The organism is Mycobacterium kyogaense, from assembly GCF_003254575.1.
GTDB classification, from domain to species: domain Bacteria; phylum Actinomycetota; class Actinomycetes; order Mycobacteriales; family Mycobacteriaceae; genus Mycobacterium; species Mycobacterium kyogaense.
Genome location: NZ_QJUA01000006.1, coordinates 1 through 57,671, shown reverse-complemented (window position 1 = coordinate 57,671; position 57,671 = coordinate 1). Strand labels below are relative to the sequence as shown.

General features: G+C 69.0%; 48 protein-coding genes (1 of these 48 running past the window's edge). 22 read left to right on the top strand and 26 right to left on the bottom strand.

Going from position 1 to position 57,671, the window contains the following annotated elements; all coding sequences use genetic code 11:
- Positions 1-683 carry the 3' portion of an SDR family oxidoreductase gene (locus tag DMB80_RS06555; RefSeq protein ID WP_111509109.1) on the top strand. 109 nt of this gene lie to the left of the window's left edge, so the window shows 683 of its 792 coding nt (coding positions 110-792); its start codon lies beyond the left edge, outside the window; the stop codon is at positions 681-683.
- A gap of 10 nt (positions 684-693) precedes the next feature.
- Here the strand turns inward: DMB80_RS06555 and DMB80_RS06550 are convergent, their stop codons facing one another.
- Positions 694-1,782, bottom strand: coding sequence for an NAD(P)H-dependent amine dehydrogenase family protein (locus DMB80_RS06550; RefSeq protein WP_111509108.1), 1,089 nt, complete (start codon positions 1,780-1,782; stop codon positions 694-696).
- Positions 1,783-2,020: 238 nt separating this feature from the next.
- Here DMB80_RS06550 and DMB80_RS06545 point away from each other — a divergent pair, with 238 nt between their 5' ends.
- Positions 2,021-3,856, top strand: coding sequence for an acyl-CoA dehydrogenase (locus tag DMB80_RS06545; protein WP_111509107.1), 1,836 nt, complete (start codon positions 2,021-2,023; stop codon positions 3,854-3,856).
- Between the two features lie 132 nt (positions 3,857-3,988).
- On the opposite strand, the gene DMB80_RS06540 is transcribed toward DMB80_RS06545, so the two are convergent.
- Positions 3,989-4,912, bottom strand: coding sequence for a TIGR03564 family F420-dependent LLM class oxidoreductase (locus DMB80_RS06540; protein WP_111509106.1), 924 nt, complete (start codon positions 4,910-4,912; stop codon positions 3,989-3,991).
- 137 nt (positions 4,913-5,049) lie between these two features.
- Between DMB80_RS06540 and DMB80_RS06535 the strand changes: the two genes are divergently transcribed.
- A complete protein-coding gene (locus tag DMB80_RS06535; protein ID WP_111509105.1) occupies positions 5,050-6,012 on the top strand; it encodes a D-2-hydroxyacid dehydrogenase family protein in 963 nt (320 codons plus the stop codon).
- On the opposite strand, the gene DMB80_RS06530 is transcribed toward DMB80_RS06535, so the two are convergent.
- The gene (locus tag DMB80_RS06530) at positions 6,009-7,310 is read right to left on the bottom strand and encodes an acetyl-CoA C-acetyltransferase (protein WP_111509104.1); all 1,302 of its coding nucleotides are present in this window, start codon (positions 7,308-7,310) and stop codon (positions 6,009-6,011) included. The genes DMB80_RS06535 and DMB80_RS06530 overlap by 4 nt on opposite strands.
- Positions 7,311-7,459: 149 nt before the next feature.
- Between DMB80_RS06530 and DMB80_RS06525 the strand changes: the two genes are divergently transcribed.
- Positions 7,460-8,812: a 3-oxoacyl-ACP reductase gene (locus tag DMB80_RS06525; RefSeq protein ID WP_111509103.1), complete on the top strand. Its 1,353-nt coding sequence runs from the start codon at positions 7,460-7,462 to the stop codon at positions 8,810-8,812.
- A complete protein-coding gene (locus DMB80_RS06520) occupies positions 8,809-9,660 on the top strand; it encodes a MaoC/PaaZ C-terminal domain-containing protein (RefSeq protein WP_111509102.1) in 852 nt (283 codons plus the stop codon). Before DMB80_RS06525 ends, DMB80_RS06520 begins: the two co-directional genes overlap by 4 nt.
- Positions 9,661-9,665: 5 nt before the next feature.
- On the opposite strand, the gene DMB80_RS06515 is transcribed toward DMB80_RS06520, so the two are convergent.
- Both DMB80_RS06515 and DMB80_RS06510 read right to left on the bottom strand, forming a co-directional pair.
- Positions 9,666-10,313 (bottom strand): TetR/AcrR family transcriptional regulator, encoded by a 648-nt coding sequence (locus DMB80_RS06515; protein WP_111509101.1) that lies wholly within the window; start codon positions 10,311-10,313, stop codon positions 9,666-9,668.
- Between the two features lie 65 nt (positions 10,314-10,378).
- Positions 10,379-11,581, bottom strand: coding sequence for a glycoside hydrolase family 3 N-terminal domain-containing protein (locus DMB80_RS06510; protein WP_111509100.1), 1,203 nt, complete (start codon positions 11,579-11,581; stop codon positions 10,379-10,381).
- A gap of 69 nt (positions 11,582-11,650) precedes the next feature.
- Here DMB80_RS06510 and DMB80_RS06505 point away from each other — a divergent pair, with 69 nt between their 5' ends.
- From DMB80_RS06505 to DMB80_RS06490, 4 genes are read left to right on the top strand one after another with little or no spacing between them, the layout of a single operon-like run.
- Complete coding sequence (locus DMB80_RS06505) at positions 11,651-12,118, top strand: universal stress protein (protein ID WP_111509099.1); 468 nt, start codon at positions 11,651-11,653, stop codon at positions 12,116-12,118.
- Between the two features lie 25 nt (positions 12,119-12,143).
- Positions 12,144-12,317, top strand: a complete 174-nt coding sequence (locus DMB80_RS06500; RefSeq protein ID WP_073683466.1) for a DUF2613 domain-containing protein — start codon at positions 12,144-12,146, stop codon at positions 12,315-12,317.
- Between the two features lie 16 nt (positions 12,318-12,333).
- Positions 12,334-16,509 (top strand): alpha-(1->3)-arabinofuranosyltransferase, encoded by a 4,176-nt coding sequence (locus DMB80_RS06495; RefSeq protein WP_205538568.1) that lies wholly within the window; start codon positions 12,334-12,336, stop codon positions 16,507-16,509.
- A gap of 1 nt (position 16,510) precedes the next feature.
- Positions 16,511-17,968, top strand: coding sequence for an AMP-binding protein (locus tag DMB80_RS06490; RefSeq protein WP_111509097.1), 1,458 nt, complete (start codon positions 16,511-16,513; stop codon positions 17,966-17,968).
- On the opposite strand, the gene DMB80_RS06485 is transcribed toward DMB80_RS06490, so the two are convergent.
- The 8 genes from DMB80_RS06485 to DMB80_RS06450 all read right to left on the bottom strand — a co-directional run bounded on the left by DMB80_RS06485 (position 17,965) and on the right by DMB80_RS06450 (position 28,205).
- Positions 17,965-19,137: an acyltransferase family protein gene (locus tag DMB80_RS06485; protein ID WP_111509223.1), complete on the bottom strand. Its 1,173-nt coding sequence runs from the start codon at positions 19,135-19,137 to the stop codon at positions 17,965-17,967. The two genes, DMB80_RS06490 and DMB80_RS06485, sit on opposite strands and share 4 nt — an antisense overlap.
- Positions 19,138-19,451: 314 nt before the next feature.
- On the bottom strand, positions 19,452-19,814 hold the full coding sequence (locus DMB80_RS06480) for a DoxX family protein (RefSeq protein WP_162938430.1): 363 nt from the start codon (positions 19,812-19,814) through the stop codon (positions 19,452-19,454).
- 10 nt (positions 19,815-19,824) lie between these two features.
- A complete protein-coding gene (locus DMB80_RS06475) occupies positions 19,825-21,438 on the bottom strand; it encodes a bifunctional 3-(3-hydroxy-phenyl)propionate/3-hydroxycinnamic acid hydroxylase (protein WP_162938429.1) in 1,614 nt (537 codons plus the stop codon).
- A 37-nt stretch (positions 21,439-21,475) separates the two neighbouring features.
- The gene (locus DMB80_RS06470; RefSeq protein ID WP_240431036.1) at positions 21,476-22,669 is read right to left on the bottom strand and encodes a cytochrome P450; all 1,194 of its coding nucleotides are present in this window, start codon (positions 22,667-22,669) and stop codon (positions 21,476-21,478) included.
- Positions 22,670-22,673: 4 nt separating this feature from the next.
- Entirely contained in the window at positions 22,674-24,230 is a 1,557-nt protein-coding gene (gene mhpA, locus DMB80_RS06465) for a bifunctional 3-(3-hydroxy-phenyl)propionate/3-hydroxycinnamic acid hydroxylase MhpA (RefSeq protein ID WP_111509094.1), read from the bottom strand.
- Entirely contained in the window at positions 24,227-26,113 is a 1,887-nt protein-coding gene (locus DMB80_RS06460; RefSeq protein ID WP_111509093.1) for an acyl-CoA synthetase, read from the bottom strand. Before DMB80_RS06460 ends, mhpA begins: the two co-directional genes overlap by 4 nt.
- Positions 26,110-27,060 (bottom strand): fumarylacetoacetate hydrolase family protein, encoded by a 951-nt coding sequence (locus tag DMB80_RS06455; protein ID WP_111509092.1) that lies wholly within the window; start codon positions 27,058-27,060, stop codon positions 26,110-26,112. Before DMB80_RS06455 ends, DMB80_RS06460 begins: the two co-directional genes overlap by 4 nt.
- On the bottom strand, positions 27,057-28,205 hold the full coding sequence (locus DMB80_RS06450) for a VOC family protein (protein ID WP_111509221.1): 1,149 nt from the start codon (positions 28,203-28,205) through the stop codon (positions 27,057-27,059). The genes DMB80_RS06455 and DMB80_RS06450 overlap by 4 nt, the downstream gene beginning before the upstream one ends.
- A 136-nt stretch (positions 28,206-28,341) precedes the next feature.
- Here DMB80_RS06450 and DMB80_RS06445 point away from each other — a divergent pair, with 136 nt between their 5' ends.
- The 3 genes from DMB80_RS06445 (at position 28,342) to DMB80_RS06435 (ending at position 31,533) form a co-directional block, all read left to right on the top strand.
- Complete coding sequence (locus DMB80_RS06445) at positions 28,342-28,536, top strand: ferredoxin (RefSeq protein ID WP_111509220.1); 195 nt, start codon at positions 28,342-28,344, stop codon at positions 28,534-28,536.
- A 106-nt stretch (positions 28,537-28,642) separates the two neighbouring features.
- A complete protein-coding gene (pgfA, locus tag DMB80_RS06440; RefSeq protein ID WP_046366128.1) occupies positions 28,643-29,848 on the top strand; it encodes a cell envelope lipid trafficking protein PgfA in 1,206 nt (401 codons plus the stop codon).
- A complete protein-coding gene (locus DMB80_RS06435) occupies positions 29,848-31,533 on the top strand; it encodes an MmpA family trehalose lipid delivery protein (RefSeq protein ID WP_476703724.1) in 1,686 nt (561 codons plus the stop codon). The genes pgfA and DMB80_RS06435 overlap by 1 nt, the downstream gene beginning before the upstream one ends.
- On the opposite strand, the gene DMB80_RS06430 is transcribed toward DMB80_RS06435, so the two are convergent.
- Entirely contained in the window at positions 31,517-32,674 is a 1,158-nt protein-coding gene (locus DMB80_RS06430; RefSeq protein WP_111509090.1) for a glycosyltransferase family 4 protein, read from the bottom strand. The two genes, DMB80_RS06435 and DMB80_RS06430, sit on opposite strands and share 17 nt — an antisense overlap.
- Before the next feature lie 36 nt (positions 32,675-32,710).
- Between DMB80_RS06430 and DMB80_RS06425 the strand changes: the two genes are divergently transcribed.
- Both DMB80_RS06425 and DMB80_RS06420 read left to right on the top strand, forming a co-directional pair.
- Positions 32,711-33,478 (top strand): class I SAM-dependent methyltransferase, encoded by a 768-nt coding sequence (locus DMB80_RS06425; protein WP_111509089.1) that lies wholly within the window; start codon positions 32,711-32,713, stop codon positions 33,476-33,478.
- 55 nt (positions 33,479-33,533) lie between these two features.
- Positions 33,534-35,006 (top strand): aldehyde dehydrogenase, encoded by a 1,473-nt coding sequence (locus DMB80_RS06420; protein ID WP_111509088.1) that lies wholly within the window; start codon positions 33,534-33,536, stop codon positions 35,004-35,006.
- A 71-nt stretch (positions 35,007-35,077) separates the two neighbouring features.
- Here the strand turns inward: DMB80_RS06420 and DMB80_RS06415 are convergent, their stop codons facing one another.
- The 4 genes from DMB80_RS06415 to DMB80_RS06400 all read right to left on the bottom strand — a co-directional run bounded on the left by DMB80_RS06415 (position 35,078) and on the right by DMB80_RS06400 (position 38,914).
- Positions 35,078-35,473, bottom strand: coding sequence for a YybH family protein (locus tag DMB80_RS06415; RefSeq protein ID WP_111509087.1), 396 nt, complete (start codon positions 35,471-35,473; stop codon positions 35,078-35,080).
- Between the two features lie 137 nt (positions 35,474-35,610).
- Positions 35,611-37,446, bottom strand: a complete 1,836-nt coding sequence (locus DMB80_RS06410) for an acyl-CoA dehydrogenase (RefSeq protein WP_111509086.1) — start codon at positions 37,444-37,446, stop codon at positions 35,611-35,613.
- Between the two features lie 33 nt (positions 37,447-37,479).
- Entirely contained in the window at positions 37,480-38,001 is a 522-nt protein-coding gene (locus tag DMB80_RS06405; RefSeq protein ID WP_111509085.1) for a dihydrofolate reductase family protein, read from the bottom strand.
- 1 nt (position 38,002) lies between these two features.
- A complete protein-coding gene (locus tag DMB80_RS06400; RefSeq protein WP_111509084.1) occupies positions 38,003-38,914 on the bottom strand; it encodes a helix-turn-helix domain-containing protein in 912 nt (303 codons plus the stop codon).
- 228 nt (positions 38,915-39,142) lie between these two features.
- Between DMB80_RS06400 and DMB80_RS06395 the strand changes: the two genes are divergently transcribed.
- The 4 genes from DMB80_RS06395 to DMB80_RS06380 all read left to right on the top strand — a co-directional run bounded on the left by DMB80_RS06395 (position 39,143) and on the right by DMB80_RS06380 (position 43,582).
- Complete coding sequence (locus DMB80_RS06395) at positions 39,143-39,823, top strand: SDR family oxidoreductase (RefSeq protein ID WP_111509083.1); 681 nt, start codon at positions 39,143-39,145, stop codon at positions 39,821-39,823.
- A gap of 153 nt (positions 39,824-39,976) precedes the next feature.
- On the top strand, positions 39,977-40,720 hold the full coding sequence (locus DMB80_RS06390) for a 1-acyl-sn-glycerol-3-phosphate acyltransferase (RefSeq protein WP_420812139.1): 744 nt from the start codon (positions 39,977-39,979) through the stop codon (positions 40,718-40,720).
- Positions 40,720-42,354, top strand: coding sequence for an acyl-CoA ligase FadD12 (fadD12, locus tag DMB80_RS06385; RefSeq protein ID WP_111509081.1), 1,635 nt, complete (start codon positions 40,720-40,722; stop codon positions 42,352-42,354). The genes DMB80_RS06390 and fadD12 overlap by 1 nt, the downstream gene beginning before the upstream one ends.
- On the top strand, positions 42,347-43,582 hold the full coding sequence (locus DMB80_RS06380; RefSeq protein ID WP_111509080.1) for an alpha/beta hydrolase: 1,236 nt from the start codon (positions 42,347-42,349) through the stop codon (positions 43,580-43,582). The genes fadD12 and DMB80_RS06380 overlap by 8 nt, the downstream gene beginning before the upstream one ends.
- Before the next feature lie 3 nt (positions 43,583-43,585).
- Here DMB80_RS06380 and DMB80_RS06375 read toward each other — a convergent pair whose 3' ends face one another.
- The gene (locus DMB80_RS06375) at positions 43,586-45,004 is read right to left on the bottom strand and encodes a WS/DGAT/MGAT family O-acyltransferase (RefSeq protein ID WP_111509079.1); all 1,419 of its coding nucleotides are present in this window, start codon (positions 45,002-45,004) and stop codon (positions 43,586-43,588) included.
- 27 nt (positions 45,005-45,031) lie between these two features.
- The gene (locus DMB80_RS06370; protein WP_048421744.1) at positions 45,032-46,255 is read right to left on the bottom strand and encodes an alpha/beta hydrolase; all 1,224 of its coding nucleotides are present in this window, start codon (positions 46,253-46,255) and stop codon (positions 45,032-45,034) included.
- A gap of 160 nt (positions 46,256-46,415) precedes the next feature.
- Between DMB80_RS06370 and DMB80_RS06365 the strand changes: the two genes are divergently transcribed.
- Positions 46,416-47,330, top strand: a complete 915-nt coding sequence (locus tag DMB80_RS06365; RefSeq protein ID WP_111509078.1) for an alpha/beta hydrolase — start codon at positions 46,416-46,418, stop codon at positions 47,328-47,330.
- Between the two features lie 3 nt (positions 47,331-47,333).
- Here DMB80_RS06365 and DMB80_RS06360 read toward each other — a convergent pair whose 3' ends face one another.
- Positions 47,334-48,350 (bottom strand): MaoC family dehydratase, encoded by a 1,017-nt coding sequence (locus DMB80_RS06360; RefSeq protein WP_111509077.1) that lies wholly within the window; start codon positions 48,348-48,350, stop codon positions 47,334-47,336.
- Positions 48,351-48,388: 38 nt separating this feature from the next.
- Between DMB80_RS06360 and DMB80_RS06355 the strand changes: the two genes are divergently transcribed.
- Both DMB80_RS06355 and DMB80_RS06350 read left to right on the top strand, forming a co-directional pair.
- Positions 48,389-49,549, top strand: a complete 1,161-nt coding sequence (locus DMB80_RS06355) for an acyl-CoA dehydrogenase family protein (RefSeq protein ID WP_111509076.1) — start codon at positions 48,389-48,391, stop codon at positions 49,547-49,549.
- Positions 49,550-50,278 carry a GntR family transcriptional regulator gene (locus tag DMB80_RS06350; RefSeq protein WP_111509075.1) on the top strand — a complete coding sequence of 243 codons (729 nt, stop codon included), beginning with the start codon at positions 49,550-49,552 and terminating at the stop codon, positions 50,276-50,278.
- Here DMB80_RS06350 and DMB80_RS06345 read toward each other — a convergent pair.
- A complete protein-coding gene (locus DMB80_RS06345) occupies positions 50,256-51,101 on the bottom strand; it encodes a helix-turn-helix domain-containing protein (protein ID WP_111509074.1) in 846 nt (281 codons plus the stop codon). The two genes, DMB80_RS06350 and DMB80_RS06345, sit on opposite strands and share 23 nt — an antisense overlap.
- 86 nt (positions 51,102-51,187) lie before the next feature.
- Here DMB80_RS06345 and DMB80_RS06340 point away from each other — a divergent pair, with 86 nt between their 5' ends.
- Complete coding sequence (locus DMB80_RS06340) at positions 51,188-51,916, top strand: SDR family oxidoreductase (RefSeq protein WP_111509219.1); 729 nt, start codon at positions 51,188-51,190, stop codon at positions 51,914-51,916.
- Here DMB80_RS06340 and fadD4 read toward each other — a convergent pair whose 3' ends face one another.
- From fadD4 to DMB80_RS06320, 4 genes are all read right to left on the bottom strand, one after another.
- Entirely contained in the window at positions 51,917-53,467 is a 1,551-nt protein-coding gene (gene fadD4 / locus DMB80_RS06335) for a fatty-acid--CoA ligase FadD4 (protein WP_111509073.1), read from the bottom strand. It abuts the gene before it with no gap.
- 62 nt (positions 53,468-53,529) lie between these two features.
- Positions 53,530-55,359, bottom strand: coding sequence for a phosphoenolpyruvate carboxykinase (GTP) (locus DMB80_RS06330; protein ID WP_111509072.1), 1,830 nt, complete (start codon positions 55,357-55,359; stop codon positions 53,530-53,532).
- Positions 55,360-55,592: 233 nt separating this feature from the next.
- A complete protein-coding gene (locus DMB80_RS06325) occupies positions 55,593-56,678 on the bottom strand; it encodes a hypothetical protein (protein WP_162938428.1) in 1,086 nt (361 codons plus the stop codon).
- Positions 56,671-57,671: hypothetical protein (locus tag DMB80_RS06320; RefSeq protein WP_338043858.1), on the bottom strand; the 1,001-nt coding region annotated here is incomplete at its 5' end. The genes DMB80_RS06325 and DMB80_RS06320, both read right to left, overlap by 8 nt.

Here is a 57,671-nt window from a genome sequence, read left to right as displayed (position 1 = left end):
AGCGGCTGGCCGTCCTCGACAACGACCTGAAGGCGGTGGGTGGCCGCGGTGTCGTCGGTCACCTCGACGTCACCGACGCCGAGGAGATGGGTCGCCGGCTGGCCGAGTTCCACGAGACCGCAGGCGGCAGGCTCGACGTCCTGATCAACAATGCGGGGCTGCTCAATGCCGGCCGCTTCGAGGAGATTCCCCTTGAGGTGCACCACCGCGAGGTCGAGGTCAACGTCAAGGGTGTGGTCAACGGGCTGCATGCCGGCTTTCCGTACCTGAAGAGCACCCCCGGTGCCGTGGTGGTCAACCTGGGCTCGGCGTCGGCGATCTACGGGCAGGCCGAACTGGCCAACTACAGCGCCACCAAGTTCTTCGTCCGTGCGATGACCGAAGCGCTGAACCTGGAGTGGGGCCGCCACGACATCCGCGTGATCGACATGTGGCCGCTGTACGTGAACACCGCGATGACCAAAGACGTCAGCACCGGTACCACCACCTCACTCGGTATCCGGCTGACCGCGCAGGACATCGCCGGAGGCATCGCCGCGGCGATCGAGCCGACGCTGCCTCGCAAAATGTTGCGGCAGGTGCATTTCCCGGTCGGCACACAGGCCAAGGCGTTGGCGGCGGGGGCGCGGTTCTCTCCCGCGTGGCTCACCCGGCTGGTCAACAAGCGCCTGGCCGGTCACTGATCGGAAAGCCTCAGGCCCAGCGGGTCGCCTCCACTTCCGGCGCGAGAGGCGGATGGAGCGGGACGTCGAGCCCGTCGTGGATGCCCGGTTTCTGCGTGACGAGCCACCCGATCGCACCCAGCAGACGGTTGGCCGCGGTGGTGTTGCCGCCGTCGGCGCGGGTGCCGCCGGGCACGTCGGCCCTCGTCACGATGGTCAGCTGCGGGTCGCCGTCGATGATCACGCGGTGGTCGCCGACCCCCTGATCGGGCTGCGGCCAGTCCGGCGCACAGGAGGGGTGGATACGGGTGATGTGCTCGACGATCACCCGTTGTTGCCCGCCGGCCCAGCCGATCACCCGCAGGAAGAACGCACCCTGAGTGCCCTTCTCGAACCGGCCCATCACCGTGTCCACGGTGCCCTCCAGCGGTAGCCGCTCGACCTCCTCGGTGATCTCGTCGACCTCCATACCGAGCCCGCGGCCGATGAGCCGGATGTTGCCGCCCCAGACCATCGTCGGAATCGACGGCAGCAGCATCATCGGGGTCTCGTCCATCGGGCCGCCGAAACCGCACGACACCCGCACCGCGTAGGGCTGGTCGTAGGTGGAGTAGTCGAAGATCTCCTGGCAGGTGATCGTGCGGATGCGCGTGCACAGGCCGGCGGCCGTCACGGCCAGCGCATCATTGGCCCAGCCGGGGTCGACGCCGCTGACCAGCAGGGATGCCCCGCCTTCCTCGGCGGCGGCGGTCAGGCGCTGGACCCACTCCGGCGGGGCCGACGCCGGGTCGTAGAGCGAGTACAGCGACGGGGTGACCACATGGGCGCCGGCCCGCAGGCATCGTTCGATGTCGGCGACCGCGTCGTCGGGCCGGATGTCACCGGAGGCCATGTAGGCCACCGCGTCGGCAGCGGCGAGCACCGTCTCGACGTCGGTGGTCGCCTCGATCCCCGTCGGTGCGTCCAGACCGGCGAACGTCGCCGCATCCCGGCCGGCCTTGTCGTCTGACGACGTGAGCACCGCCGTCAACCGCAACCCGGGAAACGCGGTCAGCGAGCGGATCGCCGTCGCTCCCATGTTGCCCGTTCCCCATACCGCGACACCGATGCTGGACGCCATGCTTCACACCCTAGACAACCAAACGTGACAATCATCACAGGGTCGCATATGGCCTGCTCAGAGGCAGATTTGGGACCGAAAACCGAGCCCGGCCAACTGCTGGGTTGGTCGCTGGGCAGAAATTGCTCACAGTGATCTTGCGTTGAAGTTACCGGACGGTATAGTAGCGCGCAGTTACTGGTGGGTAACTTAGCCGTGAGTACCCAACCGCATGTGGCGTTCTCGACGAGGAGGAAAAGTGGGCCACTACAAGAGCAATGTTCGTGATCAGGTGTTCAACCTGTTCGAGGTACTCGGACTCGACAAGGCGCTGGGCCAGGGCTCATACGCCGACCTCGACGTCGAGACCGCCGTCGACATGCTTGGCGAGATAGCCAAGCTCGCCGAGGGCCCGGTCGCAGCCTCCTTCGAGGAGGGTGACCGCAACCCGCCGGTGTTCGACCCCAAGACCCACACCGTGACGCTGCCCGAGGCCTTCAAGAAGTCGGTTCGCGCCGTCGTCGAGGGTGGCTGGGACAAGCTCTCGGTCAGCGAGGAACTCGGCGGAACGCCGATGCCCAGCGCGCTGTCCTGGGCCCTGCAGGAGCACATCCTGGGCGCCAACCCCGCCGTCTACATGTATGCGATGGGCGCCGGATTCGCCGACATCTTCTACCACCTCGGCACCGAGGAGCAGAAGAAGTGGGCCATGCTGGCCGCCGAGCGTGGCTGGGGCTCAACCATGGTGCTGACCGAGCCGGATGCCGGTTCCGATGTCGGCGCCGGCCGCACCAAGGCCCTTCAGCAGGCCGATGGCACCTGGCACATCGACGGGGTGAAGCGCTTCATCACCTCGGCCGATTCGGACGACCTGTTCGAGAACATCATGCATCTGGTGCTGGCCCGCCCCGAGGGCGCCGGACCGGGCACCAAGGGTCTGTCGCTGTTCTTCGTGCCGAAGTTCCACTTCGACCCCGAGACCGGTGAGCCCGGCGAGCGCAACGGCGTCTTCGTCACCAACGTCGAGCACAAGATGGGCCTGAAGGTCTCGGCCACCTGTGAGCTCTCGCTCGGCCAGCACGGCACCCCCGCCGTCGGCTGGCTCGTCGGCGAGGTGCACGACGGCATCGCGCAGATGTTCGACGTCATCGAGCAGGCCCGAATGATGGTGGGCACCAAGGCCATCGCCACGCTGTCGACCGGTTACCTGAACGCGCTGGAGTACGCGAAGTCGCGCGTGCAGGGTGCCGACCTGACCCAGATGACGGACAAGACCGCGCCGCGCGTGACCATCACGCACCACCCGGACGTGCGTCGCTCGCTGATGACCCAGAAGGCGTACGCCGAGGGCCTGCGCGCGCTGTACCTGTTCACCGCCACCCACCAGGACTCCGAGGTGGCCAAGACCATCCACGGCATCGAGCCGGAGCTGGCCGTCAAGGTCAACGACCTGATGCTGCCGATCGTCAAGGGCGTCGGCTCGGAGCAGGCCTACGCCAAGCTCACCGAGTCGCTGCAGACCTTCGGTGGTTCGGGCTTCCTGCAGGACTACCCGGTCGAGCAGTACATCCGCGACGCCAAGATCGACTCGCTGTACGAAGGCACCACCGCCATCCAGGCGCAGGACTTCTTCTTCCGCAAGATCGTCCGCGACAAGGGTGTGGCACTGGCGCACGTCGCCGGCCAGATCGAGCAGTTCGTGAAGTCGGAGACCGGCAACGGCCGCCTGAAGGCCGAGCGTGCGCTGCTGGCGACCGCGCTGGAGGACGTGCAGGGCATGGCCGCGTCGCTGACCGGCTACCTGATGGCCGCCCAGGACGACGCCGCGAGCATCTACAAGGTGGGCCTCGGTTCGGTGCGCTTCCTGATGAGCGTCGGCGACCTGATGATCGGCTGGCTGCTGCAGCGTCAGGCCGCGGTGGCGATCGAGAAGCTCGACGCCGGTGCCTCCGGTGACGAGCGGGCCTTCTACGAGGGCAAGCTGGCGGTGGCGTCGTTCTTCGCGAAGAACATGCTGCCGATGCTGACAAGCACCCGCGCGATCGTCGACAACCTCGACAACGAGATCATGGAGCTGGACGAAGCGGCCTTCTAAACCGCTTCACCCACGAGACGCCCCCGGACTCTTCCCGGGGGCGTCTTGCTTTTGCTTTTGCCGCGACCAGACGCGAACTCGAGTGTTTTCGCGGCGTGTCTACTCGAGTTCGCGTCTGGTCGCCGGAAAAACTCAGCCCTCGGAGCGCAGGAAGGCGCGTGTGCGGGCTCGGCCATCCTCGGACGGGTCGAACGTTGCCGCGACGAACTCGTCGACGCCGGCGGCCTCGAGCTCCGCGAGGCGGTCACGCACCGTCGCCTCGTCGCCGATGATCGCGGCGTCCTGCGGCCCTGCGTAGCCCTCGCGATCGAGCATCGCCCGGTAGGACGGCAACGAGCCGTAGATCGCGAACTGCTCGGCGGCTTGGGCGCGCAGCGCGTCCACGTCGTCGGTGACCGCGATCGGCAATGCCGCGACGACGCGCACCGCACCCTCGGGCCGGCCGGCGTCGGCGGCTGCCTGGCGCAGCGTCGGGCTGACGTGCCCGCGCAGCGTCGTCGGTCCCGTCATCCAGGTGCACGTCCCCGACGTCCGCCGGCCCGCCAGCCGCAGCATCTGAGGCCCCAGCGCGGCGATGAACACCTCGGGCCGCGGCGCGCCGGGAATCACCAGATCCCCGCGCGTCGTCACGGTCTCACCCGACGCGGAGGCGTGCTCACCGGCCAGGAGCGGCAGCAGCCCGTCGAGATACTCGTTCATCCGACGCACCGGCTTGTCCCACGGGATGCCCCACATGCCCTCGGTGACGGCCGCGTGGGTCATACCGAGGCCGAGCGTGAAGCGGCCGCCGGAGGCGAGGCTCGTGGTCAGCGCGGCCTGCGCCATGTGCATGGGGTGCTGATTCTGGATCGGGATGACGCCGCTGGCCGCCCCGATCGTGTCGACCTCCCGCAGAGCGATGGCCAGGATGGTCAGGAGGTCGGGCTCGTGGGGCAACTGGCTCATCCAGATGCGGCCGAAACCCTCGTCGCGCAGCTGCGCGAGGTAAGCGATGGTGGCGTCGATCGGCGATCCGCTGCCGAGTCCGCTGAGCTGTCCGAACATGCTGATCTGCATGCTCAAAATTTAAGAGCCCCGTGTTGCCGTCGGGTCGGGGGGTCAGACGGCAACACGGAGCTATCAGGTGTATCGACGACCCACGCCGGGGCGTTACAGCGCCGGGAGAAAACTTTTGGCGGGCTTATCGTCGCAGGATGAGCACCCCCGAGAGCAGCCCGCGGACCCGCATCGCCGTCCTCGACGACTACCAGGGCGTCGCGCTGAGCTCGGCCGACTGGTCACCGGTCACTGCGCGCGCCGACGTCACCACCTTCTCCGACCACCTGTCCGACGAGGACGAGTTGGTGGCGCGGCTCGCACCGTTCGACGTGATCTTCGTGATGCGCGAACGCACACCGCTGCCGCGCACGGTTCTCGAGCGACTGCCCCGCCTGAAGATGATCGCGTCGACCGGTCCGGCCAACGCGTCGATCGACATGGCGGCAGCCCAGGAGCTGGGCGTTCACGTCAGCGGTACCGGCGGCAGCGTGGCGTCGACCGTGGAACTGACCTGGGCGCTGATCCTCGCGACGTCGCGGCACCTGGTCGCGGAAAGCCGGTTCATCGCCGACGGGGGTTGGCAGACGACGGTCGGACGCGAGCTCGATCGCCGGGTGCTGGGCGTGCTCGGCCTCGGGCGGATCGGATCGCGGGTCGCCCGGATCGGGGCGGCCTTCGGCATGGACGTGGTGGCGTGGAGTGAGAACCTCACCGCCGACGCCGCGACCGCGGCAGGCGTGCGCTACCTGCCGCGCGACGAGTTCTTCGCCACAGCCGACGTGGTGACCGTGCACCTGCGGCTCAGCGAACGCTCCCGCGGGTTGATCGGCGCCGCTGAATTGGCCGCGATGAAGCCGACTGCCCTGCTGATCAACACCTCGCGCGGACCGATCGTCGACGAAGCCGCGCTGATCGAGGCGCTGAACTCGGGTGTCATCGCCGGCGCCGGTCTCGATGTCTTCGACACCGAGCCGCTGCCCGCGGGGCACCCGTTACGCACTCTGCCCACCGTTACGGCCACGCCGCACATCGGCTACGTGGCCGACCGGCCCTACCGCATCTTCTTCCGCGACGCCGTCGCCGCGATCGCCAAGTGGCTCGACGGCCGGTCCAGCTAGGCCTCCAGGATCGCCGTCACGCCCTGGCCGCCCGCGGCACACACCGAGATCAGACCACGGACCGGCTGGCCCGTTTCGGCCTTCTTCTCCGCGAGCTGCTTGGCCAGCTGCGCCACGATGCGCCCACCCGTCGCCGCGAACGGATGCCCCGCCGCCAGCGACGAGCCGTTGACATTGAGCTTCGAGCGGTCGATGGAGCCCAGCGCAGCGTCCAGGCCGAGGCGCTCCTTGCAGTACTCCTCGGACTCCCAGGCCGCCAGCGTGGCCAGCACCACCGACGCGAACGCCTCGTGGATCTCGTAGAAGTCGAAGTCCTGCAGCGTCAGCCCGTTACGAGCCAGCAGCTTCGGCACCGCGTACGTCGGCGCCATCAGCAGGCCGTCGCGGCCGTTGACGTAGTCGACCGCAGCGGTCTGGCCGTCGACAAAGTAGGCCAGCACCGGGATGTTCCGCGCCGACGCCCACTCCTCCGACGCCAGCAGAGCCACCGACGCGCCGTCGGTCAGCGGGGTCGAGTTACCGGCCGTCATCGTCGCGTCGCCGTTGCGGACGCCGAAGACGGGCTTGAGCTTGGCGAGCTTCTCCGGCGACGAGTCGGGCCGCAGGTTGTTGTCTCGGTAGAGCCCGAGGAACGGGCTGACCAGGTCGTCGAAGAAGCCCCGATCGTAGGCGGCCGCCATGTTGCGGTGGCTCGCAGCGGCCAGCTCGTCCTGGTCGACGCGCTTGACGCCCATCTCCTTGGCGGTCACCGCGGCGTGCTCACCCATCGACATGCCGGTGCGCGGCTCACTGTTGACGGGGATCTCGATGCCCACCGCGGCGGGCAGCTTGCCCACCAGCTTGAGGCGGTCGACGTTGGACTTGGCCCGGCGCAGGCTCAGCAGCACCGAGCGCAGGTCGTCGCCGAGGGCGATCGGCGCGTCGGAAGCGGTGTCCACACCGCCCGCGGCAGCCACCTCGTAGCGGCCGGCCGCCACGCCGTCCGCGGCGGCGATCGCGGCCTGCAGGCCGGTGCCGCAGGCCTGCTGCAGGTCGAACGCGGGCGTGTAGGAGGACAGCGAACTGCCCAGCACGCACTCGCGCATCAGGTTGAAGTCACGGCTGTGCTTGAGCACCGCGCCGCCGATCACTGCGTCCAGCGCCTGGCCCTTGAGGTCGAACCGCTCGGCCAGTCCGTCGAGGACGGCGGTGAACATGTCCTGGTTGGACGCGTTCGCGTACGCGCCGTCCGAGCGCGCGAACGGGATCCGGTTGCCTCCGAGGATGGCTACCCGTCGGGTTGTCTTGCTGTCGGCCACGTTGCCTCCCGGCGTCGCGAGGATGTTAGGTGTCGAGGGTCATACTACCCACCGTTCTTACTCTGGAGTAAGTTCGTGATGGATACGACAGTGCTGGGTAATCCCCACCCGTCGAACGACATGTACCCGGATTCTCGAAAGGTTGCGCCGTGGCTTCCGATCTTCTTTCCCAAGTCGTCAACTCCGGACCGGGGTCCTTCCTGGCCAAGCAGCTGGGCGTGCCGCAGCCCGAACCGCTGCGCCGCTACAAGGCCGGTGAGCCGCCGCTGGCGGGCGCTCTGCTGATCGGCGGCGAGGGCCGCGTGGTCGAGCCGCTGCGCGCCGCGCTGGCCGAGGACTACGACCTGGTGGTGAACAATCTCGGCGGTCGCTGGGCGGACAAGTTCGGCGGTCTGGTCTTCGACGCCACCGGCATCACCCAGCCGGAAGGCCTCAAGGCCCTCTACGAGTTCTTCACCCCGCTGCTGCGCAACCTGGGCCACTCGGGCCGGGTCGTCGTCATCGGCACCACTCCGGAAGAGATCGGCGACGTACACGAGCGGACCTGCCAGCGCGCGCTGGAGGGTTTCACCCGCTCGCTGGGCAAGGAGCTGCGCAACGGCGCCACCATCGGCCTGGTCTATCTGCACCCGGACGCCAAGCCCGCGGCCACCGGCCTCGAGTCGACGCTGCGCTTCCTGCTGTCGGGGAAGTCGGCCTACGTGGACGCACAGGTGTTCCGCGTCGGCGCGGCCGACGCCACCCCGCCCGCCGATTGGGACAAGCCGCTCGACGGCAAGGTCGCGGTGGTCACCGGTGCCGCGCGCGGAATCGGCGCGACGATCGCCGAGGTGTTCGCGCGCGACGGCGCGAAGGTCATCGCCGTGGATGTCGACGGGGCGGCTGAGCCGCTGGCTGAGCTCGCCACCAAGATCGGCGGCACGGCGCTGACGCTCGACGTCACCGCCGCCGACGCCGTGGACCGCATCACCGAGCACGTCAAGGAGCACTACGGCGGGACGCTCGACATCCTGGTCAACAACGCCGGTATCACCCAGGACAAGCTGCTGGCCAACATGGACGAGGGCCGGTGGGACTCCGTGATCGCGGTGAATCTGCTTGCGCCCCTTCGCCTGGCCGAAGGCCTGGTGGGCAACGGCACGATCGGCGAGGGCGGCCGCATCGTCGGGCTCTCCTCGATGGCCGGCATCGCAGGCAACCGCGGGCAGACGAACTATGCCGCCACCAAGGCCGGCATGATCGGCCTGACCGACGCGCTGGCCCCCCAGTTCGGCGAGAAGAACATCACGATCAACGCGATCGCGCCCGGGTTCATCGAGACCAAGATGACCGACGCGATCCCGCTGGCCACCCGTGAGGTGGGACGAAGGCTCAACTCGCTGTTCCAGGGCGGTCAGCCCGTGGACGTGGCCGAAGCCATCGCCTACTTCGCGAGCCCGGCGTCGAATGCCGTGACGGGCAACACGATCCGCGTGTGCGGCCAAGCACTGCTGGGCGCATGAGCGAGGGCGGGCAGCCCTCGGGGCTGCGCAACCTGGTTCTGGCCGCCGCGGGCGCACTGCCGTTCGTCCCGCGCGGGAACACTCTGCCCGAGCGTCGGCTGACCGTCGACGAGTTGAGCATCGACCCCGCTCACGTGTCGGCCTACGCGAACGTCACCGGACTGCGGTTCTCGAACACGGTGCCGTTGACCTATCCGTTCGCGTTGACGTTCCCGACGGTGATGGCACTGATCACCGGATTCGACTTCCCGTTCGCCGCCATGGGTTCGGTGCACGTGGAGAACCACATCACGCAGTACCGCCCGATCGCGGTGACCGACACCGTGTCGGCGGCGGTGCACGCCGAGAACATGCGGGAGCATCGGCGCGGGCTGCTGGTCGACGTGATCACCGACGTCAAGGTCGGCAACGAGACGGCCTGGCATCAGGTGACCACGTTCCTGCATCAGCAGCGCACCAGCCTGTCCGACGAGCCGAAGCCGCCGCCGGCCAAGCAGCCGAAGTTGGGTCCCCCCAACGCGGTGCTGTCGATGACGCCCGGTCAGATCCGGCACTACGCGTCGGTGGGCGGGGATCACAATCCGATCCACACCAACGCCGTCGCGGCCAGACTGTTCGGCTTCCCGACCGTCATCGCGCACGGAATGTTGAGCGCTGCAGCAGTTCTGGCGAACATCGAGGGCCAGCTTCCCGACGCGGTCAACTACTCGGTGAAGTTCGCCAAACCCGTCGTGCTGCCGGCCAAGGCCGGGCTGTACGCGGACCGGCACGGCGACGGGTGGGAGTTGACGCTGCGGCATCTGACCAAGGGGCACCCGCACCTGACGGGCACGGTCACGCCGGCCTGATGGGGTCAGGCCTGGGATACGGCTTCGGCATCGGACACGGCCTCTGACGGTGCCTCCGACGGTGCCGGAGCTCCCTTCAGGCCCAGCCAGAACAGGTCGATCATCAGTGCCGCGGCCTCGTCGACGTCGGCGTCGCCGGTGCTCACCCGCGAGGCCACGGCCTCACCGGCACCTACGAGCGCGACGGCCATCATGTCGAAATCGGTGTCGGGCCCGGGGAATCGGGTGCCGGAGCGCAACAGCCGGCCGACCAGTTCGATGATCCGCTCGCGCCCCTCGCGCACGGTGTGGGCGAAGCGCTGCGAACTGGTCGCCTGGGTGTAGAGCACCATCCACGACGAGCGGTTCTCGTCGATGTACTTGAGGAACGCCAGCACCGCGCTGCGGAGCAGTTCCTTGGGCGGATCGGTGAAGTCGATCTTGTCGCGCACCTCGTCGACGAACCGGCCCAGCTCGCGATCCAGGCACGCGCCGAACAGCTCCTCCTTGGAGCCGTAGTACAGGTACAGCATGGGCTTGCTGATCTGCGCCTCGGCGGCGATCGCGTCCATCGACGTCTCGTGGTAGCCGTTCACCGAGAAGATCTGCACAGCCGCATCGAGCATCTGCTGCTCGCGGACGGCGCGGGGCAAGCGCTTGGTACCACCTGCCATGACGCGCCTTTCCCCGAATTTCCGCCAACGTGCTTACCAACACAGGGTAAGCACTGGCTGACGAATCAGCCGCCGCAGCGCGGTGAGGGCCCCTTCATCGCGGCCAGTCTGGTGACCGACGCGTCGACCGCCGCCTGGGACAGTTCACCTGCCGCGACGGCCTTCTCCAGCCGGTCGAGCACGGCGGGCACCTCGCCCGTGGTGATCCACAGCGCCACGTCGGCGCCGGCCTGCAGGGACCGCAACACCGCGTCGGCGACGCCGAACCGGTCGGAGATGGCCTTCATGCTGGACAGGTCGTCGGTGAAGACCACGCCACCGAACGGCGGGCCGCCGTAGTCACCCGAGCGCAGCAGGGCGTAGGCGGCAGGGCTGAGGCTGGCCGGTTCGCTGCCCGTCAGGCCCGGCACCTCCATGTGGCCGACCATCACGGCAACCGGGCCCTGCGTCGTCAGCGTCCGATAGGGCACCAGGTCGTTGGCCTGCAGATCCGCCAGCGGCGGCGTGACCACGCTGCCCGCGTGCGAGTCCCCGGAGCCGTGGCCGTGGCCGGGGAAGTGCTTGAGCACCGGCAGCAACCCCGCGTCGCGCAATCCGCGCGCGTAGGCGCCGGCGTAGTCGGTGACGGTCGCGGGGTCCGCGCCGAAGGAGCGGTCGCCGATCACGGTGTCGTCGGGGGCGTCGGTGACGTCGACGACGGGCGCGAAGTCGACGGTGAAGCCCAGCCCGCGCATCTTGCGTCCCCGGTCGAGGGCGATCTGGTAGACCTGCTCGGGCGTCTCGGTCGCGGCCAGCGTCCGCGGGGCGGGCTGACTGCCGATCACCTTCGCGAGCCGGGACACCCGGCCGCCCTCCTCGTCCACGCTGACCGCCAGTGGCAGCGGTCCGGCGTTGGCGGCGATGTCGGCGAGTGAGCCGTCGGAGAGCATCGACAGATCGGTCCAGCTGCCGACCATGATGCCGCCGACGTGCTGGCTGTCGACGACGGCGCGGGCGTCGGCCGCACCGGTCACGCCGACCATCAGCAACTGGGCCAGCTTGTCGCGGACCGACATGGCGGCGACCGCCGCGGCGGGATCACCACACGCCAGCGCGGGGGCCTGCGGCGCCGGCGCGGTGCCGGGCATCGGACCGGCGGCCTGGGCGATGGTCGCGGCGGTGGGGGAATCAGACGGCGGGTTGGGGTCCGAAGAGGCGCACCCGGCCAGCAGCACCGATGTCGCGAGCATCCCGGTCACGGCCCTGAACGCGCTTCTCGAAACAACCATGGGACTCGACCCTAACCGCAAGGTGTGCCCCAGCCATAGTCTGAGGGGCAACACGCGCGAGGAGGAGAGATGCCGGGCGAGGAGACCGTCGTGCTCATCGCGTTCGACGGCTCTCCGACGGCACGCCGCGCGGTGGAGCACGCCAGCCGGTTCCTGACCGTCGATCGCGCGGTGGTGCTGACGGTGTGGACGCCGATCGACCGTGGCTCGCCGCCGGTGGCCTACGACTTGGACGGGCCACCCGATCCGCCGGCGGTCGACGAGATCGACATCGCGCTGGCCGAGGCGCAGCGCACCAACGGCGACGGTGTCGCGCTCGCGGCGGCCGCGGGATTGCCTGCGGAACCGATGTGCGCTGCGCTGACCTCGACGGTGTGGGCGACGATCATCGCCGCAGCCGACGACGTCGACGCCGATCTGATCGTCACCGGGACGCGCGCGATCACCGGTTTTCGTTCGCTCGTGCAGTCCAGCGTCGCCGACCACGTGCGGCGCCGGGGGCACCGGCCGGTGCTCATCGTGCCCCCGGAGCTGTAGAGCTGCCCGTGCTAGTTTGTGGCCCATGGATCGGTTCGTGGTACCTGCGGCGGCGAGCGTCGTCGTCGGCCTGCTGTTGGGCGCGGCGGCCGTGTTCGGGGTCACGCTGATGGTCCAGCAGGACACCAGGCCCCCTCTGCAGGCGGGCGATCCTGCGTCCTCGGTGCTCAACAGGGTCGAGTACGGCGACCGTAGCTGAGCCGACAACCCAGCCGCTGTCGCGGCGCTGGTTGTGGGTGGCCGCTGCGGCAGCGCTGGTCCTGACGTTCGCCCAGTCCCCCGGCCAGGTCTCTCCGGACACCAAGCTCGATCTCACCGCCAATCCGCTGCGTTTCCTGACGCGGGCGTTCACGCTGTGGAACAGCGAGCTGCCTTTCGGGCAGGCACAGAACCAGGCGTACGGCTATCTGTTCCCGCACGGCACGTTCTTCCTCGCCGGTGACCTGCTCGGGGTGCCGGGCTGGATCACCCAGCGGCTGTGGTGGGCGCTGCTGCTGGTCGCCGGGTTCTGGGGGCTGCTGCGTGTCGCCGAAGCCCTGGGGATCGGCACGACGACCTCGCGGGTGATCGGCGCGCTGGCGTTCGCGCTGTCGCCGCGGGTGCTGACGACGATCGGGGCGATCTCGTCGGAGACGCTGCCGATGATGGTGGCGCCGTGGGTGCTGCTGCCGGTGATCCTCGCGCTTCAGGGGGACTCGCGGGTGCGTCTGTTGGCGGCCCGCTCGGCGATGGCGGTCGCGTTGATGGGCGCGGTCAACGCGGTCGCGACGTTGACGGCGTGCCTGTGCGCCGTGGTGTGGCTGGCGTGCCATCGGCCGGGTCCGACGTGGCGGCGGTTCGTGGCGTGGTGGCTGCCGTGCGTGGCGCTCGCGGTGGCGTGGTGGGTGGTCGCGCTGTTGCAGCTGGGCCGCATCAGCCCGCCGTTCCTCGACTTCATCGAGTCGTCGGGGGTGACGACCCAGTGGATGTCGCTGACCGAGATGCTGCGCGGCACGGGCGCGTGGACCCCGTACGTGGCGCCGACCGCGACCGCGGGGTCGACGCTGGTGACGGGTTCGGCGGCCGTGCTGGCGACGACGTTGGTCGCGGCGGGTGGCCTGGCGGGCCTGGCGTTGCGCAGCATGCCGGCCAGGGGGCGGCTGGTGACGATGCTGCTGGTCGGCGTGGTCCTTTTGGCCGCCGGGTATTCGGGCGGGCTCGGTTCGCCGATCGCACTGCAGGTGCAGGCGTTCCTCGACGGTGACGGCACCCCGCTGCGCAACCTGCACAAGCTCGAGCCGCTGCTGCGGCTGCCCCTCGCGCTCGGGATCGCGCACCTGCTGGGGCGGATTCCGCTGCCGGGCAGCGTGCCGCGGCCGGTGTGGCGGCGTGCGTTCGCCCATCTGGAGGACGACAAGCGGGTCGCCGTCGGTGTCGTGGTGCTGGCGGCGCTGGTCGCGGCGACGTCGCTGGCGTGGACGGGTCGGCTGACGCCGCCGGGGACCTTCGACGCGATCCCGCAGTACTGGCACGACACGGCGGCATGGCTGGACGACCACGACGCCGGGGGCCGCGTCCTGGTCGCCCCGGGCGCGCCGTTCGCCACGCAGGTGTGGGGCAACAGCCACGACGAGCCGCTGCAGGTACTCGGCGACAGCGCATGGGGTGTACGCGACTCCATCCCGCTGACACCGCCGGAGACGATCCGGGCACTCGATTCGGTGCAGCGACTCTTCGCCTCCGGCCGGCCGTCGGCGGGTCTCGCCGACACTCTTGTCCGACAGGGCATTTCCTATGTGGTGGTGCGCAACGACCTGGATCAGGACAGCCGGTCGGCGCGCCCGATCCTGGTGCACCGCGCCATCGACGGCTCTCCCGGGTTGACCAAGGTCGCCGAGTTCGGCGACCCGGTGGGTCCGGGCACCCTGGAGGGCTTCATCACCGACAGCGGGTTGCGGCCCCGCTATCCGGCCGTCGAGATCTACCGCGTCGCGGGGCCCCCGGACGCGATGGCACCCTACGTCGTCGACGCCGACGCCATGCCGCGCGTCGACGGTGCCCCGGAATCACTACTGCGCCTCGACGAGCGGCGTCGCCTGACCGGCCGGCCCCCGCTCGGCCCGGCCCTGCTGACCCAGGATGCGTTGCGCGCCGGGTTGACGGCCCCGCTCGTCACGGTCACCGACACCCCGATGGCGCGGGAGACCGACTACGGGCGGGTCGACGACCACAGTTCGGCGGTCCGCGCCCCCGGCGATGCCCGGAACACCTTCAATCGGGTGCCCGATTACCCGTCGCGGGGCGCCACGCCCGTCGAGGGGGCGTGGGCCGGCGGCCGGATCACGGTGTCGAGTGCGGCCTCGGATTCCACTGCGCTACCGAATGTCTCACCGGCCACGGCACCGCCCGCGGCGATCGACGGCGACTCGTCGACCAGCTGGGTGTCCAATTCGCTGCAGAGCGCGATCGGGCAGTGGCTGCAGATCGACTTCGACCATCCGGTCACCAACGCGACCCTGACGTTGACCCCGAGCGCCACCGCGCTCGGCGCGCAGGTCCGTCGTGTCGAGGTGTCGACGGTGACCGGCACCAGCACCGTGCGGTTCGACGAGCCGGGCAAGCCCCTCACTGTCGCGCTGCCGTACGGCGAATCGCCGTGGGTGCGGATCACCGCCGTCGCCACCGACGACGGTGCCCCTGGCGTGCAGTTCGGCATCACCGACCTGTCGGTCACCCAGTACGACGCGAACGGCTTCGCCCATCCGGTCAATCTGCGCCACACCGTCGGGGTGCCCGGTCCACCGGCTGGTTCCGCTGTGGCGCAATGGGATCTGGGTACAGAACTGCTGGGCCGTCTCGGCTGCGCCGCGAGCGGCACCGGCCTGCGGTGCGCAGCCGCGATGGCGCTGGCCTCCGAGGAGCCGGTCAACCTGAGCCGCACGCTCACGGTGCCGAGCCCGACGGAGGTCACCCCGACGGTGTGGGTGCGGGCCCGCCAGGGTCCGAAACTCGCCGACCTGATCGCCGAGCCGGACACCACCCGCGCCGGGGGCGACTCCGACCTGATCGACGTACAGGGTTCGGCGTACGCGGCCACCGACGGTGACCCCACTACCTCCTGGACAGCACCCCAGCGGGTGACCCAACCCCGCTCCCCCGCCACCCTGGTGCTCAAATTGCCCTCAGCACAGCCCGTTTCGTCTCTGCGGGTGACGCCGAGCGAATCGACGCTGCCTGCGCACCCGACGTTGATCGCCGTCGACCTGGGTGACGGACCCGAAGTGCGTCGCCTCACCGACGGCACCGAGACGCTGCGGCTGAAAACCCAGGTGACCGACACGATCACGATCTCCCTTCTCGACTGGCACGACGTGATCGACCGCACCGCACTGGGTTTCGATCAGCTCAAGCCGCCGGGTCTGGCCGAGGTCGTCGCCCTGGATCCGCGGGGCCGGCCGATCGGTGCCGCCGATGCGACCGCCAACCGCAGCCGCGCCGTGACGCTCGGGTGCGGCCAGGGCCCGATCATCGCCGTCGCCGGACAGTTCATCCAGACCTCCGTCCGCACCACCGTCGGCGCCCTGCTCTCAGACGCCCCCATACCGGCGCAGCCCTGTCGCACCGGGCCCATCGCGCTACCCGCGGGACAGCAGGAGCTGGTGATCAGCCCCGGTCCCGCTCTCGTCGTCGACGGCGTCGCGCTCGCTACGCCGCAATCCGGCGAGATACGCTCCGCGGCAGAGCAATCCGTCGACACCAAGCACTGGGCCAACGATCGCCGGCAGGTGGGCGTCGCGCCGTCGGACCGGGAACGGGTCCTGGTGGTGCCCGAGAGCATCAACCCCGGTTGGTCGGCCCGCGGACCGGACGGAACGACGCTGCGCGCCATCACCGTCAACGGCTGGCAGCAGGGCTGGCTACTGCCGCCGGGCGCCGGCGGTGCGGTGACGCTGGAGTTCACCGCCAACACCCCGTACCGGGCCGGTCTGGTCGGCGGGCTGGCGTTGCTGCCGCTCCTGGCCGCGCTGGCTCTCATCCCGGTGCGTCGGCGCCGGGCACCCGGCCCGCCCGCGCAACCGTGGTCACCGGGCCTGGTCGCCGTCGGGATCGCCGCGACGGTGGCCGCGACGGTGATCGCAGGTCCTGTCGGCGCCGTTCCGATGGCGGGCGCGTTCACCGCGCGCTTCCTGCTGCGAGGCCGAGAGTCATTCTGGGACAAGGTCACCGTCGCGGCGGCCGCCGGAGGCCTGACGGTGGCGGGCGCGGTGCTCAGCACGCACCCGTGGCGCTCGGTCGACGGGTATGTCGGCCACTCGCCGTGGGTACAGTTCCTGGCGTTGCTCTCCGTCGTGGCCGTCGCGGTCTCCGCGGTTCCCCGCCGCGGGGACACGTCCGCCCCGCACAATGCCTGACATGAGCTCTGCCGTCCCCCCGATCAGTACCCAGGTCTCGGCGCTCGCCGCCCAGGAACCGGATGCGCCCGCCGTGACATGCGCCGGGGTCACCATCTCCCGGGCCGACCTGGACGCGGCCACCAACCGGCTGGCGCGCGGTCTGGCATCGATGGGTGTCGGCGTCGGCGACTACGTGACGATCGTGCTGCCGAACTCGCTGGACTGGGTCTATGCGGTGCTGGCCTGCTGGAAGCTGGGCGCGGTACCTCAACCGCTGTCGGCTCGGCTACCCGACGCCGAGCTGGCTGCGCTGCTGCAACTGCGCCGCCCGGCCGTGCTGATCGGCCGGCCCGACCCGACCGGCGTCACGATCGACACGACGATCGATGTGGCGCAGGGATTTTCGGATGCACCTCTGCCGGAGTCGGTGTCACCGGTGTGGAAGTCGATGGCCTCGGGCGGCAGCACCGGACGACCCAAGCTGATCGAGGCCGGGGGCGACAGTCGGATTCCGGCCACGATCGGCACCCCGCTGGGGGCCGAGCCCGGCGATGTCTCGCTGATCTCGGTGCCGCTCAGCCACAACACCGGATTCACGACCTTCGCGGTGGGCCTCCTGCAGGGACATCACCTGGTCGTCATGCCGCGGTTCGAGCCCGGGGAATTCCTGCGACTGGTCACCGAGCACCGGGTGACGTTCCTGACCACGGTGCCGACCATCATGCAGCGCCTGCTGCCGGTGTACCGGGAGAACCCCGATGCCTACGACCTGTCGTCGATCCGCCGGTTCTGGCATCTCGCGGCGCCGTGTCCGCCGGCGGTCAAGCGCGCCTGGATCGATCTGCTGGGGCCGCAGGCGGTCTGGGAGCTGTACGGGGGCACCGAGTTACAGGCGCTGACGTTCATCAACGGTGAGCAGTGGTTGCAGCATCCGGGCTCGGTCGGGGTGGTGGTCGCCGGGGCGATGCGGGTGCTCGACGACGACGGCAACGACTGCCCGCCCGGGGTGCCCGGCGAGATCTACATGCGCCGCAACCCGGGTTCGGCGCCCACCTACCGGTATGTGGGTAGCACCGCCAAGAGCCGCGACGGCTGGGAGTCACTGGGCGATCTGGGCTACTTCGACGCCGACGGTTTCCTCTACCTCACCGACCGTCGCGTCGACATGTTCACCGTCGGCGGCCGCAACGTCTACCCGGCGGAGATCGAGTCGGCGTTGGCCGAGCATCCCGGCGTGCTGTCCAGCCTCGCGGTCGGCGTCCCGGACGAGGATCTGGGGCAGGTGCCCTACGTTCTGGTGCAGGCGCCGGGGCTGGATACCGACGAGGTCGCAGTGTTCCTGGCCGAGCGGCTCGCGCCCTACAAGATGCCGCGCACCATCGAGTTCGTGGATCGGCCGCTGCGCGACGATGCGGGCAAGGCACGCAGGTCGGCGGTGCGCGACGAGGTCGCCGCGCGGGCCGCGCAATCGGACTAGCGTGCGACGGCAGGCTCGGTGACGTCGTCGACCGCACTGTCCAGCGGCGTGGGGTCGTTGCGCCGCTCCCAGCGTCGCAACGCATTGCGGCACGGTGATTCGACCAGGGCGTAGCTGACGGCGGCGATCGCGAACCCGAAGCCCACGGTCAGCAGCAGCACCGGCAGGAAGTGGCCGTTGAACGCGAACTCCCCCAGCATCGGGAACACCATCGCCAGCGCAGCCAGATGCCATACGAACAGGCCGTAGGACCAGCGGCCCAGCGTCACCATGACCGGGTGCCCGAGCAGCCGGTGTGGGGTGTCGGGCCGGTCGAGCACCAGCGGCGCCAGCAGCGCACCCGCCACGATCGCGCCCATCGCGGTCTTCATCGTGACCTGGCCGATCGTGCCGAACTGCAGACCCTCCCTGCCGGCCAGCGGCGAGGCCGCCACCAGGAACGCGGCCACCGCGATGCCACCCGTCAGCACCCGGTGTCGCGCCATGCGGTGCGCCAGGCCCACCGGCGAGACGGTCAGCTCGGCGAGCACCATGCCCGCGGCGAACCAGGAGAAGAACGCCGGCGGCCAGTTCCACAGGTTGTGCCCGGAGTCGGGATCGAACGGGATGCGCACCCAGAACAGGCTCGCGACGGCGGCGGCGACGATGACCGGGATGCGGGCACGGACCGGGACCCGGCGCACCAGAAGAGCCAGGAACGGCAGCGCGATGTAGAACGCGACCTCCACCGACAGGCTCCACATCTGCGTCAGCCCGGCTGTCAGCGTCAGCGGCACGTAGATCTGGGTCAGCGTCAGGTTGGACAGCCACACCGTGGCGTCGGCCTTGGCGTCGGGCAGCAGGGTGAGGATCACCACGACGGCGACGAGGTAGCCCGGCATGATCCGGACGAAGCGGGATCGCAGATAGTGGGAGGTGGCGGGGCGTTGTCGCAGCCCGCGGGCGGCGGCAGCGTGGCCGCGCCACAGCAGGAAGCCCGACAGCGCGAAGAACACGGCGACCGCCAGGTCGAAACGGCCGAGCAGCCGGCCGGTGACGCCGGTGGTGTGCCCGGTCTGGAACGCGACGTGGGTGACGACGACGCCGATGGCCGCGCAGGCGCGCAGACCTTCGACGGCGGGCAGGAAGCTGCGCCTGCCGCCGACTTCTGCCGACTGCGGGGACGTCACGGCGACCAGTCTGCCGGACCCGACGGTGGCACCAGGCACAGGGCGGGACGCGCCCTTGCTGGGTGTTGTGTGCGAGATTGCGTTCAGGGTCGCGCGGACGACCCTGACAGCAATCTCGGCTGCAGCATCCGACAGCGGGTCAGGCGGGGACGAGCCGCAGTAGCAGCGACTGTGGCGGTCGATGACGCCGGCATAGACCGCGCGGATACCGAACGTGCGGCTCACTGCCCGCGTGGTGGGCAGTTCTGCATCACGGCCGGCAAGGGTGGTGTGACCGGGCGGACATTGCAATGCTCCTTCTGGCGCGGCAGGTGTCATGGTCGAGGTGCCGCGCTCACCCACACCGCGAGGTAACCCACCGAGGCGGCGAGGAACAGCAGAGCTGCGGCGTAGTCACCGATGGTGTCCCCGGCGCGAAGGTGCACGATCACGGCTCCGATCAGCAGCACAGCCATGCCGATTGCCGCGAGTAACCCTGCGGGAGAGGCGAACACGCCGATCATCACTCCAGCAGCTGCAGCCAGCTCCAGTACGCCGATCAGCCGGTACCGCGGCCACGCGATGTCGAGGTGCTGCGCGGCGATACGCATCTTCTCCGTACCGCTCAATTTCATCGCGGCCGGTATGAGACACATCAGCGCGTACATGACCGATACGGCGACGTAGATCGTCGTCATTCTCGGGCCGCTAACCTGTGGATCGGTCGAGGTAGTGCACCGGCGCTCTGTGCGGACGTTCGGAGGAGGCGAACATCGGTGTACCGATCTCGTACCCGTGTTCGGTAGCTGCATAGACATACCTGTCGGGTCGCACCACGAGATAGTTGGCCCTGTGGGCGACCATGGCGTCCCACAGTTGCCCCGCTGGATCACCGATCTCGTCACGCTGCACCACAGATGTCCCTAGGCGGATCGTGAGAAACCGAGCCCCGACGCGTTCCCATGCCTGCGCTGTGGTCTCACTCATGGTGTCGCGCGGGTCCACGTCGAGCCCGAGGATGGCCCAGCCGGTCCCGAGGGCGTCGTCGATGTAGACCGATCGGACACCGGGCAATGCGACCCGTGCCGGGGTGACGAGGTATCCGATCAACTCGTTGTGACGTTGTGCCGCAAGGCATCCGGGTCCCAACGGGGTCGGTGCGCCGACGCGGCGCACCAGCGCCGCCATCACTCCGGGGATTCGGGTCACCGTCCGCAGCGCCTTGTCGCGTAACCGGGCAACAGAAGGCCGTGCGGTCATGACCACTTTGCCGAATGTCACCGCGCGGTGGGTCATGGCGTCGTGATGCGGCTCGCGTTCAGTTTGATATGTGTCGAGCAGCGTGTCGCTGGCGCGGCCCCGAATGACGGCGTCGATCTTCCACACCACGTTGGCCGCGTCGCGGAAGGCACCCGAGATCCCCTGCCCGGCAAAGGGCGGCATGACATGGGCGGCGTCACCCAGTAGGAGAATCCGTCCGACCCGCCACCGCTGCGCCTTACGCACGTGGAAGGTGTAGGACCATGTCCGCGCGATCTCGATGTCGTCGGGAGTGACGCCTTCGGCGGCCAGCATTCGCCAGATGTTGTCCTCGCTGAGCATGGCATCGGCGTCTTCCCCGGGGTTGATGCGCCACTCCCACCGGTAGTAACCGCCCGGGCACGGGCACCTGACCCCGGGACGCTCCGGGGAGCAGACGAAGTCGAAGTGAGGGGGGCGGTGCAGCGGGCGTTTGACGCGCGCCTGGACGTCCATCCACTGTTCGGCATACGAGCTGCCCGCAAACGGTACTCCGAGCTGCTTACGCAAGGGGCTGCTGCCTCCGTCGCAAGCAAGCACGTACCGCCCGCTGACGAGGTCCGTGTTGCCCTGTTCATCGGTCAACTGCAGAGTCACCGCATGCTCGCCTTGTTCGAGTAACGACGCGGTCTGCCCTGGCCTGATCTGCACGCAGGAGAATCGCTCCAGACCCTCGCGCAGAGCGTGTTCCAGTGCGGGTTGGTGGAAGAAATTGGCCAATGGGTAACCGGTGTAGCTCGTTGGGCCCGAGGGCGTGGACAGGAAGGGCTTTCCGTCGACGCCCACGAACCGGGCCGTCACGCCGAGGTGCATGTGGGCGGTGACCTCATCGAACAAGCCGAGTCCACGTATGACCCGCAGTGCTTCGTCGTCGAGTGCGATGGCGCGCTGGCGGTCGAAGATCGCCAGATCGCGTTCCACGACCAACGTGCGCAGACCGAGCGCGCCCGCGGCATTGGCTGCGGCAGCTCCCGACGGGCCGAAACCGACGACGATGACATCGAAGATTTCTGGTTCAGGCATGGGCATGGTCCTTCCGGTACGTGGTCGGCTCGGGTTCTCAAGCGCTCGGGACGAGCCGCACCGGCAGGTGCTCGTGGCGATGGATGATGTTGTTGACCGCCCAGGTGGGTTCGCCGACCAGCTCGATGCGCTCGACGCGGTCGATCAGCGCCTGCAGCATCGCAGTGGTCTCCAGCCGGGCGAGTCCCTGACCGGCGCAGGCGTGCGCGCCGTTGCCGAATCCGACGTGGCGGCCGGCGTCGTTGCGGATGTCGAACGCATCGGGGGCATCCCATTCGCGTTCGTCACGGTTGGCCGAGGCGTACAGCACCAGCACCCGAGCGCCCGCCGGGATCGTGACGCCACCGATGTCTCTCTCGCTCAGCGTTTTCCGGGCGAAAGCCCGCAGCGGTGGTTCGAAGCGCACCACCTCGTTGACCGCATTGGCCAACCGCTGCGGTTCTTCTCTGAGCAGCTGCCACTGCTCGGGATGGGTGGCGAACAGGCGCAGGGCGCTGGAGATCGCGCTGACCGTGGTGTCGAGTGACGGCGCGATGTAGTCGATGAGCAGCGGCGGCACCTCGTCGGCGCTCAGCGTGCCTTCGTCGACAGCGGCCAGCAGTTCGTGGGCCATGCTGCCGGACAGCACGTTGCGGTCCCGCACCACCCGACGAGCGAAGCGCAGCATCTGCAGGCTACGCGGCAGAGCTTTGAGCGCCTGGACGTTGAGCGGGCCGAGGATGTCGAACGTCGCTGCACCCCAGTCGAGTAGATGCGCTCGCTCCTCACGGGGCCAGCCCACCAGATCGGGCACGACGGCCAGCGGGAGCGCGGTGGCCAGATCGTCGACGCCGTCCACGGTGCCCCGCCGCACCGCGTCGTCGACGAGGACCCGGGCCTGAGCCTCGACGTCGTCACCGAGCGCGCGCAGTGCCCTCGGCAACAACCGGTGGGCGACGAGCTTGCGGCGCCGGTCGTGCTCGGCGCCGTCGCTGTTGAGCGTCGTGCCGCGGGAGAGCCGATTGGTCAGCGGATTGGCCGCGACGCCGTGACCGGACAGATAGGCGCCGTCGTCGCGCAATGTGGCCTTGCATTCCGCGTAGCGGGGTAGGGCGTAGAGGCGCTGGCGCGGCAGCCAGACCACCGGCCCCAGCTCGCGCAGGGCGCGATAGTGCGGGTAGGGGTCGAGAATGGCGGCGCGCGTGTAGATGTCGGGTCGATAGACCGGCACCGCCGAGGGGCGACGGAACACGTGGTCAGTCCTCTCCGTGATGGGCGTGGGCCGGGAGGAACAGCGTGAGCGCCCGGCATGCCGTGTCGAGGTCGCGGCTCGCGGTCATCACGGTGCGGTCGGGACGGACCACTGCCGCCGTGACGTGGTGGTCGGCGAGCCACCGGGCGAGCTCTGATCCCGGCTCCGCGTACACCGTTCGCGCGCCTCGGTCAGTTGCCATGTCCCGCTGCGCCGGAGTCGGCGCCACGGTGGAGAGCAGCCCGAAGCCGCAGCCGAGTTCGTCATCGAGTCGTACGCCGTTGTCCAGCACTACGTTCGGACAGAGATGACCCGCAATGCCACGGGTGCGGAGGGTGCGCTGCACCAGCGCCGACGAGCGCAACGCCGGGGTCTGTGAATCGGTGACCTTCGATCGGAGCCCGGGTATCAGCGGCAGTCGCGGCAGCACGAGGGCCCGCACGGCGGCACCGACGCGACCGCCGGCGGTCATGGCGCGCCCGACGTTGAGGGCCAATCCGATCATGTGGCGCGCGTGCGGGCGGCGCTCGGCCTCGTAGCTGTCGAGGACCGTGGGTGACAGGTCACCTCGCTGTACGCCGGCGATCTTCCACGCCAGGTTCATCGCGTCGCGCAGCCCGGCGCCCATGCCCTGGCCGATGAACGGTGGGGTCAGATGGGCGGCATCACCGAGCAGGAAGACGTTGCCGCGCCGCCATCTGTCGGCGAGCTGGGCGCGGAATGTGTACTCCGCGACGCGGATGACCTGCAGCTCGGTGTCGGGGACGCCGCGGGTCCACGGCGCGATCAGCGGGCGTACCGCGGCCAGGGTCGCGTAGTCGTCCACCGATTCGTGGTCGAGAAGCCTGAACTCCCAGCGATATCGGGTGGCGCCGATCCTCATGTACGTGCCGGCGCGATCGCTGTCGCAGACCTGGTGCACTCCCTCCCACTGGTGCAGGTCTGCCTCGGTCGCGATGTCGATCACCAGCCAGCGCTGTTCGAACTTCAGGTTCCGCATCTGGGTACCGATTGCCGCGCGAACCAGACTGTTGGCCCCGTCGCAGCCGAGTACGAAGTCGGCGGTGATCACCGACTCCGCACCGGACACCCGGTCGCGTACCCGCAGACGCACCGGACGCGCATCGGCAGCCACCTCGAGCACCTCCGTGTCACCCCGGAAGCACGCACGCGGGTGACGCGCCAGATTCGCCCTGAGCACCCCTTCGAGCTTGGGTTGATCGAACATGCTGGCGGCGGGAAAACCGTTGCGGGTCAACGCCGTGTCCCGACGGAACTCGGCCATCACCGCCATGGTGCGGTCGACCAGCCGCAGCCCGTGGGCCGGGCGGGAGATGCCGGCGAACTCCTCGGCCACCCCGAGCCGGGCCAGGATGCGGTAGACCTCGTCGTCGAGGTGGACCGCACGCGGCTGCGGATACACCTGTGCCCATCGGTCCAGCACCAGGGTGTCGACACCGTACTGGGCGAGCAGGGTGGCGGCGGTGATCCCGGTGGGGCCGCCGCCGACGACGACCACGGCGACGTGCTCGGGGGTCCTGCTGTCCGTCGTGCCCGTCATTGCTCGTCGATCTCGTAGTTCACCGAGAACGACTTCACCAGCCGTTCCACCGCGGTGCGGTCGGCGGTCGGATCGAGACCGATCGAGACGGTGGGAGCCCCCGCGGCGACGCGGCCGGTGACTCGCACCACCCCTGCCTGTCCGGCGAGCGCCTCAGTGAGTGCGTGCTCGGCAGCTGCGGCACGTAGCGGCACCTTGTAGGGCTTGCCGACATCGGTCATGGGTATCGAGTCGATGATGCTGACACTCTTGGGTTTTGCGGCGCGTTCACTGATCGTCCCGGCGGCGAACGATACCAACTCATCCGCGGTGACGGCAGCGCCCGGGCGTACGGTCACGAACCCGACGGGAACCTCACCCGAGTGAGTATCGGGGCGCGCCACCGCGGCGGCGGCGGTGACGTCCGGATGAGCCAGCAACGCGTCTTCGATCACGGCGGGATCGATGTTGTGGCCGCCACGGATGATGAGGTCCTTGGCCCGTCCCGCGAGGTGGACGAAACCGTCGACGTCGACATACCCGAGGTCACCGGTGTCGAGCCAGCCGTCGCGCAACGCACCGCGCCCGTCGAGCACGTAACCGTTCTCGCTGCGCGCGGTGACGTACCCGGGGAAGACCGTCGGCCCGGTGACGGCCAGCGTGCCGACCTGACCCGCCGGCAGGTCGGTCCAGGTGCCGTCCTCACTGACCGCGACGGCCTTCACCTGCTGGTAGGGCATCCGTTGGCCCACCGATCCGGGTCGAGGGTGATCGGCGAAGCTGCGGGCGCTGGCGCAGGTGGCCTCGGTGAGGCCGTAGCCCTCGACCAATGCGACGCCCGTGGCATCGAGGAAATCCTGACGCACGGTGTCGGGCAGCGCCGAGGCGCCCGAGACCGCGGAGGTCAGCGTCGAGATGTCGGCGTCGACCGGGATCTGGGACAGCACGGCATAGACGGTCGGTACGGCGCTCATCGCCGCCAACCGATGATGCTCCACGATCCGCCAGAAGTTCTGGTACAGGCCCACATCGCGATATCCCTGCGGGCCGGCCCACACCACGGGCTGGCCACGCAGCAACGGCGCCAGCAGGGTGACGATCAGCGCGTTGACGTGGAACAGCGGCAGACCCGCGAAAACCACGGCATCGTCGGGGAGGTCAGCGCTGACGGCCACCATCCAGGCGTCGGCGACTTCGTTGCCGTGGGTGTGTGCAGCCAATTTCGGCATGCCGGTGGTTCCGCCGGTGTGAAACAGCGCGGCGAGGTCGCCCGCCTCGGCGAGCCCGTCCGACAGCGGCGTGGCGTCATGAGATTCGATCAGCGTGGACAGGTGATGCACCTCGGCGCCCGACACCTCCGGCGGTGGCGCAGGTGTGAGGTCTGCGAGCGTGGGGCGCACCAGGACCACGGTGTCGATCAGGCCCGCGTGGGACAGCGCCGCCGCGCGTTCGACACCAGCCGGATCGAGTTCCGGGGCAGCGGTGACCAATACGCGCGCACCAGAGAGTCTGGCCAGCTCGAGCACGTGGTCGGCCGACAACGAGCCGTTGATCGGTACGGCGATGCCGGTGGCCTGCGCGGCGAGCGTCGCGGTGATCAGCTCGTCGCAGTTGGGACTGATCAGCAACACCGCATCACGTCGACCAACGCCCAAGCTGTGCAACGCTTTTGCCGCCCGCGTGACATTGGCGGCGAGTTCCCCGAACGTTCGGCTCGCGGATCTTTGAAAGTCGGTCCCGTCCGGCAGGACGGTGACCGCGGTTCGGTCGGACCACAACCGCGCGGCGCGCAGGACGACGTCATAGGTGGACGCGGGGAGCCCGCGACGCGCCAGCGGCATCTCCTCGATGGCTAGCAGATCGTCTGGTGATTGCGCTGCGGGCCACAGTGATTCGGTGGTCATGCGTGGCGCACCGACAGTCGTTGTGTGCCCAGGTCGATCTTTCCGTCGTCGGTGCTCACCGATGCCACGACGATGTCACCGTGCTGCAGGTACTTCGGGTTCTTGGCCTGCCGGGAGAAGAACGCCTTCCACTTGACCGCAGGCGGTAGCAGGTTGCCGATCATCTCGATCGGCTTGGGCGGCGCCGTCAACGCGGTGCCGGCCGGGGTGCCGGTGAGCACCAGGTCACCGGCGGACAGGTCCTGGAACCGCGTCAACGACTGCAGCGCTTGCAGGGGCCGATACAGCATGTCGCCCTCGACGACGGAGTTCTGGCGTTCCTCGCCACCCACGGACAACCGCAACCGCAGATCACCGAAACGGGCGAGCTCGGCGGCATCGAGGAGCACCAGCGCCGGCCCGACGGGGGTGAACGTCGGGTACGACTTCGCCTCGTAGAACTGGGTTTGCGGGAGCTGGATGTCGCGAGCGGACACGTCGTTGGTGATCGTCAGACCCGCGATGATGCCGGGCAGATCGTTCTCCGTCACCGTCGATCCGGCCGGGACGTCGCGACCGATGACCAAGCCGATTTCGACCTCGTAATCCAGCAGCCCGACGTGCGCGGGGCGCACGATCTCGCCGAACGGCCCGGTGATCGACGCCGACGACTTGCGAAAGAACGTCAGCGGCACCGTCTTCGGGTCCATGCCTGAATCTCTGACGTGGGACTCGAAGTTCGTCATCTGCGCGATCACCCGACACGGCGCCGTCACCGGAGACAGCAGCTCGAGGTCGTCGACAGGCACGGTGTCGCCACCGGCGGCGGCCGCGTCGACCGCCGCGTCGATCGCCGCGCGGTCGGCGAGCAGCTCGGCCGTGGTGGTCGCCGACGTGGCGATACGGGCGGCGCCGGCGGGGGTCTGGACCCACCAGCCCTCGGAGGTACGCAGGACGGAAGTGCTCATGAGATCGCTACTTTCAGCAGGCCGACGAGACGGTTCAGATCGAATTCGTTGTCACCGCGCAGCGCGGTGACCATGGACGTCAATTGGTGGCGGGCGGCGCGGGGGCTGGCGTCGAGGAAGTCCTTCGTCGCCGGCGGTCCCCACTGCGCCAGCCCCGATGCGGTGAACGGGGCCCAGCCGGGTTCGAGCGTGTTGTCGAACATGTCGCCGTCGGCGTAGTGCTCGACCAGGAACCCGTCGGGGTCGCGCCAGTAGTCGAACAACTGGCTGCCCTGGATGTGACGGCCGATGCCCCAGGACCGGAAGTATCCGCGCTCGCGCAGGTACTCCCCGCCCGCGGCCAATGCGTCCAGGTCGCTGACCTCATACGCCGAATGCACGTACTGGTTGGCTGGCCCCAGCGCCAAGGCGAGAGTGTGGTGATCGGCAGGGGTGGCGCCGCGGTCGCACCGGATGAAACTCATCGCCGGACCACGTGCTCGTTGACCCGGGAAGAACAGGAAGTCGCTGACGATCATCCCGAAGGTGTCGAGGTACCAGTTCAACGTCTTCAGATAGGTCGTGGACTGCAGCACCACATGGCCCAGCCGCTGTACGCGCGTTGGCACCCGCGGCGGACGCACGGTCGCGTTGATCCGGGGGCGGGCGGGTCCGTTGTTGAGGATCTGTGGCGGTTGAGCGGGTTGCTCGGGCAGCTCGAGCGTTCCCGCAACGACCTTGACTGCCATCCCGCTCGGGTCGGTCAGCGCTACGGCCACCCCTCCGATCGTCTCCGGCAGTCGATGCACCGGGGCACCCGTCTTGTCGGCCAGCCGCAGCACGTCGACCTCGTCGGCCGCTCGCAACGCCAGCCCCGCGAAACGAGTGCGCTGCCCCCGCCGCACGATCACACACGGCGAGCCGGCTGTGGTGCCGCGCAGGTGCAGTTCCTGCGGATCGCGCAGAGCGATGCCGAATCCGAACGCCCGCGCGAAGGCCTCCGCGCGCACCAGGTCGGGCTTGTCGAACTCCAGCCACGCGATGTCGGCGACCCGGATGACCGGGTCCCGCGAACGGCCAGAGTGCTCGCCGCGCAGGGCGCCTTTCTCACTGTGCAAGTCACTGTGTGCGTCCTTGTGGACGTCGGTGGTCGGCGTCACCGACATGGCGCTGCCCTCCTCCACGAGTAGTTGATGAAATCGTCACATGCGCGTGTATCCTCAGTCAAGATGTTCTGAGGAAATCATCAGCAATGACGGAAACCGATCACGCCGGTGACAAATGCATGAGAAGGAGCGCCACATGACGGTTCACATCGATCGCGACCGGTGTGAAGGGCACGGCCGGTGCCTGGCGGCCGCACCCGACCTCTTCGACCTCGACGACGACGGCATCGCGATCCTGCGCACGTCGGGCCCTCTCACCGGCGACCTGGCCGGTCAGGGCGCCGCCGCGGCGGAGGTCTGCCCCGTCGCTGCGATCACGCTCGACACCTGAGCCGCGTACCCCTCGCGTCCCGCCAAACCCGTCGTCACCGAGGCGGCCTTAACTTGTGCTGTTAGGGTTCGATCGGGTTTTGCCGCGCGCGAAGGGAGACACGGTATTGAACCGCGCAGTTGCGCTGAGGTTTGCCGCGTGCGGACTCATGGGCCTGGGCGCCGCGCTGCTCATCGCAGCGCTGCTCCTCACCACTTACACCAAGGGCAAGATCTCCAAGATCCCCCTGGACATCGACACCACACTGGTCAGCGACGGCACCGGTGACGTCTTCGATCCGGCCTCGCTGAGCACGCAGAAGTTCGTCATCAACAAAGACACCCCGTTGGTGATGCAGCAGCAGATCAGCGTCGAATCGCCCGCCAACGCCGACGTCGTCACCCTTCAGGTCGGCGACTCGCTCCGTCGCTCGGACCAGCAGGGCGACCGCGGTCTGCTCCTGGCGATGATCGACACCGTGACGCTCGACCGTGCGACGGCCGAGGCGGTCTCCAGCGAGTCCAACCCCGGCGGCGCCGTGCAGAAACCGCGCTCGATCGAGGATGAGAACCCCCCCACCAACATCGCGCTGCCGCACGAGGGCCTGGCCTACCGCTTCCCGTTCGACACGGAGAAGAAGACCTACCCCTACTTCGACCCGATCGCGCAGAAGGCCTACGACGCCAACTACGCCGGCGAAGAGGACGTCAACGGGCTGACCACCTACAAGTTCACGCAGAACGTCGGCTTCGACAACGACGGCAAGCTCGTCGAGCCCGTCAAGTACGCCTCGCTGTACGACGACGACGCCGACAGCCAGGTCACCGCCCGCGCCGCCCTGTGGGGGCTCGAGGGCGATCCCGAGGAACTGATCACGATGACCCGGTACTACGCCGCCCAGCGCACGTTCTGGGTCGACCCGGTGTCCGGCACCATCGTCAAGGAAAGCGACCGGGGCTACCACTACTACGCACGCGAGGCCCTCAAGCCCGAGGTGACCTTCGCCGACTACACGGTGACCACCAACGACGAATCGGTGGAGAGCCAGGTCGCCGCCGCCTCCGACGAGCGCGACCGGGTGGCGCTGTGGGGCCGCATCCTGCCGATCACGTTCACCGCACTGGGCATCGTCGCCCTGCTCGGCGGCGCGCTGCTCGGTTCGTTCAGCCTGCGCGCCGAGTCGACCCTGATCGACCCGGGCCTCGATGACACCAGCAGCCGCTTCTACGGCGGCCGCGGTGACGAGGGTGAGCCGGTGCCCGGCGCGGAGGCCAAGACCGAGAAGCTGCCCGCGCAGCGGCCCACCGATCTGCCGCCGGACCGACCGGTCTGATCTCCCGCGTCCGTTCGCTGGCGGCCCCGGCCTATGCGCTGGTGCTCACGCTGGCGGTCACCGCACCGCTGCTCGGGCCGGGTTATCTGCTGCTGCGCGACGCGGTGTCGACGCCGCGCTCCTATCTCACCGATGCCACACTCGGCCTGACGCAGGCCGCGCCGCGTGCCCTGCCGCAGGACGTGGCCGTCGCGCTCGCCTCGTCCGTGGTGGACGGCGGCGTGCTGGTCAAGGGAGTGCTGATCCTCGGCCTGTGGCTGGCCGGCTGGGGCGCCGCGCACCTCGTGACGTCGGTGCTTCCCGAGGCCGGACTGCCCGGCCAGTGCGTGGCGGCCACCGTCGCGGTGTGGAACCCCTACGTCGCCGAACGACTTCTGCAAGGGCATTGGAGCCTGCTGGTCGGCTACGGCGCGCTCCCGTGGGTGGCGGCGGCCGTGCTCTCGCTGCGGTCCGCGGGGTCGGGTGTCGGGGCGTTGGCCTTCTGGCTCGCGGTGGCCGGGCTGACCCCGACGGGCCTGATGATGGCGGCGGCGATCGCGCTGGCCTGCGTCGCCGCCCCCGGCCCGGGCCGGTCCCGGTGGTTCTGCGCCGCGCTGAGCCTGGCCGGGTCGACGACGGCGGCGCTGCCGTGGCTGGTCGCATCGGCGCTCGGGTGGTCTCCCGGCGTCGATCAGGGGCCCGCCGTCGCCGCGTTCGCCGCGCGTGCCGAGCCCGGCCTCGGCACGCTGGGGAGCCTCGCCGGCCTGGCCGGCATCTGGAACGCCGATGCCGTGCCTGCCTCCCGCACCACCCTGTTCGCCGTCGTCGCGACGGCGGTGCTGCTGGCGGTCGTCGCGGCGGGTCTGCCGGTCCTGTTCCGGCGCCGGGCCGCCAGGCCGCTGCTGGTGGTCGCCCTGGCCGCCGTGCTGGTGCCCGCGCTGATGGCGACGGGACCCGGCCTGACGGCCGTCGGGGCGCTGCTGGACGCGGCGCCCGGGCTGGGCGTGATCCGGGATGGGCAGAAGTGGGTGGCGCTGGCAATGCCGGCCTATGCGCTGGCCGGCGCGGCCGCCACGATCACGCTGCGCCCACGGGTGCCGGCGCTCGCCACCGCCGCGGTGTGCTGCGCGGCGGTGATCGCCACGCTGCCCGATCTGGCCTGGGGCGTGGCCGGGCGGATGCATCCGGTGCACTACCCGCCGGCGTGGCGGGAGGCCGCCGCGATCATCAACGCCGACCCGGCCCCGGTGGCCGTGCTGCCGGTCGACAGCATGCGTCAATTCCCCTGGGCCGGAACAGCTCCGGTGTTGGATCCGCTGCCACGATGGCTGCGCGCGGAGGTGCTGACCACGGGCGACCTGTCGATCGGTGGCCGCGTCGTGCCGGGCGAGGGCGCCCAGGCCCGGGAGGTTCAGGCGCTGCTGCTGGCCGGGGCGGATCAGGCCAGACTTGCTGACGCCGGGGTGGGCTGGCTGGTCATCGAGGGCGCAGAGGGTGGTGGCGCGACTCTCGGTCTGCCCGTGGCGTTCCGATCCGATGATCTGACGGTGTACCGAATCGGCGGCGTCGGCCGGCCGGCGCCGCACCGCGGTGTGGCGCTGGCCGCACACGGTGTGTGGTTTCTCCAGCTCTGCGCGGGACTGGCGGCAATGATGTTGAGCGGCAGACGAACTCGTCGGGCAGAGGCGGCTACACCAGCCCGCTGACCCGCCGACCCGTCTGTACCGCGCCGAGCACAGCCGCCATCGCGTCCGCGCTCTGCTCCCAGGAGAAGTCTGCGCTGCGCACCTGCGCTTTCGCGCCGAGCTGCTCGCGCAACACATGGTCGGTCAGCAGTCGGTGCAGGCCGTCGACCAGATCGTCGACGTCGTCGACCAGCACCCCGGTCACCCCGTCGACGATGGAATCGGACAGGCCGCCCGAGGAGCGGTATCCGATCGTCGGCACCCCGTGCTGGGCGGCCTCGATCACCGCGAGCCCCCAGCCCTCTTTGCGAGAAGGCAACAGGTTGACCCAACTGTGCTGCAACAGTTCATGTTTCGTTGCGTCGTCCACGTGGCCGTGGAAGGTCACGGCGTCGGAGATACCCAGTTCCTCCGCGTGGTCGAACAGCGGCTGCGCCCACCAACCGCCACCCACCACGTCCAGGTGCAGGCCAGGGATCCGGTCGCGCAGCCGCGCGACGGCGTCGAGCGCGTCCTCGATCTGCTTGTGAGGCACCAGCCGGGACAGCACGACGACGCGGGGCGTCACCGACCGGGGCGCCGTCAGGGAGGCCGGCGGCGCATCGTCGACGCCGTTGCGTACCACCGCGACGTGGTCGGCGCGCACGCCCAGATCCGTCAGGTCCCGCGCCGAGGGCAGCGACACCGTCACGTACTGGTTGCGCCGATGCAGCCGCGGCGACAGCCGCGATTCGACGAACCACCCGATGCGGCTCTTCACCGGGCCCGCCACCGGCCACTGTTCGCGGTGGCAGTGGTGCACCAGCACGACCGCGCGCCGCCCGTAGGCCAGGCGCGCCAGGAACGGCAGGCCGTTCTGCGTGTCGACGACGACGTCGGGCTTGGCGCGGCGCAGCGGGCCCACACCCAGCCGGCCGGCCACCATCGCCAGCCCCGCCCGCACGTACACCGAATACGGCCCGCCGCGACGCTGGATCTCCACGCCGTCGACGACCTCGCGCCGGGCGGCCCCCGGGTAGCGGGCGGTGCGCAGCGTGACCCGCACCCCCGACTGCGCGAGATGGGTACCGATGCGCTGCAGATAGGTCTCGCTGCCGCCGCCCTGTGGGTGCCCGGTGTCGCGCCAGCACAACAGCAGCACGGAGTTCACGGGGGCGGACATCGGTGTTCAGACTAGCGGTGTGCCTAGGGTGGCCGGGTGGTCGCTACGGAACTGTTCGCCCGGCGCGCGACGCTGGCGCGCTCGCTGCGCCTGCTCTCGGCGTTCCGCTTCGAACAGAGCGACCCGGACCGGTTCTACGGCGCGCTCGCCGACGACACCGTCTCACTCGTCGCCGACCTCTGGACCGGCGTCACCGGCAGCGTCGCCGCCGGCCGGACCGTCCTCGACGTCGGCGGGGGCCCGGGCTACTTCGCGTCGGCGTTCACCGACGCTGGGATGCGTTACATCGGCGTGGAACCCGACCCCCGGGAGATGCACGCCGCGGAGCCGCGCAGCCACCGCCGGGCGGGGACGTTCGTGCGCGCCTCCGGCACCGCGCTGCCGTTCCGCGACGACAGCGTCGACGTGTGCCTGTCCTCCAACGTCGCCGAACACGTCGCCCAGCCGTGGCGCCTGGGTGAGGAGATGCTGCGGGTCACCCGGCCCGGCGGGCTCGCGGTGCTGTCGTACACGGTGTGGCTGGGGCCGTTCGGCGGACACGAGATGGGCCTCACGCACTACCTGGGCGGCCGCCGGGCTGCCGACCGATACGCCCGCAGACACGGCCACCGGCCCAAGAACGACTACGGCTCGTCGTTGTTCGCCGTATACGCGCGCGACGGCCTGCGCTGGGCGTACGGCACCGGCGCGCTCGTCGCCGCATTTCCGCGCTACCACCCGCGATGGGCCTGGAACGTGACCAAGGTGCCCGGACTGCGGGAGTTCGCGGTGAGCAACCTGGTGCTGGTGTTGTCACCCGCCTGAATCCGGGAACTGCAACAGGTTCTACTTCCCGCTTTCGGTAGGTAGTGTGATGTTTATGACACAGAGCACCGCATTCCGGACCGAGTGGGACAAGTTGTTCATCGGCGGTAAGTGGGTCGAGCCGGCCACCTCGGACGTCATCGAGGTGCACTCCCCTGCCACCGGTGAGCTGGTCGGCAAGGTCCCGCTGGCGTCTGCCGCCGACGTCGACGCCGCCTGCGCGGCCGCGCGTAAGGCGTTCGACGAAGGCCCGTGGCCGCAGATGTCGCCCGCCGAGCGCCAGGAGGTGCTTGCCCGTGCGGTCAAGATCCTCGAGGAGCGGGCCGACGAGCTGAAGTTCCTGCTCGCCGCCGAGACCGGGCAGCCGCCGACGATCGTCGACATGATGCAGTACGGCGCCGCGATGTCGGCGTTCCAGTACTTCGCCGGCGCGGCCGACAAGTTCACGTGGCAAGAGATCCGCGACGGCATCTACGGGCAGACGCTGGTGGTCCGCGAGCCGATCGGTGTGGTCGGTGCCGTCACCGCGTGGAACGTGCCGTTCTTCCTGGCCGCCAACAAGCTGGGCCCGGCGCTGCTGGCCGGCTGCACGATCGTGCTGAAGCCCGCCGCCGAGACCCCGCTGTCGGTGTTCGCGATGGCCGAGGCCTTCGCCGAGGCCGGGCTGCCCGAGGGCGTGCTGTCGATCGTGCCGGGCGGTCCGGAGACGGGCCGCGCGCTGACCAACAACCCGGAGCTGGACAAGTTCACGTTCACCGGGTCGTCGGCGGTGGGCAAGGAGATCGCCAAGATCGCCGCCGAGAAGCTGAAGCCCTGCACGCTGGAACTGGGCGGTAAGTCCGCGGCGATCATCCTCGAAGACGCCGACCTGGACTCCACGCTGCCGATGCTGGTGTTCTCCGGGCTGATGAACTCCGGGCAGGCGTGCGTGGGGCAGACCCGCATCCTCGCGCCGCGGTCGCGCTACGACGAGGTGGTCGAGAAGCTGTCGGCGGCGGTGTCGGGCATGCTGCCGGGGCTGCCCACCGATCCGGCCGCGATGATCGGCCCGCTGATCAGCGAGAAGCAGCGCGAACGCGTGGAGGGCTACATCGCCAAGGGTGTCGAGGAAGGCGCCCGCGTGGTGGTCGGCGGGGAACGGCCCGAGGGGCTGGACAGCGGCTGGTACGTGCAGCCGACGGTGTTCGCCGACGTCGACAACTCAATGACGATCGCGCAGGAGGAGATCTTCGGGCCCGTGCTGGCGGTGATCCCCTACGAGGACGAGGACGACGCGGTGCGCATCGCCAACGACTCCGTCTATGGGCTGGCCGGTTCGGTGTACACGACGGACAACGATCGGGCGCTGAAGATCGCGCGTCGGATCCGGACCGGGACGTACGCGGTGAACATGTACGCCTTCGATCCGGGCGCCCCGTTCGGCGGGTACAAGAATTCGGGCATCGGCCGCGAGAACGGCACCGAGGGCATCGAGGCGTACTGCGAGCCGAAGTCGATCCTGCTGCCGTTCGGCTACACCCCGGCGTAGGTCTCCCGGCGACCAGACGCGAACTCGAGTGGTTTCTCGGCGTGTCCACTCGAGTTCGCGTCTGCTCGCGCCTAAGAGGTGTGCGGCATCGAGTGGTGCTCATGCGCGATAGCCCACGCACCGTCGATCTTGCGCATGCCGAACGTACTGCGCAGCCTCCGCTCCGGGTGGGCCGCGATGTCCTCGGGCATACCGGCGCGGAACAACCCGTACGCGTAAGCGACTGCGCCGTCGGCGATGACGTCGAGACGGACCAGCTCCATCACCGCGCCGCCGGCGACCCATTCGAAGAACTCCGGCCAGGTCTTGCGGTAAGCGTCGATGCCGTAGACACCTTCGTCGGGTGGGGGCACGTCGTACAGCACGATGTCGTCGGTGTGCGCGGCGATGACGCCGTCGATGTCACGCGCGCGGATCGCGTCGATCCAGCGGTCGATGACGGTGCGGATGTCCTGTTCGTTGGTCACGTGGGTGCAGACCAGGGCGGCAGCGGGAACTCATCGCGGCGTGAGGGGTCACCTTCTTCTCGCGACCAGACGCGAACTCGAGCACGACACGCCGCCGGAAGCTCGAGTTCGCGTCTGGTCGCCAAAAAAACGGGACCCTAGAACGCGGATTCGGGGACGTCCATGGCGGTGAGGTCGACTGCTTCGAGGATCGCCCGCCGCGCCGTCAGCCCCGGCAGCATGTTCTTGGCGAAGAACAACGCGGTCGCCACCTTCCCGGTGTAGAAGTCGCGATCGCGTGCGCTCGGCGAGCCGTCCAACGCGGTCAGCGCGATCTCGGCCTGATGCAGCAACTGCCAAGCCAGCAGCAGATCGCCGACGGCGAGCAGGAACGGCACCGATTCCAGGCCAACCCGATAGAGCTGGCGCGGGTCCTGCTGCGAATCGATCAGGTATTTCGTCATCGCCGCGACCATCGCCTGTACGTCCGCGACCGCCGTGGTGAGCAGCGCGCGGCCGTCGGCGAGCTCGGGGCGGGCCGCCCCGTCGTCGAGGAACCCTCGGATCTGCGTCACCACGTGCAGCAGCGCGCCCCCTTGATCGCGGGCGATCTTGCGGAAGAAGAAGTCCTGCGCCTGGATCGCGGTGGTGCCTTCGTACAGCGAGTCGATCTTGGCGTCGCGGATGTACTGCTCGAGCGGATAGTCCTGCAGGAAGCCCGATCCGCCGAGGGTCTGCAGCGACTCCGTCAGACACTGGTAGGCCCGCTCCGAACCCACGCCCTTGACGATCGGCAGCAGCAGATCGTTCACGCGGTCGGCCATCGACGCGTCGGCCCCCGACACCACCGCCGCGACCGTCGGGTCCTGGTGTGCGGCGGTGTAGAGGTAGAGCGCCCGCAACCCTTCCGCGTACGCCTTCTGCGTGAGCAGCGCTCGTCGCACGTCGGGGTGGTGGATGATGCTCACCCGCGGCGCCGCCTTGTCGGTCATCTGGGTCAGGTCCGCGCCCTGCACGCGCGACTTGGCGTACTCGAGCGCATTCAGGTAGCCGGTCGACAGGGTCGCGATCGCCTTGGTGCCCACCATCATTCGCGCGTACTCGATCACCTTGAACATCTGCGCGATGCCGTTGTGGGTGTCGTTGACCAACCAGCCCACCGCCGGGGTGCCGTGCTGGCCGAACGTCAGCTCGCACGTCGCCGACGCCTTCAGACCCATCTTGTGCTCGAGGCCGGTGACGAACGCGCCGTTGCGATCGCCGAGCTCTCCGGTGTCGGGGTCGAAGTGGTACTTGGGCACGATGAACAGGCTCAACCCCTTGGTGCCGGGGCCGGCCCCCTCGGGCCGGGCCAGCACCATGTGCACGATGTTCTCGAACAGGTCGTCGCCGTCGCCGTTGGTGATGAATCGTTTGACGCCGTCGATGTGCCACGTGCCGTCGGGCTGCTCGACGGCCTTGGTGCGGCCTGCACCGACGTCCGAGCCCGCGTCGGGTTCGGTGAGCACCATCGTGGCACCCCAGTCCCGCTCGATCATCAGCGAGGCCCAATGCCGTTGCTGCTCATTGCCGATCGCGTACAGGATGTCGGCCATCTTGGGGCCTGCCGAGTACAGGAACACCGCGGGCTGCGCGCCCAGTGCGAATTCGTTGATCGCCCATTCGACCATCGACGGCACCGGCACACCGCCGATGTCGGAGACCATGCCGACCCGCGACCATTCGCCGTCGCGCCAGGCCCGGAACGTCTTCTTGAACGGCTCCGGGATGCTGACGACGTGGGTGGCCGGGTCGAACGTGGGTGGGGTGCGGTCGGTCTCGGCGAAGGCCTCGGCCAGCGGGCCCTCGGCCAGCTTGGCGGCCTCGTGCAGCATCTGCCGCACCGAATCCCCGTCGAGATCGGAGAACTCACCCGTGGCGAGCACCTTCTCCAGCGCCAGCGTCTCGAACAGGTTGAACTCGATGTCGCGGACGTTGCTGCGATAGTGGCCCATGGTGGGCCAGACTATGCCGAAATGGCGCTGTCGTCAGGCTTTACGCCAGTGTGCGCAGACGAAGTCGGCGTTGCGGGCCGCGGTGACGAGCGTCCACTCCGAGCGCATCGGCAGCACCCGGGCTCCGGCGCCCAGCGTGCACGGCGCGTAGGACACGATCATCTCGTCCACCAGTCCCGCGCCGACGAACTGCGCGGCCACCTCGCCGCCGCCGACCACCCAGACGTGGCGATCCCCGGCCGCCTCGACGAGCGTCGGGAACAGCTCGGTGACCTCGCCGGCGAACGTGCGCACGGGGTGGGCGGGGTCGACGATCTGCGGCCGGTGCGTCATCACCCACGACGGCTGGCGGTACATCCACTCCCCCGGGTGGTTGGCCAGGATCCACTCGTAGGTGTCCGCGCCCATCACCAGCGCGCCCACCGACGCCAGGAACGGGTCGATGGCGAAGGGCCCGTCGGCGTCGATGTCGCGGGTGACGAGCCACTGCAGGCTCGCGTGCTCGTCGGCGACGAAGCCGTCGAGACTCGAGGCGGTGTAGTAGATGCACGCCATGTCAGCTCCTCATCCAATCCAGCGGGTCGCCGGGGCCGGCGTCGACGCCATGCTCGGCGAGCATCGTCCGGGCCAGTTCCCGGCGGTGCGCCGAGTAGGTCAGCACGTGCGCGACGATCCCGTACAGCGGGAACGACTCGGGCGGCTCACACAGCGCGTCGATGACGGTGTCACCGAGCCGTCCCGCGGCTGCGTAATCAGAAATTGTTGTGCGCCAGCGCTTTCCGACCTCCTCGTGGAATGTGGCGAGCGAGACGGCGTCGACGGACCGGGTCGCCGCGCGCGCCGGAAAGTCGTCACCGGCGATGGTGGCCAGCCACACCTGCTTGCTCCACACGATCGCGCCGAGCACGGCCCCGACACTTGGTTCGGGGCCGTCCCAGTCGAGCACCGTCTGGCCGGGCCGGATCGGCGCCGTCCACTGCTGGGCGCTCAGGCGCGTGGCGCAGCTGAGCAGCCCGGCGGTGTCGCCGAGGTCGTGCTCGATCATCAGCGCGGTCACGTCGGGCTGCGAGACCGGCGAGGGCTGGCTGTCGATCCACAGCGCCTGCGGCGGGTGGAAGTGCAGGCCATTGGGCGCGGGCAGGCGGAAGTGCACGTCGGCGGCCTGCGACGGTGGACGTCCGTAGGTGCGCCGGAACGCCCGGGAGAACACCTCCGCCGACGACCAGCCCTCTGCGGCCGCGACGCTCGAGACCGGCTCACCGCGCTGCAGCCGCCACGCCGCGCGCTCGAGCATGACCCGACGCCGCAGCGCCGCGGGGGATTCGCCGGTGAGCCGCCGCACCTCCCGGGAGAAGTGGAACTCTGACGCGTGGCTGCTGCGCGCCATCGACCCGACGTCACCGTTACGCGCATCGGTGACCGCGTCGAGGAGTTCGCGCAGTCGATCGCGCCCCGAAGGTTCCGTCACGGGATCCGAGTATCGTCGCGGGCCGCTGCGGCCACCATGACGATTCCTGCTGGCCCGGACTCAGGCCGGACAGACGTGTGGCGGGAGCCCCCGACCGGGTCCCGCCACAGTGGTGATGAACCTACCGCCCGAGGTGCCCCGCCGCGTTCGTTTCGCACAGGGACTTTTCAGCGCACCCCCTGCGTTCAGTGTGCTATACCCAGCAGGGAACAACCCGAGGAGCCTGACATGACCACCGAACACATCACCGCACTCGTGACCGGCGCCAACCGCGGCCTCGGCCGCCGCTTCGCCGAACAGCTCCTCGAACGCGGGGCGACCGTGTACGCCGCGGCCCGCAACCCGGACAGCATCGACCTGCCCGGAGCCATCCCGCTGCAGCTCGACATCACCGACCCCGAGTCCGTGCGCCGCGCCGCCGAGACCGCCAGCGATGTCAACGTTCTCATCAACAACGCCGGCGTCTCCACTCAGGCGGGGCTGCTCGACGGCCCGATCGAGGACATCCGGCTGGAGATGGAAACCCACTACTTCGGCACGCTGGGCGTCACCCGGGCGTTCGTTCCCGTCATCGAAAGCAATGGCGGCGGGAGCATCCTCAACGTCCTGTCGGTGCTGTCGTGGGCGCACCCGCCGACCAGCGGCGCGTACTCGGCGGCCAAAGCCGCAGGCTGGGCACTCACCGACGCCGTCCGCGCCGAACTGGCATCCCGCGGCATCCACGTCGCGGCACTGCACGTCGGCTACATGGACACCGACATGGTCAGCTACATCCCCGCAGACCAGAAGACCGATCCGGCGGTGGTCGCCCGGCTGGCCCTCGACGGGTTGTTCGCCGGCGACGACGAGATCCTCGGCGACGAATTGACGCGGACGGTGAAGAGCCACCTGTCAGCCGCCCCGCAGTGACAGGATGGTCGGCACGGCGCCGGCCACGCCTTGGGTAGACTGGCTAAAACTAGAACACGTTCCAGTCATCGCGCTCCAGGGGGTTCCGTGAACTCGACCGACGTCACGCCGTCCGAAATCACCAAATGGGACCCCGTGCTGACCGAGCGGGTGATGGGTTTGCTGAAACCCTTCCTGAAGGGGTACCACCGCGCCGAGGTGCGCGGACTCGACACGTTCCCCGCCGGCGGGGCGCTGGTGGTGTCTAACCACTCCGGCGGGTTGTTCGCGATGGACGTGCCGGTGTTCGCGAGCGGCTTCTACGAGAAGTTCGGGTTCGACCGCCCGGTCTACACGCTCAGCCACGATCTCCTGATGACCGGCCCCCAGGGCGTCTTCCTGAAGAAGACCGGCTTCATCCCCGCCAATCACCGCAACGCCGACGAGGCACTGCGCTCCGGTGGGGTCGTGGTCGTGTTCCCCGGCGGTGACTACGACGTGTACCGGCCGACGCTGTCGGCCAACAAGATCGACTTCGGTGGCCGTACCGGATATGTGAAGGCCGCGCTCAACGCCGGCGTACCGATCGTGCCGACGGTCGGCATCGGCGGACAGGAAGCTCAGCTGTTCCTGACCCGGGGCACCGACATCGCCAAGGCCCTGGGTCCGATCGCCCGCGCTGTGCGCACCAAGATCCTGCCGATCTCGTTCGGCTTCCCGTTCGGGCTGTCGGTGGTGCTGCCGATCAACATGCCGCTGCCCGCGAAGATCACGATGCAGGCGCTGCCGCCGATCGACATCGTCGCCGAGTTCGGCGAGAACCCCGACATCGACGAGGTTGACGCCCACGTCCGGCATGTGATGCAACGTGCGCTCGATGACCTGGCCGCCCAGCGCCGGCTGCCGGTGATCGGCTGATGGGTCTCCTCGATCCGATCACCGGCCCGGTCGGGCTGATGTCGACACTGGCCCGCGCGGGTCTGATCGCGCCGATGCGGCCCGACAAATATCTGCGGATCGTCGCCGCGATGCAACGCGAGAACATGGCGGTCACGTCCGGATTCGCCGCCGCAGCCCAGCGCTGCGGCGATCGAGCGGGACTGGTCGACGAGCTCGGCGTGCTGACGTGGCGCCAGATCGACCAGCGCGCCGACGCGTTCGCCGCGGCGCTGCAGGCACTGCCCGGTGGCGCTCCCGACGTGGTCGGACTGATGGCACGCAACCACCGCGGATTCGTCGAGACGATGATCGCGGCCAACCGCATCGGCGCCGACGTGCTGCTGCTCAACACGTCGTTCGCCGGCCCGGCACTGGCCGAGGTCGTGGCTCGCGAAAGCGAGGGCCGCACACTGGTGCTCGTCTACGACGAGGAGTTCACCGAGACCGTCGACCGCGCGCTCGCCGACAGTCCCGAGACGCCCCGGATCGTCGCGTGGACCGACACCGACGGCCACGAGCAGACCGTCGAGTCGATGATCGACGCCCATGCCGGGCAGCAGCCACAGAGAGCGTCGACCAAGAGCCGGACCATCCTGCTCACCTCCGGCACCACGGGAACCCCCAAGGGCGCCAGCCACTCCGGGGGCGACCCGAGTGTGCTCAAGTCGATCCTCGACCGCACCCCCTGGCGGGCCGAACAACCGGTCGTCGTCGTCGCGCCGATGTTCCACGCCTGGGGCTTCTCCCAACTGGTGTTCGCAGCCTCGATGGCATGCACGATCATCACTCGCCGCAAGTTCGATCCGGAGGCGACGCTGGATCTGGTCGACCGGCACCGTGCGACCGGATTGTGCGTCGTGCCAGTCATGTTCGACCGCATCATGGAACTGCCCGACGAGGTGCTCGACCGCTACAGCGGACGGTCCCTGCGGTTCGCGGCGGCGTCGGGCTCCCGGATGCGGCCCGACGTCGTCATCGCGTTCATGGACCGATTCGGCGACGTCATCTACAACAACTACAACGCGACCGAGGCGGGCATGATCGCGACCGCCACCCCGCGCGACCTGCGTGCCGCGCCGGACACGGCGGGACGGCCGGCCGAGGGCACCGAGATCCGCATCCTGGACGCCGATTTCCGCGAGCTGCCCGCCGGTGAGACCGGCGCGATCTACGTGCGCAACTCCACCCAGTTCGACGGCTACACCTCCGGTGCCACCAAGGACTTCCACGAGGGCTTCATGTGCTCCGGTGACGTCGGCTACCTCGACGAGGAGGGCCGGCTGTTCGTGGTGGGCCGCGACGACGAGATGATCGTCTCCGGCGGGGAGAACGTCTATCCGATCGAGGTGGAGAAGACGCTGACGCGCCACCCCGATGTGGCCGAGGCCGCGGTGCTCGGTGCCGACGACGAGAAGTTCGGGCAGCGCCTGGTGGCGTTCGTGGTGCTGCGGCAGGGTTCGCAGGCCTCCGCCGACACCTTGAAGCAGCACGTACGCGACAACTTGGCGACTTACAAAGTGCCGCGCCAGATCACGGTCCTCGACGAGCTGCCCCGCAGCATCACCGGCAAAATCTCCCGCAAAGACCTGCAGGAACGCATCGAGCATGCCTAGACCCCGCCCGCTGCTGCGGGCAGTCGCCGAACTCCTCAACGCGGCCAACGGCGTTCGGCCGCTGGCCCGGGAGGGCTACCCCACCATCGGGGTGTTCGCGTTCGGCTGGCCCACCTCCGAGATGTCGGCGCTGTACATGCTCGGCTCGATGGCCGACGCGATGCGCCGCGGCCTGCGGGGCGACTTCCGCGGCACCCGCGGCCGAATCGCATTGGCGCTCACCGCCGTCGCGTGGGCGCTGCTGTGGCTCATCCAGCGCCGCAACATGGCGTCGCAGCCGCACTTCGAAGATCCGCTCCGGGCCGCGCTCGGCGAGGACTACCAGGCCATCGCCGACAAGGCGAAGGCACGCAGGCGCCGAAGGTTCGGCGTCCCGCCCAACGACTTCGTGCGACGACGCTATGTCGAGAAGGCCGCCACGGTGCGGTACGGACCGCACGGCGGGGCCAACCGGGCCGACATCTGGCGCCGCTCGGATCTGCCGCTGGACGGCAAAGCCCCTGTGCTGCTGCAGGTCCCCGGCGGCGCCTGGTCGATCGGGATGCGCCGACCGCAGGCCTACCCGATGCTGAGCCATCTGGCCGATCACGGCTGGGTGTGTGTGTCCATCGACTACCGCGTCAGCCCCCGCAACACCTGGCCCGACCACATCGTCGACGTCAAGCGGGCGTTGGCGTGGATCAAGGAGAACATCGCCGACTACGGGGGTGATCCGGATTTCGTCGCGATCTCCGGCGGCTCAGCGGGCGGGCATCTCTCCGCGCTCGCAGCTCTGACCGCCGACGATCCCACGCTGCAGCCCGGTTTCGAGGACGCCGACACCTCCGTGGTGGCCGCCGTCCCGATCTACGGCCGCTACGACTGGGTGTCCGCAGAAGGCAGCGGCCGCAAGGAATTTATCGCGTTCCTGCAGAAGTTCGTGGTCAAGCGACCGTTCCGCACCTACCGCGCCCTCTACCGCGACGCGTCACCGATCCTGCGGCTGCGCCCCGACGCGCCACCGTTCTTCGTGCTGCACGGCCAGGACGACTCGATCATTCCCGTCGGCGAGGGTCGGGAGTTCGCCGAGGCTCTGCGTGCGGTGTCCACCTCACCGGTGGTGTACGCCGAGATCCCCCATGCACAGCACGCGTTCGACTTCTACTGGGGATCGCCGCGCGCTCACTACACCGCCCAGGCGGTCGAAGAATTCCTGTCCTGGGTGCAGGCCACCCGCGCGAAAGGCTGACCGTCAGGGCGCGAGTGCGGTGTCGACCTCGGTCAGCTGCTCGGAAAGGCCTGCTGCCCGGCGGATCTCGACCAGTGCCTCGACCATCGCATCGGTCAGCTCATGGGGATCCTCGAGCGTCTTGCCGTCGGCGAGCACCGAGATGTTGAGCTGATCGACATAGCTCCACACGGTGATGTTCAGACCACTGCCGGCCGTGAGCGGTCCGACCGAGTACAGCCCCGTCACCAGAGCTCCGCCGACCCTCGCCCGCTCCCGCGGCCCCGGCACGTTGGAGATCGGCAGGTTCATCACCTTGTTCTGGCCGTCTTTGGCCGACAGCCATCGGAACATTGCCTCGGCCGGCGCCGGCGGGAAGTAGGCCGACCACTGGCTGACCAGTTCGGGCCCGAGCAGCGTGTTGCTCTCCTTGCCCGCCGCCGCGGACTCGTGTGCCGCGCGGACCCGCTCCAGCGGGTCCTCGATCTCGACGGGCAGGCCTACCAGCACGCCGGTGAAGTAGTTGCCGGAGATCCGGTCCGGGGAGAAGTCGAAGCTCACCGGCACCGACGCCAGCAGCGGGTGGTCGGCGTGACCGTCGTAGCGCAGCAACAACTCTCGCAGTGCGCCCGCCGACATCGACAACACCATGTCGTTGATCGTGACCCCGAGGTGCTTGGCGGTCGCCTTGACGTCGGCCAGCGCCACGGTGGCCGTCGCGAACCGGCGAGTCTCGTCGAGCATGTGGTTCATGAACGTCGGTGGCGGCGTGAACGGCCGGGTCAATTCGGGCGACAGCTTGTGCTGGCTCTCGCGGACCCGGCGCACTCCCTGGGCGGTGTAGCGCATCACCGACGGGACCCGCCTGATCTGGCGGAAGTGATCGGCGAACGCCGAGCGCACCAGCTCACCGCGCGTCGGCGCGGGATCGGTGGCGTACGAATCGCGATCGGCCTGCGGCCCTTCCTGCAGATCCATGCCGCGGGCCAACAGATTCGCCGAGGCCACCCCGTCGGCGAGCGCGTGATGGATCTTGCCCAGCACCGCGATCCGGCCGTCGGCCAGGCCCTCGATCAGATACATCTCCCACAGCGGCCGGCTGCGATCCAGCGGGGTGCTCGCCAGCTTGCCCACCATCTCGTCGAGCTGCCGGCGGCCGCCGGGAGCGTCGACGCGGCAGGACCGCACGTGGTAGTCGAGGTCGACTTCGGCGTTCTCCCGCCACATCGGATGGTGGAACTTGAACGGGATGTCGATCAGTTCATAGCGGAACGGGTCGAGTTTGTAGAGCCGCCCATGGATGACCTTGCGCAGCTCCTCCACACCGAACTGCACTCCGCCCAGCCCGGCGAGATCGATGATCGCCAGCTTCAGCGTGTGCATGTGGACGTTGGGCGTCTCGCTGTACAGAAGGACAGCGTCCCACCCGCGAAGCCTCTTCACAGTCCCGACACCTCTCCTCGGAGGTGTCTATATAACCTCTTTGGCCCCGATGAGGCTGCGATTTCGATGAATGTGGTTGAGGAACAGGCCAATTGCTGTGGCAGCCGCACCGGTGCGAGCACCGTCGGTCATGTCGAATCCGTGTCCGGCGCCCGGCAGCTCCACGTAGCTGACCACCGACCGCGACACCTCCTTCAACCGATCGACGAAGCTGCGGGCCTGCGCCACCGGGATCACGCTGTCCCCGGTGCCGTGCAGAACCAGGAACGGCGGCGCCTCGGCGTGCACGCGGGCGATCGGTGAGGCCTTGCGGAAGATGTCGGGATGCTTGGTGATCGAGCGACGCACGACGATCCGCTCGAGGAAGTCGACGAACCGGACCCGCTCGACCGTGGACTTGTCCTCCCAGTCGTAGCGGCCGTAGATGCCGACCACCGCGTCGACCGACGTGTCCGAACCCTCCGGCAGCTCGCACTGCATCTCGGGGTCGTTGGCCGTCAACCCGGCCAGTGCCGCCAAATGCCCACCGGCAGAAGTACCCGCGATCGTCACGAAGTCGCGATCGCCACCGAACTTGTCGACGTTCGCGCGAGCCCATGCGATCGCGGTCTTCACGTCCGTCAGGTGAGCCGGCCACGGATGGTGCGGCGCCACGCGGTAATCGATGGACAGACAGACCCAGCCCTTCTCGGCCAGGTGGGACATCAGCGCATAGCCCTGCAACATCCGGCTGCCGTGCACCCACGCGCCACCCGGCACGAACAGCAGCACCGGGGCGGGCTGCGCCGGCAGATCGTCACGGCGCCAGACGTCGAGCAACTGCGTCGGGCGCGGACCGTACCGAACCGAGGTCCGGTGCACGTTGCGCCGGTGCTCGCGCATCTTCCACACCGGAGGGGTGCGTTCGGCCGCCGGCCACTCGATGTCGAGGTCCTTGGGCGACACCACACCGCGCAGCGCCGCCTGGGTCACCTCGTTGGTGCAGTCCCGGTCGCGCTGCTTGAGTTCTGCGTCATTGGGCGTCAGCAGGCTCTTGACCGTGGCGTTCAGGAAGTCGGGGGCGTGGCGGGCACCCCAGATACCGGCGGCGGTGAGTGCGCCGAGCGGTTCCAGATGCTTGCCGATCACCGGCAGGGAGGCGCTCGCGACGCTGGCGGCCAGCAGGTAATCACCGGGGCCCGCCTTCATCAACCACTGCAAACGCGTGGTCAGAGTGGGCCCGGGATACCGGATATCCGGCCGTTCGGTCATGGCGCATACCGTACCCCCAGGCCCGCCCCCCAAACAGACATTCGGCGCAGGGTTGTCTACTGTTTTTCGGCTGTGCCCGACCTGTGCCGCTCTCGGCATCGAAACCGCAGCTCAGGAGGGGTCTCGGCGATCCGGTGAGAACACTGCGCATACTGAACCGATGGCCCGCACAAAGCCCGTCGTCGAGTTCCACCCCGAGCTGCGCCGTAGCGCTCGTCTGCTGCCGAAACAGATGATCACCCCGGTCACGCTGCCGTTCGTGCGCGCGGCCTCGCGGTTGATGTGGCGAAACGCGCCGTCGGATGTCGAGGTGCTGACTCTGGGCGCCGGCGTGTCGGTGCGGCTGCACCGGCCGGCCGGCATCTCTTCCCCTGGCCCGGCACTGCTGTGGATCCACGGCGGCGGGTACGTCATCGGCGACGCCGCTCAGGACGACGATCTGTGCCGTCGTTTCGCCGAGAAGCTCGGCGCGACCGTCGCCGCGGTGAATTACCGCCTAGCACCGCAACATCCGTATCCGGTGCCGCTCGAGGACTGTTATGCCGCCCTCTCCTGGCTGACCGGGCTGCCGTCCGTCGATCCGGACCGGGTGGCGATCGGCGGTGCCAGCGCGGGTGGCGGCTTGGCCGCGGCGCTGGCCCTCCTCACCCGCGATCGCGGCGAAATTCCGGTGGTGGCACAGCTTCTCGTGTATCCGATGCTCGACGACCGCACCGTCGGGCGCGCCGATCTGGACAACCCCGGTCACCGGTTGTGGAATCAGACGAGCAACCGATTCGGCTGGCACGCCTATCTGGGCGACGCCGATCCCGACGTGGCCGTCCCCGCACGCCGCGACGATCTGGCCGGACTGCCGCCGGCGTGGGTCGGCGTGGGCACGCTTGACCTGTTCCACGACGAGGATCTGGCCTACGCACAGCGGCTGCAGGATGCCGGCGTGCCGTGCGAGGTGACGGTGGTACCGGGCGCATTCCACGGCTTCGATGGGATCGCACCGAATGCCGATGTCTCACAGCGTTTTTTCGCGAGCCAGTGCGCGTTGTTGCGCAATGCCTACACGACCGCGGCGGCGTGAGGCTTACAGCACGAGGCCTGTGAAAACCCAGTCGAGGACGGCGCGGTCGGTGCCATCTCCCCCGTCGTCATCGTCGGTCACGGCGTAGACGAGGGAGCGCAGTCGGACCGTCACCCCGCGACCGTCGGCGCGCGGCTCGGCCGCCTCGATCGTGAGATCGCTGTAGAGGGTGTCGCCCTCGTGGACGGGCGCGGTGTGCTGACAGGACTCCCACCCCGACACCGCGACCAGGTTCGGCAGCAGCCGGGTGGCCTGCGCCAGCGCGAGCCCGATCGTGTGACCTCCGTAGACCAGACGTTTGCCACCGACGCGCGAATCATGATGTGTGGCAGCGATGTTGAGTGTCAGTCGAGCCAGCTCCGGTGCGCTGCTGACCACGTCGGCGGTGCTCCGCAGCACGGTGCCGGCCACCGGCGCGACCCCCGAGCCGGGCACTCGCGCCCGGAATGCGGCGACATCCCAGTCGGCGACGGGATCGGCGGGCGAACCGTCCGCCACACCGATGTCGTCCATGTCGTCGTGGTGTCCGGTGTCGACCGTGTCGGCGCTGCACGGCAGCATCGCGCAGCGGTGGAAATCGAGCACGAGGCGTCCGGCGCCGTCGGTCGTCGTCATCCGCAACGCGGCGAGACCGGTCGCGGCGCGGCCGGGTCGGACGGAATTCTGCTTCAGTGCAACGACTTCGGTGCGGGTGGCCAGCGTGTCGCCGATGACGGGAAAGCGGTGGAAGGTCAAGCCCCGGTAGAACAGATTGGCCATCACCCGCTGCGTGACGAGCGTGGACTGGCCGATCGCCACATCGCAGACCAGCGCGGGATGGGCGAGCCGTCCCCCGGCCACCGCGGCGGAGAGCTCCGCGTCGAGGGCGAGCCGCATCCGGTCGCCGAGGATCGCCTGATGAGTAGCTGCCGCACCGGACGTCAGCGTCATCGACGGTGCACTGTCGAACACTCGACCGACGTGCAGATCATCGAAGAACGGGCCGCCGGACATTTGGCCGTACAAATTCACAGCCCGCATGCTGGCACTTGACTGCGCAGTGTGTCAACATCGGTCGCATGGCCGTACATATGCTCACTGATGAAGAGGTCATGCTGGTCGAGACCGTGCGGTCGTTCATCGACCGTGAGGTGAAACCGTCGGTGCGCGAGGTCGAACACGCCAACACCTACCCCGAGGCGTGGATCGAAGCGATGAAGCAGATCGGGATCTACGGCCTGGCCGTGCCCGACGAGTACGGCGGCGCCCCCGTCTCGACGCGCTGCTATGTGCTGGTCACCCAAGAACTGGCCCGCGGATGGATGAGCCTGGCCGGGGCAATGGGCGGCCACACCGTTGTCGCCAAGCTGATCGCGTTGTTCGGCACCGAGGAACAGAAGCAGAAGTATCTGCCCGCCATGGCCACCGGGGAACTGCGCGCCACCATGGCCCTGACCGAACCCGGCGGCGGCTCGGACCTACAGAACATGACCACCCTCGCCCGCGCAGGCGGAGACGACCTGATCATCTCGGGGGCCAAGACCTGGATCTCCAACGCCCGCCGCTCCGGCCTGATCGCCCTGCTCTGCAAAACCGACCCCGCAGCCGAACCCAAACACAAGGGTATCTCCATCGTCCTGGTCGAGAACCCCGCCCCCGGCCTGACCGTCTCCCGCGACCTGCCCAAACTCGGCTACAAAGGCGTCGAATCCTGCGAGCTGTCCTTCGACGACTGCCGCGTCCCGGCAACCGCCATCCTCGGCGGTGCCCCCGGCAAGGGCTTCGCCCAGATGATGAAAGGCCTCGAAACCGGCCGCATCCAAGTCGCCTCGCGGGCTCTCGGAGTGGCGACCGCCGCCCTCGACGACGCCCTTGCCTACGCCCAGGACCGCGAGAGCTTCGGCCAACCCATCTACAAACACCAGGCCATCGGCCACTATCTGGCCGACATGGCGACCAAGCTGACCGCCGCCCGCCAGCTCACCCTCCACGCCGCCGACTGCTACGACAGCGGCCAGCGCGCTGACATGGAAGCCGGCATGGCCAAACTCTTCGCCTCTGAGTCCGCCATGGAGATCGCCCTGGGCGCCGTGCGCATCCACGGCGGCTACGGCTACTCATGCGAATACGACGTCGAACGCTACTTCCGCGACGCCCCCCTCATGATCGTCGGCGAAGGCACCAACGAGATCCAACGCAACGTCATCGCCGCACAACTCGTCGCCCGTGGCGGACTGTAAGTGAAGCCCGCGCCGGCCTACCAGGTGCTGCGCGAACAGCTGCGCGAGGAGATCCGCGGCGGCCGATACGCAGGCGGCGCGCGTTTACCCACAGAGTCCGAACTGTCTGAGCTGTATGGCCTTTCGCGGCAGACTGTACGGCGCGCATTCCAGGATCTGGTCGCCGAAGGCATGGTGTACCGGGTGCCCGGGCGCGGCACCTACGCCGGTGGGGACAGCCGCCGCTACCTGCGCAGGCTCGGCTCGATCGACGATCTGATGAGCCTGTCCGACGACACGACGATGGAGGTTGTCGACGGACTACGCCGGCGGGTCGACATCGATGCGGCCAGCCGGCTACGCCTCGACGGCGACGTCGTTCACACGGTCGTCTTCCGAAGGATGCACGATGGAATCCCGTTCGGCCACACGGTGGTTCACCTCCCTCCAGAGGTGGCGACGATGGTCACGGCGTCGGCCGATCTGCGCACCGGAGCCCAGAGCAGGCACACCGTGATAGGGCTGCTCGAGCCGCACCTGGGCAGTCCGATCGCCGAGGCGGCGCAGTCGATCACCGTGGGCACCGCGGACGACGGTGTCGCGGCCGCCATCGGGTGCGCACAAGGGCATCCGATGCTGCGGGTCGACCGGCTCTATCGCGACTCCGACGGGCATGCCGTCGAACTCGCCGTCAGCCACTTCCTGCCCGAGCAGTACACCTACCGGATCACCCTGCATCGCTCGGGATAGCCCTAGCCCCCGGAATCGACAATGTGGCGGCCAGTGTTCCGAGCAACTTCAGGGCATCGGCACTGGTCGTGTCCGGCTCGGCGTCGTAGACGATCAATTCCTGGCCGGGGGCCGACCGGACGTCGAAGGTCTGCATGTTCAGCGTCACCAGGCCGACCTCGGGATGACTGAAGCTCTTGCGTTGGAGACACTTCCGTCGTGCATCGCGGCGCTCCCAGAGTGTTCGGAACTCCTCCCCCGGCATCAGCTCGGCGAGCACGGCGCGAGCACGCGGATCCTCCGGGGCCGAACCGTAGGCCATGCGGAAGCCGGCCACCGAATCTGCAGCCACCTCCGCCCAGTCCGCGTAGAAGGTGCGCGCCCGCGGGTCGTTGAACACCAGCAACAGGAGGTTGCCGACCGCACCCAGCTCGCCGAACAGCACGCGAGCGAGGCGATTGGCGGCCAGGATGTCGTAGGCCCGGTTGTAGATCAGCGCGGGGTTGTCCGGCCAGGCCTCCATCAGCCGGAGAAGCCCGGGATCGACCTCCGACGGCCCAACCCGATCAGTCCGTGGAGTGAGCCGCGCCAGCATGTACAGATGCGCCCGACCGTCGTCGTCGAGACGTAGGGCAGTCGCCAGCGCGTCGAGCATCTGCACCGACGGGGAGCGCTCCCGACCCTGCTCGAGCCTCCCGTAGTAGTCGACGCTGACCCCCGCCAACAGCGCCACCTCTTCGCGCCGCAACCCGGGAACGCGACGCGTGCCCGTACTGGCCAGCCCGACGTCGGCGGGACGCAGCGCGGCCCGCCGGCTCTTCAGGTACTCGCCCAGCTCGGTCATTGCCCCCAGCGTAGGAAATTCATCGCCGCCAGGGGTGGGTGTAGCGCACCCTGGTTGTGCGGACCGCCGCCGGTGAAGCTCGTGTCATGAGCGATTCGAAGATCATCATCGTCACCGGGGCCAGCAGCGGGATCGGCGAGGCCGTTGCCGAACGGCTTGCCGCGGAGGGGCATCATGTCGTCGCCGGGGCCCGCCGGACCGAGCGCCTCAAAGCGCTCGCCGAACGCGTCACAGCCCGCGGCGGCAGCATCGAGGTCCGCACGCTCGACGTCACCGACAGGGCGGCGGTGAGCGCGTTCGTCGACGCGACAGTCGCCACGCACGGCCGCCTCGATGTGATCGTCAACAACGCCGGGGTGATGCCGCTGTCCCGACTCGACGCGCTGTTGGTCGACCAGTGGGACACCATGATCGACGTGAACGTGCGCGGCCTGCTCAACGGAATCGCCGCTGCGCTGCCGCACTTCCAGCGTCAGGGCGAGGGCCACGTCGTCACCGTCGCGTCGATCGGCGCGCACGAGGTGGTGCCCACCGCGGCCGTCTATTGCGCCACCAAGTACGCGGCCTGGGCGATCACCGAGGGCCTACGACTGGAAGTGGACCCGTCGATCCGGGTGACGACGGTGTCCCCCGGTGTCGTCGAGTCCGAATTGGCCGACACCATCACCGATTCCACTGCGGCCGCGGCCATGCAGGACTACCGGGCAGCCGCGATCCCGCCGGACGCGATCGCCCGCGGAATCGCCTATGCGATCGGCGAACCCGCGGAGGTGGACGTCAACGAGCTGATCATCCGGCCGGCACGTCAGCGCTGATCAGCTGTACTTCGCGATCAGCTCCTGCTTGAACAGTTTGCCGGTATCGGTGCGCGGCAGCTGCGCCTCGAACGACAGGGAACGCGGGCACTTGTAGTGCGCCAACCGGTCCCGCAGCCACGCGATCAGTTCGTCGGCGAAGTCGTCGGTGGCGTCGGCGGGGTCGACGGTCTGCACGACCGCCTTCACCTTCTGACCCATCTCGTCATCGGGAATCCCGAACACCGCGGCATCCATCACCAACGGATGCGTGACGAGCAGGTTCTCGGCTTCCTGCGGATAGATGTTCACACCACCGGAGATGATCATGTGGTGGCGGCGGTCCGTCAGATAGAGGAAGCCTTCCTCGTCGAGATACCCGATGTCTCCCACCGTCTTCCAGCCGCGCGGGTCACGAGAGCTCTCGGTCTTGGCGGGATCGTTGAGGTACTCGAAGTCGTTGCCGCCCTCGAAGTAGATCTCGCCGGGCTGGCCGGGTGGCAGCTCGTTACCGTCCTCGTCGAGGATGTGCACGGCACCGGCCATCGGCTTACCGACCGACCCCGGGTGTGTCAGCCAGTCCTCGGCGAAGATCAGCGTCGATCCGTGCGCCTCCGAGGATGCGTAGTACTCGTCGACGATGGGCCCCCACCAGTCGATCATCTGCTTCTTGATGTCGACGGGACACGGTGCAGCAGCGTGCATCACGCGCTGCAGGCTGGACACATCGTAGGAGGCGCGCACCTCCTCGGGCAGCTTGAGCATGCGGGTGAACATGACCGGCACGAACTGCCCGTGCGTGACCTTGTGCTTGGCGATCGCGTCCAGCGCACCCTCGGCGTCGAACTTCTCCATCACCACCGTCGTGATGCCGCCGGCCTGCGTCTGCATCGACCACACCGACGGGGCGGTGTGATACAGCGGCGCCGGGCTGAGATACACCGCGTCGGGATGCATCCAGAACGACACGAGCGCAGCCATCAGTCCCGGCGCCTCGGCCGGGGGGACGTGCGGCAGCGCGCGTTTGATGCCCTTGGGGCGGCCGGTGGTGCCCGACGAGTACTGCAGCAGATCGCCCTCGATCTCGTCATCGATCGGTGTATCAGGAAGCCCGGCAACGCATTCCGGGTAACTCTGCCAACCGTCCAAGCGGCTGGAGGCGCTTGTCGCCGACGATTCGGCTCCGTCGGCGATGAGGCGCACCGGCGGCAGTCCGTTCGGCAGTTCGGCTTCCAGGCCATGGAGAGTGTCGGTGAGCTTGCCGGAGCCGACGATCGCCTTGGCTGAGCTGTTGTCGATGATGTAGGCGGCCTCAGCGGCGGTCAGGTGGGTGTTGATGGGGACGTAGTACAGCCCGGCGCGGCGCGCAGCCCACATGACCGCGTGCATGTGCTGGTTGTTCTCCATCAGGATCGCGACGGCGTCGCCTTCGACCAGACCGGCGTCGCGGAACAGGTGCGCCAACCGGTTGGCCCGGGCCTCGAGTTCGCCGAACGTCACCACCGTGCCGGACGGATACATGATGATCGCAGGCTTGTCAGGCGTGGCAACAGCGGTGTCGCGGATCTGCATGGGGAGAGAATACGACGCCCTACTTGACGGGCGTCAAGTAGGGCGTCGGGGTGCTTCTGAAGCTACTCAGCTTCGGCGAGACGCGTCTTGAGCGTGTCGAACTCGTCCTTGATACCGGTAGGCAGCTTCTCGCCGACGAATTCGAACCATTCCTCGATCAGCGGCAGCTCGGCGCGCCACTCGTCGGCGTTCACGGCCAGCGCTTCATCGACATCGGCCGGGTTCACGTCGAGTCCGGACAGGTCCAGATCGGCTGCCGTGGGCACGATGCCGATCGGGGTGCTGCGACCGTCGGCCTGGTGCTCGATGCGCTCGATCGCCCACTTGAGCACGCGGCTGTTCTCGCCGAAGCCCGGCCACAGGAAGCGACCGTCTTTCCCGCGGCGGAACCAGTTGACGAAGAACACCTTCGGCAGCTTCGACTCGTCGGCCTGCTTGCCGATGTTGATCCAGTGCTGGAAGTAGTCGCCGACGTTGTAGCCGAGGAACGGCAGCATCGCCATCGGGTCGCGGCGCACGGTGCCGACCTTGCCCTCAGCGGCGGCGGTCTGCTCGGAGCCCAGCGTGGCGCCGATGAACACGCCGTGCTGCCAGTCGCGAGCCTCGGTGATCAGCGGGACGGTGGTCTTGCGGCGGCCGCCGAACAGGATCGCCGAGATCGGCACGCCCTGCGGGTCGTCCCACTCGGGGGCCAGCGTCGGGCACTGCGAGATCGGCGTGCAGTACCGCGAATTGGGGTGTGCTGCTTTACTTTCCGTCTCGCGCAGGATCCAGTCCTGGCCCTTCCAGTCGATCAGGTGGTCCGGCTCACCCTCCAGACCCTCCCACCACACGTCACCGTCGTCGGTCTTGGCGACGTTGGTGAACACGGTGTTGCCCGCCGCGATCGTTTTCATCGCGTTGGGGTTGCTGCTCCAGTTTGTGCCCGGCGCGACGCCGAAGAAGCCGAACTCCGGGTTGACCGCGTAGAGCTGGCCGTCCTTACCGAACCGCATCCAGGCGATGTCGTCGCCGACCGTCTCGGCCCGCCAGCCGGGAATCGTGGGCTGCAGCATCGCGAGGTTGGTCTTGCCGCACGCCGACGGGAACGCCGCCGCGACGAAGTAGGCCTTGTTCTCCGGGGAGATCAGCTTGACGATCAGCATGTGCTCGGCGAGCCAGCCCTCGTCGTGCGCCATCGCCGAGGCGATGCGCAGCGAGTAGCACTTCTTGCCCAGCAGCGCGTTACCGCCGTAGCCGGAGCCGTAGCTCCAGATCTCGCGGGTCTCGGGGAAATGGGTGATGTACTTCGTGTCGTTGCACGGCCACGGCACGTCCTGCTGACCCGGCTCCAGCGGCGCACCGATCGAGTGCAACGCCTTGACGAAGAATCCGTCGTCACCGATCTTCTCCAGCGCCGCGGCCCCCATGCGCGTCATCGTGCGCATCGACACCACCACGTACTCGCTGTCGGTGATCTCCACCCCGAGCTTCGGATCCTCGGCGTCGATCGGGCCCATGCAGAACGGCACCACCCACAGCGTGCGGCCGCGCATGCTGCCGCGGTACAGGCCGCTCATCAATTCCCGCATCTCGGCGGGGTCCATCCAGTTGTTGGTGGGCCCGGCGTCGATCTCCCGCTCGCTGCAGATGAAGGTGCGCGACTCGACGCGTGCCACATCCGAGGGGTCCGACAGCGCCAAGAACGAGTTCGGCTGCTTGTCGGGGTTCAGCCGTTGGAATGTGCCCGCGTCGACGAGCTGATCGCACAGGCGCTGGTACTCCTCCTCGGAGCCGTCTGCCCACGCCACCTGGTCGGGCTGCGTCAGCTCGGCGATCTCCCGAACCCAGGCGAGCAGCCCCTCGTGCTTGGTCGGTGCGGAATCCAGTCCCGGAATGGTCGCTGCGGTCATTGGCTAGTCGTCTCCTGCACTGTTCCTGCGCGTTGGCCTGGTGAACCCCGAATGAAAACTTGTGGAGGAACGTACGCCGTCGCCACCGACCTGTCCGAGGTCTTGACAAACCACCGCCGACCCTCCTGACCTTCGAGGTTAACGCGGGTGACATACCCGTGGAAATCCAGGATCGTGTCCGATCACTCACAGGAACGATTCAGAAGAGGTCATCATCGGCACGGGGCGGACAGCTACTGCTCGGTAACCGCGAAATCCGTCGTTTCCGGCCGCCGCGACGGGTTGAAGCCGGCATTGAGAAGGGCACTGACGGCGGCACTGGGGCCGGTGTCGGCCGTGAGCATGCGGCTCGCCACCGCCTCCTCCAACTCGATGCGCAACGCGGCGAGGACGTCGGCCGTCCAGCGTTCCCACCGCGCGCGGTCGTGCAGCAGCCCTCGAGCCCGCACCACCCACGCGGTGAGCGCCACCCCGACCACTCCTCCCGCCGCGGACGCCCACCCCGGGCCGGTGGTGAGCGTCGCGATCAGTCGCGCCACCACCAACGCCGCCCCGACGCCGAAGCCGAGACCCAGCACGACCATCAATTGGGTTTCCAGGCGACGACCTGACGGGAACGGCGGCGGTGGCGAGTCCGGCAGGACGGGCAGGGGTGCGCGGGCCGCCACCTGCGCGTCGAGCTCCTCCTCGATGTCGGCGCGGATCTGCTGACAGCGGCCGCGGACCAGGTCTTCGACCTGCGCGCGGTTGCGCATGGTCGCCACCTGCGCGACCAGCTCGGCGCGCGCCGCGAAGCAGCGGCGCCGGACCATCGACGTCAGCTCGAGCCGCAGCTGCTGCAGCTGGACTCGTCGTCGCGCGTACGCCGCCCGCTCCGCCTCCCGGGCGCGCGCGGCGGCGCGCCGGACCGACAGCGGATCGGACAGCTGATGCGCGAGTGCGGCCGCCACATCGTCGATTCGCGGGACCCCCAGCCGGGGCGCAGCAGCGGCCGCCACCCACGTGGGCGACGGCCATCGGGCCTCGTTGGCTGCCAACACGTGCCACCACCGGCGATGGTCGTCGATCTTGTTGACCACCGCGATGATCGCGCCGGCGCGTGCGGCGACCGCCCCGGCCTGGACACACTCGGCCGCCGTCATCGGGGCGGTCGCCGACACCACCCACACCAGGACGACCGGAACCTGCCCGGGTGTCAGCTCGTGGGCCTCGACGACTCGGCAGTCCGGTACCCGCTCCCGGAGGCGATAGGCGACGCTCGTCACCCCCGCCCGCGCGGCGCCCGCCACCAGCACGGCAACGCCACCCGGCTCAGCCACCGCACGGCTCCAGCAGCCGCAGACTGCCGCGCATGATGTCCGCGGCGCAACGCCGGTGCAGCGCATCGAGGGGGCCGCGGGACAGGTGATGGAAGCGCAGCGCGCGGCGGGTGTGGGCGCCGAGGTCGTCGGCGCGATCCACCGTCGCACCGGACGCCTCGACCACCTCGACGGCCGCGGTCATCACCGCCAGAGTGACGTCGTCACCGTCCATACTCGCGGCGAGTCGCTCGTCGCCCCGCTCGGCGGCGAGCGCGCGTAACCGGCACACCGCGCTCACGCAGCGCCGATAGCGGACCTCCGCTGCGGAGCGGCTGATCGCGGCGCGCGCGGCGTCGGTGCCGCTGAGCGCCCGCAGCCGCGCGGTGACTTCCTCCGCGTCCGCCCCGGCCGACACGGCGAGGATCGCGTGCGCCAGCCCGAAGCGATCCAGCCGGTCCAGCAGATCGCGACGCACCTCGGCGGCCAGCGGATGCGGGCAACACGCGAACGCGTCCACCGAGGACACGTCGGCCGGCGTCCCGACCAGCGCCTGCAGCGCAGCGACGTCGTCGTCGTCGATCCGCACCCCGGCCAACAGCGCGACCATCGGCACCACCGGTACTCGCACCCGCGCCTCGACCTCCGCGGCCACCAGGTGCGCGGCGCGCACGGGACCACCCGCAGCGGCGCCGCCGAGATCGGCCTTGTTCAGTACCACCACCGCCGACCCCGTCCCTGGGGCCCGCACAACAGCGCGATCCTCCTCGGTCAACGTCTCCGCGACGACGAGGACCTCGACGTCCGCGGCCTCACCCGGGGCGGCGACCCGGACGCCCAGAGCGCTGGCCACCGCGCTGCGACCCACCCCCGAGCGTCCGCGCACGGCTACGCTGACAGGCGCACGCAACAGTCGCTCCACGGCGGCGACACCGGGGTCGGGTTCCTCGCGGGCCCAGGCGGCCACCACGTCAGCCAGATCAGCCGGCATCCCCGCCCCCCGTCCGGCGGACC

Excerpts from the sequence above, each read along its gene's own strand:
- DMB80_RS06550 (WP_111509108.1), bottom strand. The coding sequence starts at position 1,782 with ATGGCGTCCAGCATCGGTGTCGCGGTATGGGGAACGGGCAACATGGGA.
- DMB80_RS06540 (WP_111509106.1), bottom strand. The coding sequence starts at position 4,912 with ATGCAGATCAGCATGTTCGGACAGCTCAGCGGACTCGGCAGCGGATCG.
- DMB80_RS06535 (WP_111509105.1), top strand. The coding sequence starts at position 5,050 with ATGAGCACCCCCGAGAGCAGCCCGCGGACCCGCATCGCCGTCCTCGAC.
- DMB80_RS06520 (WP_111509102.1), top strand. The coding sequence starts at position 8,809 with ATGAGCGAGGGCGGGCAGCCCTCGGGGCTGCGCAACCTGGTTCTGGCC.
- DMB80_RS06515 (WP_111509101.1), bottom strand. The coding sequence starts at position 10,313 with ATGGCAGGTGGTACCAAGCGCTTGCCCCGCGCCGTCCGCGAGCAGCAG.
- DMB80_RS06510 (WP_111509100.1), bottom strand. The coding sequence starts at position 11,581 with ATGGTTGTTTCGAGAAGCGCGTTCAGGGCCGTGACCGGGATGCTCGCG.
- DMB80_RS06505 (WP_111509099.1), top strand. The coding sequence starts at position 11,651 with ATGCCGGGCGAGGAGACCGTCGTGCTCATCGCGTTCGACGGCTCTCCG.
- DMB80_RS06500 (WP_073683466.1), top strand. The coding sequence starts at position 12,144 with ATGGATCGGTTCGTGGTACCTGCGGCGGCGAGCGTCGTCGTCGGCCTG.
- DMB80_RS06490 (WP_111509097.1), top strand. The coding sequence starts at position 16,511 with ATGAGCTCTGCCGTCCCCCCGATCAGTACCCAGGTCTCGGCGCTCGCC.
- DMB80_RS06480 (WP_162938430.1), bottom strand. The coding sequence starts at position 19,814 with ATGACGACGATCTACGTCGCCGTATCGGTCATGTACGCGCTGATGTGT.
- DMB80_RS06475 (WP_162938429.1), bottom strand. The coding sequence starts at position 21,438 with ATGCCTGAACCAGAAATCTTCGATGTCATCGTCGTCGGTTTCGGCCCG.
- mhpA (WP_111509094.1), bottom strand. The coding sequence starts at position 24,230 with ATGACGGGCACGACGGACAGCAGGACCCCCGAGCACGTCGCCGTGGTC.
- DMB80_RS06460 (WP_111509093.1), bottom strand. The coding sequence starts at position 26,113 with ATGACCACCGAATCACTGTGGCCCGCAGCGCAATCACCAGACGATCTG.
- DMB80_RS06455 (WP_111509092.1), bottom strand. The coding sequence starts at position 27,060 with ATGAGCACTTCCGTCCTGCGTACCTCCGAGGGCTGGTGGGTCCAGACC.
- DMB80_RS06450 (WP_111509221.1), bottom strand. The coding sequence starts at position 28,205 with ATGTCGGTGACGCCGACCACCGACGTCCACAAGGACGCACACAGTGAC.
- DMB80_RS06445 (WP_111509220.1), top strand. The coding sequence starts at position 28,342 with ATGACGGTTCACATCGATCGCGACCGGTGTGAAGGGCACGGCCGGTGC.
- DMB80_RS06430 (WP_111509090.1), bottom strand. The coding sequence starts at position 32,674 with ATGTCCGCCCCCGTGAACTCCGTGCTGCTGTTGTGCTGGCGCGACACC.
- DMB80_RS06420 (WP_111509088.1), top strand. The coding sequence starts at position 33,534 with ATGACACAGAGCACCGCATTCCGGACCGAGTGGGACAAGTTGTTCATC.
- DMB80_RS06410 (WP_111509086.1), bottom strand. The coding sequence starts at position 37,446 with ATGGGCCACTATCGCAGCAACGTCCGCGACATCGAGTTCAACCTGTTC.
- DMB80_RS06405 (WP_111509085.1), bottom strand. The coding sequence starts at position 38,001 with ATGGCGTGCATCTACTACACCGCCTCGAGTCTCGACGGCTTCGTCGCC.
- DMB80_RS06395 (WP_111509083.1), top strand. The coding sequence starts at position 39,143 with ATGACCACCGAACACATCACCGCACTCGTGACCGGCGCCAACCGCGGC.
- DMB80_RS06390 (WP_420812139.1), top strand. The coding sequence starts at position 39,977 with ATGGGTTTGCTGAAACCCTTCCTGAAGGGGTACCACCGCGCCGAGGTG.
- fadD12 (WP_111509081.1), top strand. The coding sequence starts at position 40,720 with ATGGGTCTCCTCGATCCGATCACCGGCCCGGTCGGGCTGATGTCGACA.
- DMB80_RS06380 (WP_111509080.1), top strand. The coding sequence starts at position 42,347 with ATGCCTAGACCCCGCCCGCTGCTGCGGGCAGTCGCCGAACTCCTCAAC.
- DMB80_RS06370 (WP_048421744.1), bottom strand. The coding sequence starts at position 46,255 with ATGACCGAACGGCCGGATATCCGGTATCCCGGGCCCACTCTGACCACG.
- DMB80_RS06365 (WP_111509078.1), top strand. The coding sequence starts at position 46,416 with ATGGCCCGCACAAAGCCCGTCGTCGAGTTCCACCCCGAGCTGCGCCGT.
- DMB80_RS06360 (WP_111509077.1), bottom strand. The coding sequence starts at position 48,350 with ATGCGGGCTGTGAATTTGTACGGCCAAATGTCCGGCGGCCCGTTCTTC.
- DMB80_RS06355 (WP_111509076.1), top strand. The coding sequence starts at position 48,389 with ATGGCCGTACATATGCTCACTGATGAAGAGGTCATGCTGGTCGAGACC.
- DMB80_RS06345 (WP_111509074.1), bottom strand. The coding sequence starts at position 51,101 with ATGACCGAGCTGGGCGAGTACCTGAAGAGCCGGCGGGCCGCGCTGCGT.
- DMB80_RS06340 (WP_111509219.1), top strand. The coding sequence starts at position 51,188 with ATGAGCGATTCGAAGATCATCATCGTCACCGGGGCCAGCAGCGGGATC.
- fadD4 (WP_111509073.1), bottom strand. The coding sequence starts at position 53,467 with ATGCAGATCCGCGACACCGCTGTTGCCACGCCTGACAAGCCTGCGATC.
- DMB80_RS06330 (WP_111509072.1), bottom strand. The coding sequence starts at position 55,359 with ATGACCGCAGCGACCATTCCGGGACTGGATTCCGCACCGACCAAGCAC.